This is a genomic window from Rheinheimera baltica (assembly GCF_030731985.1).
Taxonomy (GTDB): domain Bacteria; phylum Pseudomonadota; class Gammaproteobacteria; order Enterobacterales; family Alteromonadaceae; genus Alishewanella; species Alishewanella baltica.
Window position 1 is genome coordinate 230,687 of record NZ_JAPJDY010000005.1, and the last position, 57,671, is coordinate 288,357.

Genomic DNA, 57,671 nt, shown 5'->3' on the forward strand with positions numbered 1-57,671 from the left:
CGGCTACTGCGGGCGCTTTGCTCGTCAACAATGTACAGTGAAGGAGTAATAGACATACCGCTGCTTTTATTATGCTTTTTACTGCATTGTACTTCGCATCAAGCAGCTTGCAAGGTAATACGCTATTTTTTTGACACTGTGTCAAAAAAATAGCGTTAACTGACGTGACTAAGACAATAAATTAAGCGCTTGCTGTTGTGAAATTCTAGCTTGTAACGCCACACTGACTGACGCCTTTGCTAAAATATCGGTTGCTGTTTTATCGCTGCTGGTTTTAGCGTAGTCGGCATCCTGAATACCACTGCGCGCTTGCGATACGTTAACTTGTTGATTGTTTAAATTACGCGCCTGGCTGGCAAAACCGTTAATAGCCGCACCTGCTTCTGAACGCAACTGGTCAAGGTACGCCAGTGCATTTTTACTACTGTCGGCCGCAGCAGCGGCTCCTGCTTGCGTGGAAAGATCGGCGCTAAACACATTTTGTGTCGTTAATTCAGCAGCAACATCACCGGTTTTTAATGCGGTAAAAGACCCTCCCGTATTAAACTGCACCGAATTCCCATCAAAAAGAGGCTGACCAGCAAAGCTGGCGTTATCTATCGTCGCCTGAATCTCTTGTGCTTTACTCTCATACTGCTGCTGCAACGCTTGTTTATCAGCGTCTGAGTAAGCGCCATTCCCGGCAGCAACGCTTAACTGCTGCATTTCCATTACCGACGTCGATATATTGCTGAGATTTTGCTCGTATACCTGCGCCAAGCCAATACCATCATACAAATTGCGCTGGCCTTGCGTTGTTGCGTTGATATCACTGCTCAAGCGATTAGCAATCAACAATCCTGCAGCATCATCCGCCGCACGATTAATACGTTTACCGCTGGCAAGCTGCTCTGATTGCTTTTGCTGGGCTTGTTGCAGAGTATTTAACGACGCATTTGCCACTTGATTGTTAATTTTCATAACGCTACCCGTGATATAAAAATACTTGTTTATAGTTTAGACAAATCCACCCTAGAATGCCATTAATCGTCATTTAAGCGCAACGAAGTACACTTTTATAGATTATCGTTTACACTTAATACCTTAGCGGTGTCGGCACAGATTATGCTAAGGTAATTTATAATCGTTTTTACGAGTTACGTGATTCCAGAGGTCAGCTTATGTTTAACGGCAAAACAATCATTATTACCGGCGGCACCGGCTCGTTTGGTCACAAATATACCGAAACATTGCTGACACGATACAAGCCCAAAAAGATAATCATTTATTCTCGGGATGAGTTAAAACAGTACGAAATGCAGCAAAAATTTGACGCTAGCTGTATGCGTTATTTTATTGGTGATGTACGGGATGAAAAACGATTAATCCGCGCTATGCATGGCGTGGATTTTGTTATTCATGCCGCCGCATTAAAGCAAGTACCGGCGGCAGAGTACAATCCAACAGAGTGTATTCGCACCAATATTAATGGTGCCGAGAATGTTATTAACGCCGCCATTGAAACGAATGTCGAAAAAGTCATCGCGTTATCTACAGATAAAGCTGCAAATCCGGTGAATTTATACGGCGCCACCAAGCTTGCTTCAGATAAGTTATTCATTGCTGCAAACAATATGACAGGTGGCAGCCGACCACGCTTTTCGGTGGTACGCTACGGTAACGTAGTAGGTTCACGAGGCTCAGTGGTACCTTTTTTCCAACAGCTTATTAACAACGGTTGTGATCACATCCCTATAACGCATCAAGATATGACAAGATTTTGGATAAGCCTGCAACAAGGTGTTGATTTTGTTTTGAAGAATTTTGAACGGATGCTTGGAGGAGAAATATTTGTTCCCAAGATTCCTTCGATACGTATCACAGATTTAGCCACAGCAATGGCACCTGACTTACCGCAAAAAATTGTTGGTATTCGTCCGGGTGAAAAACTGCATGAGATGATGTGTCCGGGCGATATGTCCTATCACACACATGAATTCGATGATCACTTTGTTATTGCTCCGGCAATTAAGTTTTTTAACCGCAGCAATGATTTTTCCACAAATGCCTTGCTGGAAAACGGACGCCTGGTTCCCCACGGATATGAGTATGTATCAAATACTAATCCAGATTTTTTATCCATAGAGCAGATGCGCCAGTTTAATCAGGATGCGATGTTATGATCCCCTACGGCCGCCAACATATTACCCAAGCAGATATTGATGCGGTCACTGAGGTTTTACAAAGTGATTTTTTAACCCAGGGCCCCGCAGTTCCTGCTTTCGAAAAACGATTAGCCGAGTTTACTGGTGCTCAACACGCCATAGCGGTAAATAGTGCAACTTCAGCACTGCATATTGCTTGTCTGGCGTTGGGCGTTGGTATTGGCAGCAAAGTCTGGACCTCGCCAATCAGTTTTGTTGCGTCGGCAAATTGTGCCCGATATTGTGGCGCAGACATTCATTTTGTCGACATTGATGAAAACACCGGTAACATGGCAATTGATAAGCTGCGTAAAAAACTTGAACACGCGCGTCACCACGATACGCTACCAAATGTCGTAATACCGGTTCATTTGTCAGGCGCCAGCTGCGATATGGCACAAATACGCTTTTTAGCAAGTGAGTTCGGTTTTAGCATCATTGAGGATGCATCTCATGCTATCGGTGCTCGGTATCAGGATGAAACGGTTGGCAACTGCCGTTACAGCGACATTACCGTATTTAGTTTTCATCCCGTCAAAATTATAACCACCGCAGAAGGCGGTATGGCGATGACCAATAATACCGCACTGGCAGATAAAATGCGTTTATTGCGCAGTCATGGTATTAGCCGCGACAACAAACTAATGACTGAACCCAGCCATGGCGATTGGTATTATCAGCAATTACAGCTGGGTTTTAACTATCGAATGACCGATATTCAGGCTGCTTTAGGTTTAAGCCAGAGTATGCGCTTGGTACAAATGGTACAAAAGCGCCAGCTACTTGCCGCGAACTATCATCAGTTGCTAGCCCACTTACCGCTTAGGTTACCGGCACTGGATGATGAGAACCTCAGCTCTTGGCATCTATTTATTATTCGCCTTAACGACAAAAGCAAGCGCAAGTTGGTATTTGATGCACTTCGTGCAGCGGGCATCGGCGTAAACGTGCATTATATTCCCATCCATACTCAGCCGTATTATCAGCAACTTGGTTTTGACTGGGGAGACTTTCCTGCTGCTGAAGACTTTTACGAACGGATTATCAGTTTACCGATGTTTCCGGAGCTTAGTTCAGAGCAACAACAATATGTTGCTGACATCTTACAACAGGCCTTGCTAACTTAGTGTTCAATTAGCTGCCAGCTTGTCGGTGTATTGGCACTGACATCTGTAATTAACTTACGGCCTATCAGGGAATCATAATATTTTGGCGCCAAACCAAACCCCGGTCTTACGCTTCTGATGTCATTGGCATTTATTACCTCGCCTGCTTTCTTGTTATTTACAAAATACAGCGATCGGCGATATTTTACGGTTGCTTTTTCGCTGGCCTGTTGCGAATAATCGATACGGCCCAGTGCTTCCCAGGCTATTTTTGCTTGCTCACACAAACTGTGTAAATCGGCTTCTTCTAACGAGAAACTGTCATCTGGTCCACCTGCATTGCGATCCAGCGTAACGTGTTTTTCAATAATTGCCGCGCCCAATGCCACAGAAGTTAACGCGGTTGTATTATTGACGGTGTGATCAGACAAACCGCATACCACACCAAATTTCTCTGCCATATCGACAATAGTTCTAAGATTGTATTCAGATGATGGCGCAGGGTAACTACTGACACAGTGCAGCAGAGCTAGTTGTTCGCAGCCACCACTTCGGGCCGCATCGACTGCCTCAGCAATCTCCTCAGCGTTGGCCATACCTGTTGATATAATCATCGGTTTTTTAGTCGCAGCAATGTATTTAATTAAAGGTATGTCAATGGCTTCAAACGACGCAACCTTGTATGCAGGCGCATTTAAATCCTCTAACAAATCGACTGCGGTGGTATCAAAGGGAGAGCTAAAAATGGTTAGTTCAAGTTGCCTGGCATAATCAAACAAAGGCTTGTGCCACTCCCATGGCATTTGTGCCCATTGGTATAACTCGTATAAACTTTTACCGTCCCATAAGCCTCCCCGAATCATAAAATCTTCGTTTCTTGAGTTCAGCGTAATGGTATGTGCAGCGTACGTTTGCAGCTTAACCGCCGAGGCACCACAACGTTTCGCCATCGCGATAATATCTTTTGCCCGCGCCAAACTGCCGTTATGGTTGGCTGACAGCTCTGCAACGATATAGGGAGCATAATCGATACCTATAGGACGGCCAGAGATAGTGATAACAGGGTTTGTCATAATTAACCTTTTACGATCCTTTATAAATCTGTTTATGCTGTGGCAACTGATAAGGTGCTGGTTGCGCTGGCTGCGCAGAAATACGGCGCAATCGGGTAAACTCATCTTTAGGTGGTATTAAGTGAAAGCCTAACAATCGTTTTTGCGCGTCAGTTAACTGCTGATAAATTTCATCCGGTGTGTTTTGTAGAAAATCAAATGACGGCTTAATAAACCATCTGGCATAACCAAGTAATAATGCCCAGCGACTATTATCAGTTACATTAGCGCCGCCGCCGTGCCATAAATTTGCATTAAAGATTAACGCACTTCCTTGCGAGCCGGTAATTAACACTTCATCCGGATGCCGTTGGCCATCGGGAGGAAAAGACGTCCAGTTATGGCTACCAGGTACAATTCGTGTTGCACCATTTAACGCAGTAAAATCATCTAATAACCATACCACGTTAGCTTTAAGGCAATAATTAACCCCCGGCAAACCGCTGTCTATGTGCAGCTGTTGGCCGGGGTAGCCTAATAATGGGCAGCGGGCAGAAATATTGTTTAGGTAATAAGGTTCGTTTTGTTGATAAGAACCTTGCTGCAAAACGGCTGATACAATAGCTAAGATGCGCGGATGCTCAAACAGCTCAAACCAATCGACTGATTTGTTATGAAGATTAAATACAACCTTCTCATTCGATTTGTCTGACAACGTGCCCTTATCTGACGACGCCGTTGCGTAATGTTCGGCGTAATCCGTATAGTTGCTTTCCAGTAGTCGCCGAAAATACGCACATTTCTCGGCGCTCAGTAAATTTGGCACAACGACGTAGCCGTGTTTAAAAAAGTGTTCTACTGAGTCCATAGTTAAATCGCCTTGGCATAGCAGGTAATTTGCCGGCCCAAATTGGCATCAGCCAATGCTTTATAAAACTGCTGTATCGCATCGTCCTCGCCAAGCTGACGTAAATTCAGTTCAAACTGGACTCTTTTTGCATGACATATTTTGCCAATATCTCTGTCATTAACGTAGTTCTCTCCCATTAACAAAAATAGCTCTAACGGAAATGACGCTACCGCCAACTCACTGTGAAAACCACAGCCGCTTAGAAGGGCTTGCAAGGACGTTCGGCTAAAATAGTTCAGATGCGCAGGTGGCGTTACCCACCAGGGTTCCAAATTATGCAAGCGCTGAGCAGCAACCTGAAACTTATTAAATTCATTTGGTACGGTAACAATTAACAAGCCGCCATCTTTTAGCACATGCTGGCGGATCTGTTGTATCACCCTTACCGGTTCAGCTAAATGCTCTAACACATTGTTTAGCATCACAACATCGAATTTTTTTCCGGCAAAAACATCCATCGATTCGACGCCGCAGTGTTTAATATTTAATCCTTGGCTAACGCCATATTCAACCGCCTCGGCCGCAGGGTCAAAACCATAACAACTCGCCCCTAGCCCTTTAAAATGCAATAGAGCCTGCCCCCAACCACAACCAACATCTAATATTTCAAGTTCGCAAAAAGGTTTTGCCAATTGAGACTGAATAACTTTTGCCTGATCATTCCAGGTTCCCTCCCAAAATTGCTGATCGGCAAGCTGAACCTGCAACGAGGAATTATTAAAATTTTTGTAGTCGCCAGAGTAAAACTCGTTGGCATAAAAGTGGTTAATCTCCTCGGCGGTCGGCGTGGGCTTTACTTGTAAAAAACCATACTTTTCATGTGGTTTAAGTGAATAATTACCTTTATCGTTCATGTTAATACCACCCAGAGGAATCATTTAATATACGTTTTAGCACCGTGCCACCCCATATTCATTACAACATCCAGAATAGACAGCTTTGGTATAAAATCCGTGCTCTTTTTCTGTGGATAATACTGCGGTTCAAACGTTTGATAAGCCAGCGAAACCTCACTTTGCTGACTAAAACCGTCAGCCGTTAAATAAGATTCAGCACCTTGCGGCGATAAATAATGTGTGGCTGAAATAGCGTTTAACATTGCCAGCAAGCGTTCAGTGCGCACGCCTTTTATTTTTAGTTCACTTGAGCGTAGCATCTGACAGTTTATATCAATTCTATTACTAACCATCTGAATTAATGCAATATTCAACTCTGCCAGCGATATGTAGCTCGTATCATTAATCACATCCGTAAAGGCCATCAGTTCAGAGCTAAATGGGTGTCGGGCATACACTTGCTGTAGCTGTCGCACCATCTTTTCCCGCCATAATGACTGCATATTAATTTCGGTTTGCAAAATACTTTGTGACAATGTGTTGTGCTTCACAGGCACCGTTAACCAATGCGGTTTGCCATTTAACGGAATGCGGTTTCTATTGTGCCAAGATCCTTTCTGAAACTGCGCATCATCAAGAAATACAAACACATCGACACTTGCCATCAAATTAAAGTAACCGCTCCAGGGTAAGAATGTAGGCTGCATAATGGCGCATTTCATAATTTTTTTCTCATTTGCAGCACATCTTTACCTTTGAATGCATCGGGTAGCGCAGTATTGCTAAGCCTATAGTGGTGCTTGTAGTAAAACGATTGCGCGTGAGTGTTATCTTTCGCAACATGTAATACTATACTTTGCATCAACAAAGTTTGTTTAACAAACTCCTCTAACAATAACAGCGCTTTAGAGCCTACTCCACGGTTGCGTTCATCCGAATGACCAAGGTAAATCCAAATTTCGGCCTCTTTTGCCTGTTCATCAATATTTTTCACGCCAAGGCTACCAACATGGCAGCGGTTAGACAAAATACTGAACACATATTGCTCAGGTGCTGCCAGTAAATGTCGCCAATACTTAATGTGATTACTGCGCTCAGGCTTGGCTGACAAAACAAATTGCTGCCTTAATGATTGTTGTTGCAGCCAATGGTAATTTCTTCGCACATCCCAAGGCTTTACGTCGGCTAGTGTCACTGTTTCTGCCAACAGCAAAGCGCTAACAAAAGGCGCACCAAACAACACTGAAGCAGATACTTTAGGTAATGGCAGCGTGTGATATTTCATCAACTTCTGCCAAAGCTCATCAAATGTATAAAAAAGTTCAAACAAGCCATCTTGGCTCATTCGCTGCAGTGGTGTTATTTGGTTATCGGCGATAGGCATTAAAAGTGAAGGCAATTTTAAAAAAAGTCGCTCGTATGTACTGCCGCCACCGGAGCCTATAGCCAAATCTGCCGCAGTTATCAGCTCAGCCATATTACTGATATCGGTGTGCAAATGTGTTTCCACCGCCATGGTGCTTGCATAAGCTCTAACCGATGCTAACCAGGGCGCTTTTGAACTTATAACAACATCTATACGTGTCAATGCGGGCAGATTTACAGCATTGAGAACCTTAAGAACCTGTTCTGAATTATTATCTGAATCAGTTGCGCCAAAAGTCACCAGAATACGCGACAATGTATTGTCTTTACGCCGGGCAATACTTTGCGAGCGCCAATTAGCAAACTCTTGCCTTAGCAGCACATATTTACCGCCGAACAACCGCAAGCAGTGCTTTCCAACCCGGCTTGAATAATCTTGCTGGCTTACGCTTAAATTATAATCGAGCAAAAAATCGCATTCATGTCGCCTGTCAGCCAGGTCGTCAATCACCGCAAGCCGCTGGCAAAAAAACTTCGCTCGTGTTTCCCAATCTGCCCCAAGCGCGTAATGATCAACAACAATCAATACCGGCTTTAGCTTTCGAAAATAAGGTGTGCATTGGTTAATATCGTTTAACCATGTCGTACCAAGCCACGCATGATGTCTGATATCACTCTGACCAAGCTCAGTTGTGGCATCGTGATGAATCGGTAAACGCAGCAGTTCAAACCCAGCGCGAATAACAAGGCTGCTGTTATTCCCGGGCAGGTCCCGGCAAATAAAAAAACAATTTGCTCCGCGCTGTTTAAATTCAGCAGCCAGCGTCAGACTGCGCATTAAGTGGCCAAAACCAATAACAGAACTTGAATCTAACCTAAATACGATGTTTAAATCCGACGAAGAATTGCTCACCCTATTCAGCACGATGCCCTCTTGTACCTAACGTGAGTTTTGAGATCGACTGGCGCGAAACATCAACTCAGCACGCTGCCAGTCATTTTCGTTATCGATATCCTGTACGCGACAGCGCTCGATAGAAACTGCCGCTGTCATGCCGTTATAAATTGGTTTCGCGTGCAACCAGGCTTCTGCTGTTCCCCAGCAAAACTGGCCGGCGTCATGAAAAGTAGGCACTAAATCCTGCGAACGTGTTCCTGAAAACTCCGGGTTGAGCATCACCAGATGGTTATTCTCGTCCAGTCGCACTGCTCGCTGTATGGGAAACTCAAACTCCGTGACCGCCAATGCATAATCGCATGAGCCATTGTTAAGCTGTTTTAATCCCATACCGATATCTTCTGGACAAATTAGCGGGGCCGTAGCGTAAATACAGCATGCCGCAGTCACCCCTGATGACGCAGACATAATAGAATTGGCTGCAGCATTTACACTTTGTATTGCATGGCGCATAACGTCAGCGGTACCTGAAAAGTCATCTGCCAGTTCAGAAGGGCGAATAAATGGCGTATCAGCACCGTATTGCCGACTTATTGCGGCAATTTCTTCGTCATCGGTTGATACCAAAACTTTGTCGAAACAACCACTAGTTATTGCAGCCTGTATCGACCAGGCTATTATCGGCTGCCCTTCGAAAAAACGAATATTTTTACGCGGGATTCGTTTACTACCGCCTCTGGCTGGAATAACAGCGATACGCATGGTCAGGACTGAGCCTTTAATTCACTAATAGCTTGTTCCAAACTATAGCCGCAGGTTGTCAAATAATTAACTCTAAAATCTTTTTTCACGGCTAAAACATATTCATTCCACAGTGCCATAAATTTGGCAAAATAGCCTAAGGTCAACGCATCGTCCTGATAAGAGTACAGCATTGTTAACATAGGGCAATGTACATATAGCAAAGAGCCACGCAGCAGATAGTACAAATGGGCATACTTGGTTTTTTTATAAGAGAACAAATAGCGCGCTTGCTTTTTAAGTAAGCCTGCGGCACTTTCTCTACTATCAAAAGACCTACTACCAATTTCAATTAAATCGTCACAAATCACATCAAATTGTTCAAACTCTAAAGTCGCCACATCAAACTGCACAAGATCTTTAACAAAAAAATCCGCTTTTATTTGTTCTATAATCTGAGATTTATTTTCTATAGGTTTACCAATCAGCACCGCCTGCTCAGTAATTGGATACGCACCTTCTAATTTTGCACCGTGCCCAACGTTGTAAAAAAACTTTTTCGGATTAGCAGCAATAATCGCTTCAAGATGATTTTTAGAGATCATCAGTAAATCAGTGGCCAACACATCTTCACCCAGATTGCCGGGCAATACATGCTTAGCACCAGTAACCAACGGGCTTTGATACTGAACCCCTTCTTTATAATAAAAACTGTGCTTTGAGTGTGTAACATTCTGCCTGCTGCCGTTATCTACTCCGACAAGATAAATCTCTTCAAATCCCATCATTGCTGCGTACGACAATGCGGTGTTTGACACAACCGGACCACAAGATGGTAGTGACGGTAATGCCTGATGATATTTTTTCAATGTTTGTAGCTGTATAAAAACCGTTGCCGATTCAGGGCCTTTCAACCCCATTCCCGCCCATTTGTACAATTTTGGAATTTCAGGGTACATGACATCAACGGTTAGCAGGTTGACATTTCTATATGCTTCTAATGGCAAGGTATCTAAAAGCACGTCATAGGTACTTTTGGTACGCTCTACAATTACGTGAAAGTCTGGCGTAACACCAACCTTTAATAAAGATGCCAAGGCACTGCCGACGGCGAGAATAATCGCACTATCTTGCACCTCTTTTAGCAACTCAACGGAAGAGTCCAGTGAAGGGCCGTTTCCAACAATAAATAAAGGAAGCTTTTGATACGGTTTTCTCAATTCGCTGTCAGCAACAAAGAATGACACGCCGTTTTCTATATTATGTATCGCATGAGCCAAGCCATCTATGTTGTCATTGTAAAAACCAAAACCGGATTGCAATTCAAAATAACGTTCAAAAAAAGATTTAATCAGTTGGTTTACATCTTTAGATGGATAATGTTGATAACAAAAACTCCGAACTAAACTAAATGCACCAATATCACCCGCTATACCGTGCAATGAATCAAAAAAATCTTTATAGGATAATCCGACCTGTATAAATAACGCACCATCATTGTTTTCAACGGTATGAATGATATCCGCCCAATCAGTGCAAAATAAGCTAGCGTAAAATAGCTCAATATCAGGCTCACAAATGAACAGATAATCAAAATGGTGCTGCTTTAGTAAAATGGGTATGTGGTAACCCAGGCCAACACCAAAAATTATTGAGCTGGGAAAATGTGCAGGCAGTTGCTCTATAAACTGAGGTTTTTCAGCATTTAAACTAGCAATAAGGTTGTCAAGCTTTGTCATAAACTGCATATGAATGCGTTTATCTGTAGTGTGCCCGCCAAAACCATAGCTGGTGTAGCTGTAATAGCCTTTCTTTGTGTTTTTGCTTACCTGTTCGCTAACCTGAGCAATGGGATCATCAGCATAAAGCGGCACACTATGCCCCTGCGGAATGAAATTCCCCATGCCTGTGCGGGTAACCAGCAACTCAAAACCAGCTTTAGGCTTATAAGCTTTCATTGATGAGGCTAACTCTGGATAGTACTGCTCAAATGCCCGAATATTAGCGTTGAAGGTCTGTTTAGAGCTTAGATTGAAATCAAGCTCGCGCTGTTTTTGCTCAACTAATTGACTATACGCAGACTCAGCTTCAGCCAGACTTTTTTCTACATCCATCATTTGTCTTTTTCTATCTTGTACGTTCTTGTGATCTTGTTGTCAGACTTTACGCCACGCAGTTGCGAGATACTATCTTTAATTTGGTAACGTTGTGCCGACAACGTATCTATTAGCTTCGCAAAATCAGTTGATAGAGCCTGCAGCCGAGGATAGTTAATAGGGGCAAGGTCAGTTGGTGCTATAAATAGCTGAGTTATTTGTTCATTTAGGCAGTTTAGTTGCTGTGCCGATGCGGTGAAGTCTTCAGCAGCAATACTCTGCTTCAGAGCAGCGAGGAGCTGCTCTGCCTGATCTAATTTATCCAACGTTAGCATGTGCCATACTACGCTCTGCTTCTGCCTGTTGCTGTGCACTTAGCGGGATTTCATCCCAGGCTGATTTTATTTCACGAAACAAACTTGCCACTTCATCAATCGCAGTCGTAGTTTCTTTTTCAACACTCGCATCAATTAAGCGTTCAATCATATAACTGTACAAAGCATAAAGATTCTGGCCCAACTCAGGTGACACAGACTCATCTAAACAAGAACGCAATGACTCAAAAATTGCCGAAGCTTTAGAAAGGCTTGCTGCTTTTAGTTCATAATCTTTGCGCTGAATAGCACCTTTAGCTAACGCTAGATTGTCCATTACGCCAGCCATAAGCATTTGAATAATTTGGTAAGGAGACGCATCAGCCATCCGCGTTTTTGTCGCTTCTTTCTGATAAAACTTTAATTTTGCGCTACTCATTGGTTTACTCCTTCAGATTATTTTTTGCTGGTAAAGCCCGGCAGTGATGCCAATTGCTGTGTAATATAGCTACCTGTACTTTGCATTTGAGCAATTAATACATCTAAACTCGCATATTTCGCACGCAGCCCGGACTCTAGCTGAGTCATTCTGTAATCATGTGATTCACGATCATTTTCTAATTGTTTCAGGGATCTATTTAAATTGTCTTCCCGAAATGTAAAACTGCCTTTTGATTCAAGGTGTGTCTCTAAGAATGACTCAAATGTTTTTGCCACACCATTTTCGCTGGCAAACAACTTACCTACGCCAGTGTAATTGGATGTCAGCGCATCACTAACACTGCGCACTAAAGAACTTTTCTCTAGCGTACCGTCTTTAGTTAAACCAATTCCAACATCAAAAAGCGTTTCAAACCCACCCGCATTTGATACAACGGTAGACAATGAGCTTGTCATTTGACTTCTGAGACTGCGAATAGACGAGTCGCCATATAGAGCTGCACCGACTTGCGTATGATAATCGATAGTACCAATAGCATTGTTATATGCGTCAATAAACTCGCCGAGTAATTTCTCTACACCGCTTTTATCGTAATCAACGGTTAACTTTGCGCTTTCTGTACCTTCACTGACTTTCGTTGCCGTGATGGTCAAATCTTGGATAGCATCTTTAAAAACATTAGAGCTACTGTTTATGGCAATGCCATCAACTTCGATAATTGCGTCTTTCGCAATATCTGCTGCTGCAATTGTCAGGCCGGGTGTACCACCGGCAAATGCGGTCGTAGACAAATTATCTAATTCTGCAGTATCACTGGTGATGGTTAAGTCATTTCCTGCACCGGTAACACTTGATGTAATCACCAACTTAGACTCTGGCGATGCGCCACCGGTGTTAATGATATTGACTGATACGCCAAAATTGTCTGCTGAATTATTAATTGCAGACCGGACTTCCTCAAGGGTAGCGCCAGCAGCAATATCAATATCAAAAGTTTTCGCACCTGCAGCAATAGTTAACTTTCCGCCGTTCGCACTAACAACATCTGAAGGAGAAGTAAAAGCGGCATTAGTCGTAGCACGGCTGCCTTGAGCTAATTGGTTAACCTTAATGTTAAAGTTACCCGGAGTGGCGGTATCATTAGATGCGACAGAAATCACACTACCTGATGCAGGTTGCGTTATGGTATTGCTACGCTTGGTAAAGTTTTCAAGTTCAGCCAGCTTTTTTACAATATCCTGAAAAGCAGACAAAGAGGACTTAACAGCACCAAGACCAGACAACTCAACAGACAGGCGGGTTTTCGTTGTTTCAAAACGCTGAACCCGAGGCAGATCCTCGGCATTAACGGTAGCCTGGATAATGCTTTCCAGGTCTAGCCCTGAACCTACACCCGCTGAAGTTATTGCCGCCATAACAGCATGCTCCTGTATTCGTTATCAGGCTTGAAAGTTAATTAACGCGCCTGCCTTAGTTAAGTTATCGGCCATTTCACTGAAAGCTTGAGCCACTTTAACTAAATCTTGTGACGGGATCTCACGAATAAGCTCGTTACTGGTTTTGTCAATAACTTTGATAATTGGTGGATCGCCCAGCTCGTCAAACTCAAAGATTAATTTTGTGTTTGCTATCGGGATCACTTTATTAATCTGCTCCAACGTGTCACGAATTTGATTGTTATCAAATTTTACCACGGGAGCCTCGACCTCTTCCTGCGCTACTGCTTTTTCGTTGTCAGCTTGTTCATTCTTTACGGTTTTCACCGCCAATATCTGTTGCAAAGTTTCACGCCCTACAGACTCATCAACCGCCACTTTGTTCAGCGCATTTCTTTCTTGCAAAAAGTCTGCCAGACGAGGGTCTTTGCTAACTAAAGTTTCAACAGTCATAAAAACCTCCAGAATAAAACTGTTGGCCAGTATAACACTGGCCAACTTACTATATAACTATAGCTTATCCTAACAGTGACAACGCTACCTGCGGACGCTGGTTAGCCTGTGACAGGATAGTCGTACTGGCCTGTTGTAATATCTGGTTACGCGTTAATGCAGCCGTTTCAGCGGCAAAGTCAGCATCTTGGATACGACTACGAGCGCCAGATAAGTTTTCCGCGATATTCGATTGGTTACGAATAGTCGATTGAAAACGGTTTTGCACCGCACCCAACTCTGCCCGCTTTTTATCAACAACGCCAATTAACGCATCCATACCGGCTAATACGTTTTGCGCATTGGCTTGGCTAGATACACTAATACCGGTTGCTCTGAACGATGCAGTAAAGGTTGTGGTAGAAGGAGTCCCGATAGCAGAGACGCCTGACGCCAGTTTTGCTAACGTATTGCCACCTACCGTAGATGCCACGTTTGCAATACCTGACAGTGTAAAACCACCGTTTGAACTTACGCTACGACCAGCGGCAGTACCACCAACGTTTTTCATACTGAAACCGATAGTCTGGACAGCATCTGCACCCACCTGGAAGGTGGCTTTATATGAACCATCAAGAATATTCTGACCGCCAAATGTGGTGTCTTTTGCGATACGGTTCACTTCAGACATCAGGTTACGAATTTCGTCCTGAATAGCTAAACGGTCGGTATCAGTATTAGAACCGTTAGCCGCTTGCTGCGCCAGAGTACGTACACGCTGGAACGATGATGTAATTTCTTCCATCGCGCCTTCTGCCGTTTGCGCCAATGAAATACCGTCGTTAGCATTTCGGATACCTTGGTTCAAACCATTGATTTGACCAGTTAACCGGTTGCTGATTTGTAAACCTGCAGAATCGTCTGCGGCACTGTTAATGCGCAGACCTGATGATAAACGTTTAAACGACGTATCTAATGCAGTACCACTGTTCATCAGTTGGCGCTGGCCGTTTAACGAGCTCACGTTAGTATTGACATATAAAGCCATATGTAGCCTCCAATATTAAACATTACTGCTTTGTACTTCAGCGGTTACCCCACCACTGAGTTAAACAGCATAAGTCTTATGAATTAATCCGGCTGGTTACCCCGCCATCCGGTTAATACAAGGTCACTAATACAGTTTCCCTATAACTTGTATCGGCGAGCCAAGATAAACCTTTAGGATTTTTTTTAATTTTTTTTAATTTTATTTTAAAGGCGGAAAGTAGGAAGGAATATGGCTACAAAACAAATACTTAACTAACATAAAACTTTCTAAAAACTTGAAGGCACCACTTTAAAAAAAATATTTCTACCGGGCGTTGGCACCAAATCACCAAATGAAGGTTTTCACTCTATGTGGTTAGATCAGATGTTTCAAAACAAAACACACTTAGCCTTGCTACTATTTCAACGGTGCAATCTGCATTGATACCTTCAACATTACCCCATGCTGAAGGCATCTTCGTTAGCTGACCACTCCGCGCTTAGCGTATTAATTTATTAGCCCTGTAACAGACTCAATGCTGCCTGCGGACGCTGATTTGCCTGTGACAATATCGTTGTTGTGGCCTGTTGTAAAATCTGGTTACGCGTTAGCATTGCAGTTTCTGCTGCAAAATCCGCATCTTTAATACGTGACTTAGCGCCAGATAAGTTCTCAGAAATATTTGACTGGTTACGGATAGTTGATTGAAAACGGTTTTGTACCGCACCCAACTCGGCCCGCTTTTTGTCCACCACCGCAACTAAAGCATCCATACCTGCCAGCACGTTTTGTGCGTTCGCCTGACTTGATACACTGATACTTGTTGCACGGAACGACGTTGCAAACGTTGTTGCCGTTGGTGTACCAATCGCTGAAATGCCCGAGGCCAGTTTTGCCAGTGTTTGTCCACCCACCGCCGATGCAATGCTGGCAATACCTGACAATGTAAATCCACCGTTTGAACTTAAACTTCTGTTCGCAGCAGTACCACCCACGCTTCTCATACTAAAACCAATAGTTTGAACCGCGTCTGCACCTACCTGGAATGATGCCTTGTAAGTACCATCAAGCAAGTTCTGACCACCAAACGTGGTATCTTTTGCTACCCGGTTTACTTCTGACATCAAATTACGCAGCTCATCCTGAATAGCCAAACGGTCTGTGTCAGTATTCGAACCGTTTGCAGCTTGCTGCGCCAACGTACGCACCCGCTGAAACATCGCAGTAACTTCTTCCAATGCACCTTCTGCCGTCTGTGCTAGTGAAATTCCGTCGTTGGCATTACGGTTACCCTGGTTAAGGCCTTGGATTTGAGATTCCAAACGGTCTGAAATCTGTAAACCCGCCGCATCATCCGCTGCACTGTTAATGCGTAAACCAGATGATAAACGTTTGAACGACGTATCCAGAGCGTTACCACTGTTCATTAACTGACGCTGTGCGTTTAACGCGCTGATGTTGCTGTTTACATATAAAGCCATGTTGTCTCTCCCGATAACCTTTATCTGCTTAGCTAGCACACTTGGTGTTTCGCCTGATATTTATTTATCGGTGCTTTAATGAAATACTTTAGCGAAATGTCGAAAAAGATTAGTTTTGATTTAAAAAGAGGATGATAAAGTGAATGCCGTCAAAAATACGGCAAAATATTGGCATGGATAATGTATATATTTAATAAGGTAAGTTGAAAGACTTGCCGCAAGATAAATGTATGTAGCCTCCGCGCATAGCGTTTATCAAACCCGCCCCCTCAGCCTTACCCCCATCGCTGAGGGGGCACTGCAACAAAATGCCGGCAGCATTACCCCATGCTGCCGGCTCCTACTCAACTTGCTCCGCGCTTAGCGTATTAATTTATTAGCCCTGTAACAGACTCAATGCTGCCTGCGGACGCTGATTTGCCTGTGACAATATCGTTGTTGTGGCCTGTTGTAAAATCTGGTTACGCGTTAGCATTGCAGTTTCTGCTGCAAAATCCGCATCTTTAATACGTGACTTAGCGCCAGATAAGTTCTCAGAAATATTTGACTGGTTACGGATAGTTGATTGAAAACGGTTTTGTACCGCACCCAACTCGGCCCGCTTTTTGTCCACCACCGCAACTAAAGCATCCATACCTGCCAGCACGTTTTGTGCGTTCGCCTGACTTGATACACTGATACTTGTTGCACGGAACGACGTTGCAAACGTTGTTGCCGTTGGTGTACCAATCGCTGAAATGCCCGAGGCCAGTTTTGCCAGTGTTTGTCCACCCACCGCCGATGCAATGCTGGCAATACCTGACAATGTAAATCCACCGTTTGAACTTAAACTTCTGTTCGCAGCAGTACCACCCACGCTTCTCATACTAAAACCAATAGTTTGAACCGCGTCTGCACCTACCTGGAATGATGCCTTGTAAGTACCATCAAGCAAGTTCTGACCACCAAACGTGGTATCTTTTGCTACCCGGTTTACTTCTGACATCAAATTACGCAGCTCATCCTGAATAGCCAAACGGTCTGTGTCAGTATTCGAACCGTTTGCAGCTTGCTGCGCCAACGTACGCACCCGCTGAAACATCGCAGTAACTTCTTCCAATGCACCTTCTGCCGTCTGTGCTAGTGAAATTCCGTCGTTGGCATTACGGTTACCCTGGTTAAGGCCTTGGATTTGAGATTCCAAACGGTCTGAAATCTGTAAACCCGCCGCATCATCCGCTGCACTGTTAATGCGTAAACCAGATGATAAACGTTTGAACGACGTATCCAGAGCGTTACCACTGTTCATTAACTGACGCTGTGCGTTTAACGCGCTGATGTTGCTGTTTACATATAAAGCCATGTTGTCTCTCCCGATAACCTTTATCTGCTTAGCTAGCACACTTGGTGTTTCGCCTGATATTTATTTATCGGACCGTATTCGCATTGCTTTAGGCATTTTTTTAAAAAAACTAAAAAACTTAGGATAAGGAATTTAAATCCAACTTAAACAATGACTTAAAATTAATTTTGATAGGAAAGGCATAACCGGCAAAAAATTGCCGGTTAAAGGGGCGTTATCGAATATAATCGAATAATGAAGTATTAGTTATTGAGGAAAAGGTGGTTTGTACTGCCTGCAACGCCGTTTCTTCTTTGGTGAGCTCTGCAATCACTTTTGCGAAATCTACTTCAGCAATGTCGGCCTGATATTGCGTAGCTAAAATCTCCAAATCGGCGTTAGAACCATTAATACTGTCCATTACATTAATACGCCCACCAATAGCAGAACGGGCAGAGGCAACGCTGGTTGAAGCAGCATCAATTTCGCCTACTGCTTTAGATACACTCGCCTGAAACGCGACATCAACGGGCCCTGGTGTGCGAAGAGCGACCATTAATTCACTTAAGGTGTTTAATATATTGGTTTTTTCTGGCGCAGGTAGGTCAAAATCTACTTGTCCTGCACCTGCAGGACCACTAATAACAATGTCTAAACCATTAAAGTTAATCGGCTGGCCAGAGGTATAAGCTCCCGTAACGGGCGGCACTAATGGTGAACCGCCCCGGGTAATCTGATAATTGCTGGGTGCGGTGAGTTCAACACTAAACGTATTGTTCGCAGGTGTAATTTTGTCATAGTTATTGACATAGAAACTATTGAAAATATCTGGATTAGCCACGTCTACACTGGCGCTTACCGGCCCTGGCAAAGCAATAACGGGGGGCGACGGAACAGGTGCTACCTGAACATTGTCAAACACAACTTTACCACTGTCGTTTACTGGCAATGTAACGCCAGGCGATACTTGCAATGACTTTTGGCCATCATCACCGTTAAATACATATTTGCCAGTTGAAGGGTCTAAGCTAAAGGCTTTAACGCCATCTTGAAAACCTGAAAACAAATACCCCCCTTCCACGTTTCGGCTATTCATTAAATCTAATAATTGCTGTTGAATACCCTCAATTTCCTGTGCTACAGCCTCACGCTCAGCTGCAGAATATGAACCATTACCTGAGGCTAATGATAACACTCGTGCTCGGTCCATTGCTTCGCGCACAGAGGTTAAAACAGTCTCTTCTACTCCAAGGTTGTTTTTTACTGCAATGCTATTTTGCTCATACTGATCCAATTGCGACAAATTTTGCCCAACGCCAAGCACCTTTGCACTGCCAGATGGATCATCGGCGGGTGTCAAAATTTTGGTTTGCTTAATCATCTGATCCTGAGCACGTAGCAAACGTTGCTGCGTGTTAAGTATGCCGTCTAAGCCTTGATTAAATTTGGTATTGAAGGTTACACGCATAAGTTACCTCACGGACTGTAGCAAAGTGTCAAAAATAATTTGTGATGTGGCAATAATCTTAGCGGATGCCGCATAAGATTGTTGAAAGCGTACTAAATTGGCAGCTTCTTCATCTAAACTGACGCCAGACAGCGACTCTTTAAGTTGTAACGTCTGAGAGTATAGCGCCTCAGCAGCGGCTTGACTGTTTCTAGCTTGCGACGTCTTGTCGCCAACAAAACTCACCATAGTACCGTAGGCTTCATTAAAGCTAACGCTATTATCTGCATTAGGTGTGCTAACGGCATAACGGCGCATGGTTTCCGCAGTTTGCAATTTGCCCATTTCTAAGCCATTGCGGTTATCATTGAAACCGCCGGTATTATATTCCACCGTAAAACTATCCCCCGTTTGCGGAATACCGGTGACATTAAAATCAAAACCATAATTGCCCAAGCCAGCCTGGGCCATGATATTGTTCAGCTGCCCAGCAGGTAACGCTGGTGTAGTTCCCAATAGCGTATTGCTACTATCCCTGACTTCAAACTGATTACCACCAATATGAATTACCTGCAGCGGTGCGCCAGTAATAGATGATGGCGGTGCAAACGCTGATGTCGTTGGATCGGTATCAGTAACAATTAAGCTATCAATTTTAGCGTTGCCAAGATTATCTGACGCCACAATTGAACGAACCGGCGATGCCAGCGCAATATCTTCCGGTCTGGTAGTCGCCAAGTTAACATTTCTTGCGGCACTCGATAACGGTTTAAGCGCAAAACGATCGCCATTGTTCATAGGCCCTGATACCTGTAAAGATAAGCCGTAGTAGTCAGGCAGGCCTAAATCGGTTGCATTTAAGGTGGCAGGGAAAACGACGCCAGACACACTAATAGCAGAGCCCGCCAAAATATTGCCTGAGGTATCGGTGGCTTCAAGCGTAAAAGTATCAGGTGCGGTAAAGGTGACTAAAAAGTCATTGGGTGGTAACTGGTCTACTCTTCCTGGTTCAACGTCTACCACTATACTACCGCTACCCGTATTAGATTGAAAAGCTAACCCGTTGGTTTGTGGCAACACAAACAAATTACCGCCAAGGTCACCATTGCCATTCATACCCAATTTATTCTGGCTATTTAAGGTGTCAGCCATAGCAAGCGCCAACTGGCCCATCTGCATTTGGGTGGGAATAAGCAAATCATCCCTAAATTTGAGTAGGCCACCAATTTGCCCGCCTAATTCTTCAATACCTAGATTACGCACCACAGAAGGCTTTGAATTCAAGCTTAACTCAACATTTCTGACATTAGGGTCAGGATTGCCGTTCAAGCTTAAAATACTAAACTCACCGTTTTCAACCACCAACGACTGACCGGTAGACATAAACACCAGTTTTTCACCATCACCAGAGTCCAGTACTTTTATGTCTAGTTTTTCAGATAACATTCGTAGTGCTTCATCTCGCCGGTCTAATAAGTCCAACGGGGGTTGTGCATTGTCGCCTGAGCCAAAACTTAATATTGCGCGGTTAAGTTCGGAAACATTTTTGATCAATGAATTGGTTTCAGTTAAATCTAAATCAAGCTGTTGGTTAACATAAGTAGCTTGATCCAGCACCAGATTAGATAAAGTCGCGAAACGATCTATGAGCGATTCACTGCTACTAATAATTAACTGACGGGTAGAAATCGCATTAGGATCGTTATTCGCCGTTTGCAATTTTTGAAACAAATCATTCATTGCGGTGGATATACTATTGGCAGGATTAGAAAACAAGCCGTCAATCCTATTGGCTTCCGCAGTATACTGTTTAGCGAAGGCTAACTTTGACGTATCACGACGTAGCTGTATTGACGTAAATTCACTGATTAATCGATCAGTTGTGCCCTGCCCGACACCCAGCCCTAAGATCTGTGACTCAAATTCAGTACGTTGCCGGGAATAGCCAGACGTATTAACATTGGCAATGTTATTACTGGTAGTATTGAGTAAGGTACTGTTAGCCATTATGGCCGATGTGCCTATCCGCAATAAGTTATCTGACATTGCTCTCTCCGCTAACGCTGTTTGAAGCGTTATCTAGGTTGTTATTCGGCTGCATCGTGCAATTCTTTATCATTGGCATCAGCCGTGCTGGCTTGCTGCAATACAGGGCTTTGATAAACCGCTATAATTTTTTTCGCATAGGCAGGGTCCGTTGCATAACCCGCGGCCTGCAGTTGTTCAAAATACGCTTTTACATCGGCACTGGCGCTTACCGCATCCTGATAACGTGGGTTTTGCTTAATAAACTCAACATAATCTTGCAGGCTATGCTCGGGTGACTCGTATGCACGAAACTTTGCTTGTTCTTTTTTAGCGATACCCTGGCGGTATTCCAGAGTATCAACCACGGCAGTTTCACCCTGCCAACCATTGTTAGCTTTGATACCAAATAAATTAAAGCTGTTGCCGCCTTGCACGGTCTTGATCATGCGCTGCCCCCACCCTGTCTCCAGAGCCGCCTGAGCAACCAGGGCTAATGGGTCTAAACCCAGCAATTTTGCTGACTGACGCGCAGCTGGTAGCAAGCTTTTTACGAATTCGGCCGGGCTGGATACCTGCCAGGCGGATTTACCTGCCGCTTCAACATCGGTAATGTCAGAGCTGGCTTTAAGGGGTTCAGATACTGACTGTTGCATTTGTTTAATTGCTGGAAGAATAATCTTCGGCATTGAAAGTACTTTATCTGCTAAAGGATGCAGTTGATGTCCACTAGCCTGGGTGTCTTTGTCTTGCTTATTTATGCCCATGGCAGGGCTTAATTGCTGTACCAACAAATCAGCCAGTCCCAAGGCACCACTTTGAGATAACTCTGTGGCCATTTGGCTATCTTGCATATCCCGATAAAATTTCGTGGTCTGGCTATTCATCATGCCATCCACTTCAAAGGCCTCACCAGCCTTGCGCATACTGCCAAGCAACATACTGAAAAATATCGACTCGAACTGCTCCGCAGCCTGGCGCAAAGCACCAACCTGATCTTTACCTGAATTACTGCGTATTTGCTGCAGGCTACCCAGGTCATGATAAGACATCTTGTTCGGCGTCAGGCTCATATTAAATTACCACCAGCTCGCCCTGGATAGCACCAGCTTCTTTTAGCGCTTCAAGAATAGCCATTAAATCGCCCGGCGCTGCTCCAACCGCATTCACGGTGCGCACCAAGTCGTCCAGCGTTACACCCGGGTCAAACTTAAACATACGAGACTGCTCTGGCCGCACATCAATAATGGTGTTTTCTTCAATCGCCGTCTGTCCACCTGCAAGCGCATTTGGCTGCACTACACGGGGGTTCTCGGCGATAGTCACAGTTAATCCGCCGTGGGTAACAGCAGCCGGAAATAATCTAACCTCTTTGCCAATTACAATAGTACCGGTACGAGAGTTAATGATAATTTTGGCTGAGCTGTCTCCTGGCTCAAACGTCAGATTTTCTAACGTGGACAGATACGACACACGCTGACTGATATCCCTTGGTGCGCGAACCCTCACCGACGTCGCATCCAATGAAAATGCAGTCTCTGGCCCCATAAAACCATTTATAGCTTCTGCTAAACGTTTTGACGTCGTAAAGTCTGAACGTTTCAAATTAAAGGTAATAAAGTCGTTCTCAGCAAACGGTGTCACCACCTCACGCTCTACCATGGCGCCATTTGGAATACGGCCTACCGTAGGTGTGTTAACCAAAATACGTGAACCGTCCAACCCTTCAGCACCTAAACCACTGACAATTAAGCTGCCTTGCGCAACAGCATAAACATTACCATCTAAACCGGTTAAAAATGTTTGCATCAACGTACCGCCCCGCAGGCTTTTAGCACTGCCGACAGAGGATACGGTAATATCCAACGTTTGCCCCGGCTTAGCAAACGCCGGTAATTCTGCATGTACCGCCACAGCGGCGACATTTTTAATTTGCGCTTTCATATTACCAGGCAAGGTAATGCCAAAATTACTTAACATCGTGCGAAAGCTCTGCTCGGTAAACGGGCTTTGTTCACCGGTACCGGGCAAACCAACAACCAAGCCGTAACCAACCAGCTGGTTCGACCGCACACCTTCTATATCCGCCACATCTTTAATGCGTGCAGCAGAGACTGGTAAGGCCAACAAACACATGGGTAATAACAGCGCAATAATACGTTTCATTTGGACACTCCTAGAACGGCCATAACGAACTGTTAAAAAACTGGCTTAACCAACCTGGTGACTGTCCGGAATGATGTGCACCCGTGCCGCTATATTCAATGCGTGCATTCGCAATTTTAGTCGATTCAACGGTGTTGTTTACATCAACGTCCTGTGAACGAATTACACCTGTCAGGCGGATATATTCTTTACCGGTATTTAGGGTTAACCATTTCTCGCCCCGAATAACCAGATTGCCGTTATTCAGCACCTGCAACACATTGACTGATATGTTGCCGACTAAACTGTTACTCTGGTCTGCCTTAGAATCGCCTTTATAGTCCGATGTGCTATCAACACCCAATTGCAACACATTACCGGCAACTGATACCGGGCGGCCGCTAAGCCCTACCATTGGTTCAAGGGAGGTGGAACTGTCTTTTTTCAGCTCCGTTTTCGCATTTTTACTCGCTTGAGTGCTCTCACGTAGCACAACCGTAATAATGTCACCTTCATGTCGCGCTTTATTGTCAGAGTACAAACTGTTGGAATAATTTTGCGCAAACAATGACCCGGTTTGCACCAAAGGCCGCGAAGCTGGCTCCGGCACTAGCGGTGCAAAGTATGGGTCATCCTGTGCCGGTTCGTGTAATGATGCACAAGCACTAAGCAATCCCACCAGACTAATGACAAATATAAAGCGTAACATAACCCCTCCTGCTACAGCTGCTGAATTGCCGTGCCCAACATCTGGTCGACGGCAGAAATGACTTTTGAATTCATCTCATAAACGCGCTGACTTTCTATCAGGTTAACCAGCTCTTCCGTTACATTTACGTTGGACGTTTCTAAAGCGCCCTGAACAATAATACCAAGCCCTTCTAAGCCCGGAATACCTTGTACAGGGTCGCCGCTGGCGCCCGTTTCACGAAACAGGTTTTGACCCGTTGGTTCTAAACCAGCCGGGTTAATAAAATTGGTTACGGTTAACTGTCCTAATACGGCTGGTTCAGCTTGCGCTGGGAGTTGCACTGATACCTGACCATCTTGCGATACGCTAATACTCAGTGCATCAGGCGGTACAACAATGTTTGGCTGCACCTGATATCCCGCACCTGAGGTAACTAAGCTACCTTCGTCATTAACGGTAAATTGGCCATTTCGGGTGTAAGAGGTGGTACCATCGGGCATTAAAACTTCAAAAAAGCCATGACCTTGTATCATCATATCCAGGCTGTTATCAGTGGTAAGCATATTGCCTTGGCTGAAATTTTTCTGCGTGGCAACCACCTTAGTACCTGCACCAATCATTAAGCCATTGGGCAATTCAGAATTTTGTGACGATGCACCACCAGGCTGATTGACGTTTTGGTACAACAGATCTTCAAAAATAGCCCGGCTTTTCTTAAAGCCTACCGTACTGGCGTTGGCCAGGTTGTTGGAAATAACCGAAATATCACGCTGCTTTGCGTCTAATCCGGTTTTGCTGATCCATAAAGCTGGATGCATGCTTGCCTCCCGGGCTTGCGCCCTGTAATAATTCTATTAGCCAATTATTCTGAGTAACTGATTCTGTTGCGTATCCATCTCTTCAGCGCTTTTCATCATTTTCACCTGCAATTCAAATTGCCGTTGTAAACTGATTAAATACGTCATCTCACCTACTGCATTTACATTGCTACTTTCAATTGCACCATTTAACAAACTCACATCGGCGCTGGCTTCGGCAATTTGGCCGTCTTTGCGACGAAACAAACCATCGGTGCCTTTTTCCATATCACTGTTTACGGGCCGAACTAACTTTATCCGCCCTGCAATCTCAATAGCACCGGCAGGAGCACCTTGTGGCAATACGCTAACCGTTCCGTCATTACCAATTTCAACCTTGGCAAGTGGCACAGGCAACTGAATAGGGCCATCATCACCCATTATTGGTAAGCCACTACTGGTTTCGAGCATACCCTGAGCAGTAATCTGTAAGTTGCCGCCCCGGGTGTAAGCTTCTTTTCCGTCGGGCGCCTGAACGGCAATCCAACCATCTCCTTGAATCGCAACGTCGAGCTCTCGCTCAGTCATAATCACGGCACCAGCGTCAAAGTTTTGACCGGGCTGTTCTGTTAACGAAAACACACGTGTTGGTAAGCCCTCACCAAAAGCCTGCATGGCTCTTGCTTGTTCAAAATCGGCTTTAAAACCAACAGTGCCAGTATTTGCCAGGTTGTTTGACCGAACCGCAATGCTATTCATATTTTCTTTAGCACCGCTCATTGCGATATATAGAAGGTGGTCCATAACGTGCTCCGCTTACAGTATCTACTGTAATAAAGCAATAATGATGCCATCTGATGATATTTATGGTGGAATTTAGCGGAACTACGAAAATGTTATTATTTATTAATGCATTAATAAATAAGCACCACCGCAAGCGGTGGTGCTTTTTCCGTCAAAAATTAGCGTATCTGCAGTACTGTCTGCTGTAAGGTACTGTTCACTTCAAGCGCTCTGGAGTTGGCCTGGAAGTTACGTTGCGCACTGATCAAGTCAACCAGCTCTGTGGTTAAATTGACGTTTGATTGCTCCAACGCTGACGCGTTTACGGCACCAAAAGTGCCGGTATTACCCTGGCCACCAATCGGCTCGCCAGAGGTAATACTTTGCTTCCAGGACGTGTTACCCACTTGCTTTAAACCTTGCACGTTAGCAAAGCGTACTAATGTAACCTGTGCCAGGTAGGTAGAGTCACCATTACTGTAGCTTGCCAATACCCGACCAAACGCATCGATATCAACCCCGGTTAAGTTACCAACTGTTGTACCATCCTGACTGAGATTGGTTACATCAAAATTTGCCGCATACTGTGTAGGTAAACGCACGCCTGATGCATCACGGAAGTTAACCACAACATCATTACCAAACTGAGCACCATTATTCAGGTACCCGTTGGCGGCTAAGTTAAGATCGGCCAAAGGCAGTACTATTTGTGGAACACCTAATGTGGTATCGAAGTTACCGCTTGAATCAAAATACAAATCATCACCGCTGAACCACGAATTAGGACCTGGTGGTGTTGCAACGTTGTCGTCCCACACCAAACGCGTTTCCCACTGTGATGGAGCTGGCGCTGTGGTATCAACCTTGCGAAAGTAAGTAGTTACAGTGTGTGACTCACCTAAACTGTCGTAAACCGTTACAGAAGTTGAATGGTTATACGTTGAACGATCAGTTGGATCAAAAGCAATACTCCCTGTTTCAACCGCGCGGGAATCTAAATTCATGCTAAGGAAAACATTACTGGTTTCACGGGGAGCACCCGCAGAAGTTGGAATAGAGATGGGTTGTGTTGTGCTTAAACTGACGGATTGGTTTTCACCTGTCACCGGATCGACTGAAAAGCCCTGCAAAAAGTTGCCTTTATTGTCGACAATAAAGTTGTCTTTATCAAGCTTAAACGCACCAGCCCTTGTGTAGGTTAAATCTTGCGACTGCCGATCAGGGGTCAGGGCAAAAAAGCCTTCGCCGGTAATGGCTAAATCAAGCGAATTGTTGGTAAATTGCAACGAACCTTGATTAAACTGCTGTGCTATCAATGATGTAGCAACACCATCACCCACTTTAGTTCGGCCAGAAGAGAAAATTGACGTAGCGTAGACGTCAGCAAATTCTGCCCGCGACTCTTTAAAACCTGTCGTATTGACATTGGCGATATTGTTCGCCGTGGTGTCCAAATCTTTTTGTGCTGCGGCCAAGCCGCTTAACGCGATATTAAAACTCATATTTACCTCAGCTCACTGTTAAGTGTATGAAACCTCTAACACATCACCCAATTTCACTGCACCCAGTCCAATCAGGTTCAACATAATTCCTCCAGCAGTGCCATTTAGGCTGACACTACCAACCGGCGTATAAACATTTACGGGCAAACTGCCGTTTGTACCGTCAGCATAACTAACGTCTACTTTAATTTTGTAGACACCCGCATTAACTCTATCGATAACGTCTTCGCCATCAGCGCCGGTCTCTCCAGTAGAATCATCAGGGGTTGTACTGTTACTACCTGTACCATTTGTAGTGCCATCCCAAACGAACTCGTTCTTTCCTACTTTGGGGTTTTCAACGCTAAAACTTTGTATCAACTCCCCTTTATCGTTCTCGATTCGGATCTTCATCATCGTGGCTGGCTTATCAAGTTCGATATTTCCCCTTGATAAGGTTTCGCCGGTAAACACAATCTCATCCGATTGTGTCAACACGCTACGCCCAACCAGAGAGGATGCCTGTAGCGCTTGATTCGACGTCATACTTTCGGCAAAACCTTTAAAGCTCTGATTCAATGAGCCAATACCATCAGCCATCGTAAAATTGGTCATCTGCGCAATCATCTGGTCATTTTCAACGGGTTTCGTTGGATCCTGATACGCCAACTGTTGCGTTAACAAGGCAAAGAAATCTGCCTGCGTCAAAGCCCCGTTATTCTTTTCTTCAACCTTACTGGTATTGTCCCAGTACATGCCGCCTAGGGCGGAGTTGCTATCTACTGAACTCGTCATCATTTATGCCTTTAGTTTGCCTGGCCTAAGCGCAGGGTCCGCATCACCATTTGCTTAGCTGCATCAGCTGTTTGTACATTGGTATCGTAAGAACGTGATGCAGAAATCATGTTCGCCATCTCTTCCATGATGTTTATGTTAGGTTTGTAGATGTAGCCATTTTCATCGGCTAACGGATGGTTTGGCGCGTACTCAACGTTAAGCGGCGCATCAGACTCAACAATGCCCAGCACTTTCACACCAACACTATCATCACCCTGCATCCGTTTTGCATCAGACAATTCAGCTGCAAATACAGCATGACGCCCTCTGTAAGTCTGGTCTACGCTGCTACTCACGCTATTGGCATTAGCAATATTACTGGCGGTTGTGTTCATGCGCACAGATTGCGCTGTCATGCCGCTGCCGGTAATGTCAAAAATTTTAAATGCACTCATCGTTACTGTCCTCCGCCGGTAAGCGCTTTTTTAAGGCCACTAATACGAGAGTTTAAAAACGACAGACTGGCTTGATACTCCAGACTATTTTGCATAAACGCGTTGCGCTCGCGATGGATATCAACACTATTACCATCACCCGTATCAGGTTGATCCGGGTTACGAAATTTAGTGTCGTATTGCGAAGAAGTCGAAATATTAAAATGCTGGTCATGCGTACGCGACATAGCGCCAGACTGTCGGGACTTAGCGTTATTTAGCGCCTGCTGAAAATCAATATCTTTGGCTTTATAGCCAGGTGTGTCTGCGTTCGCGATATTTTCGGCCAACACCTGAGCCCGCCGATCACGAACCAGCATAGCCTCAGGGTGCATGCCAAACGCTTTTTCAAAACTGATTGCCATTTTTTTGCCACCTGTTTATTAACGATGGCAAACACGATGCAAAACTCAGGCCAAAAACTGAAATTAGGTGGGTTAGGTTTTCTTACGGTAGATAATACCGGGGTTGCAGCGCAGCATTTCAAAATCCTGGTTCAAACTTGAAAGCGATTCGGAAGCACCAAGGAATAAATAACCGCGCGGATTTAATGATTGAGCAAATTGGCGGATAATTTTTGCCTTAACATCGGCAGAAAAATAAATAAGTACATTGCGGCAAAAAATAATGTCAAATTTACCCAGTAACGTATAACTATCAAGTAAGTTAAGATGACGAAAGTTAACGTTTTTACGCACGGGTTCTTTAATTCTCATCATACCCTTACCGCTATCCTCAAAGAACTTAGTCCGCCGCTCAGGCGATAATCCGCGAGACAATGCCAAACCGTCGTATTCAGCGCGCTGGCAATGCTCCAGCATGGTGTTAGAGATGTCAGTACCTAATATATGAACACCTAAACTAAAAGCGCTCGGCCGGGTTTGCTGATACTCCATAGCTGTCATAGCAATCGAGTATGGCTCTTGGCCACTTGAACTCGCGGCCGACCAAATTTTGACGGTACGGCACGTTTTTTCCAACTCGGGAAAAATTTGTTTTTTTAATAGTTCGTACGGATAGCTATCCCTAAACCACAAGGTTTCATTGGTTGTCATTGCATCAATAACGGCAGAGCGCAATTGCCTTTCAAATGGGCTGAGTGTTTTGCTCACCAGTTCAGACAAAGAGGCAACGTTAAAACGCTGCATCAAAGGCCCTAAACGACTTTTCACCAGATATTGTTTATTCTCACCTAATACTATGCCGCATTGCTGTTCAAGAAAATCCCGGAACAATACATATTCTTTGTCTAATAATTCTTTATTGGGCACGTGGTGTCCTTAACTATTAATCGGCATGCAGCCACTTTTGTACCGATTCGGCTAACTCATCCGGATTAAATTTAGCAATAAAATCATCAGCGCCAACTTTTGACACCATTTGCTGATTAAACACCCCACTTAACGAGGTATGTAATATAACATGTAAATGTTTGAGTCTGGGATCCAGCTTTATTTCTGCAGTAAGGGTGTAACCATCCATATCTGGCATTTCTATATCAGAAATTAATAATCCTACTTTTTCTGTGACTGATTCCTGACACTCTTTGGCAACCTGCTGCAAATAGGTTAAGGCTTCCCGTCCGTTGTTGACCACATGCATTTGCAGCCCCAATCCCTCTAACGCTCGCTTCACCTGATTTCGCGCTACTGCAGAATCATCTGCAATCAAAATTAATCTATCTCCTAAATCAGCAGTAATACTTTTCGTGTCTAATGTTTTGGTGATCTTTGTTGGTGACGGAGAAATTTCCTCTAGAATTTTTTCTACATCCAGGATCTCAACCAACTCCTTGTCAATTTCCGTAACTGCAGTCAAATAACTTTGTTTGCCGCTGGTGCCTTTAGGCGGAGGCATAATAGAGCCCCAGGTGATATTAATAATACGTTCAACCGAATTGACTAAAAACCCCTGCACTGAACGGTTGTATTCAGCAATAATAATAAAACTGTCCTTGAGGTTTTCTATAGGCTTGCCGCCAGTTGCCAGACTTAAATCAATTACAGAAATCGTCTGCCCACGGATATGGGCAATACCGCGCACATATTTGTTGCGCTTAGGAATTGCAGTTAAAGGCGGACATTGCAAAACTTCACGGACTTTGAAAACATTAATACCATAGCGTTGGCGCCCAACCAGTTTAAACAGCAATAATTCCAGTCGGTTTTGCCCAACGAGCTGAGTCCGCTGATTAACTGCATCTAACACACCGGCCATCGACAACTCCTTTGTATCATGTTCAGGATAAAATTCTGCTTCTTTGGGATCAATTCTTGCTTTAAGAGCTTACTAACCAAGGATAGCAACGTTAGCGTCAACATTATGTCGTATGTTATAACCCCTTGCCACTAAAGCATAGCCGAAACCATATGAAAAAGTACGAAAATTTATTTAAACAGGCACTTACCGCATTTTGCATATTTTTTTGTGTCGCAGTAACTGCGCAGCAAACCCATTTTTCGCCCGCTGAGTTAACTACTGCAGCTGACATTTGGCTAAAACAACAATTGCCAACGGATACTGACTTGCAAATCGATATTAGCGCTTTGGACAACCGGATTGGCGATAAAACCTGTACCCAACCATTAGAATTCAGCCTGTCGCAAGCCATAACTCAGCGCCAAAATACCATACAGATCCGTTGTAACACTGAAGCCAGCTGGCAGCTTTATGTGCCAGTGCGTATTGATGAGATTGTTCAGGCCGTGGTGTTACAGCAAAATGTGGCTAATGGTAGTTTAATTACCGCCGATATGTTAACAATAGCGCAGCGCGAACGTCGGTTTATTCGTGGTAGCATCGTAACCGATACATCACAGGTAATAGGCGCAAGAAGCAAAAGAACACTGTCGATGGGACAAATTTTAACCTTGCAGGATCTTTGCCTTGTCTGTAAAGGAGATGTTGTTACAATATCAGTTAGCGACAGCGGTCTTAATGTAACGGCAACAGGTTTAGCACAGTCTGACGGTAGTTTAGGCGATACTATTAGCATACTAAACCAGCAATCAAAACGTACTATCAGTGCAGAAGTGATTGCAGTAAACTTAGTCAGGGTAAAATTTTAAATTATTTCTGTATTTTTACTAAAGTTTTACTTAATGAAGCCGTTAACCTGAACATAAGGAACTGTACAAAGGTGATGAGGTCTGAACATGGCTATTAATATCAATAACTTGCAAAATACAACGCAAGTAAAAAATGACAAAGTTGAACAACAACTTCAACGTCAGCAGGCAACTGTGCAACAAAATGCCAGCCAAGGTGCTAACCAGAAGCAGGATTCTGTTTCTATTACGCCGCAGGCACAGCAGTTTTCCAAGCTAACGGAAAAGGCCAGTAACAGTAATGGTATTGACCAGGACAAGGTTGACAAAATTAAGCAGGCTATTTCCGAAGGCAAATACAAAATTAATGTTGAGCAACTGGCCAGGCGTATAGTGCATTTCGAGAGTGAGATATTCGGTAAAAAATGACCCTAGCCTCTGACGACATCACCTTATTATTTGACCAGCAGCAACAGCATCTGGATGAGTTGTTGTTGCTATTGCGGCAAGAACTTGCCGCATTAGCCAGCCGCGATATCACCACCTTAGAACAGCTTACAGTAACCAAAGCTAATGTGCTTGAGCAACTTCAGCTCAGTGATAATGCGTTAGCAAAACACCCTGAATTGAACACAGTTAAACAGCAAGAGTGGTTTAAGCAGCGCGTAGTTGCGTTAGATGAACAATTGGAACAATGTAAGCGTCACAATGATATTAATCAGCAAACTTTAGAACAAAGCCAGTTGACTATAGCGCGATTAAAAACTGAGCTGCTTTCAAGCAGAGGAAAATCCGGTCTCACCTATACCAGCAAAGGTAAACCAACCGTAGACAGTAAAGGCAAAGGGATAAAAGCCTGACCAGGCGCTTATCAGGCTACTGTGCTCACAAATATACTGCTCACTAAATACTAATAATACCTTACACTTTTAATCGTTTGGCGTGGCGTAGTATTTTGATACAGCGAATAAACCTGAGCAAAATCCAGTTCTAACTCCGTAATATACACATCGTCAACCGCATAAGTTTTAACTACACGAGCCCCGCTTATCACCCCTCTAATCGAGGTTGATAATTTTTCGTCAGTTAGCACCATATGCTGCACCTGGGTTGTCGCGTCAATTTTTTGGCCATACACCATTTCGGTCATTTCTTTATAAGCATCGAGCTTAGACGCTTTCATCGCTTGCAACATCTTGTGCTTAGGATCATTACTAAGCTGGGCACTAATAGGCGCATAGCCCACAGCGCGCAACAAAGGAAACGTTTCAGGCTTAACGTCCGTATATTCTACATGGCGGTCATAAAATGACGTGCAACCACTTAACAACACACTCACCAGAGTTAGACACGGTAGCATCTTCATCGAACACCTCATCATTGCATCCTGACTAATTCACATTTATAAATATTACAGCAAAATTCGCGCCAGCATTAAGGCATGTATTTTGCTTTATCATGTAATACATCATCATTTGGTATGGGTGCTATGAACAAATTTCTCATTTTAAACGCGGTTAGTTGCCTGTTATTCAGCGTCGCAGCTAATGCTGATTGGTATGAAGCAACCGGCCAAGCTTTAATAAAGCAAGGTGATATGGCTCAAGCGCGTCAAATGGCTGTCGACGATGCAGTAAAACGTGCTGCACTTGTGGCAGGCGCCAATATTAATAGTCGTCAGCAAGTTATTAACGGCGTACTGCAGCCGGAACATTTAGGTATAAGCAGCAACAGTGAAATTAAGCAGCTACATTTGATGTCTGAAAGCCAAAGCGCAGACATGCTTACCGTTACCATCCGGGTAGATATTGAACCAGAAGTTACCCAGTGTCAGGGCAGCGCGTATCGTAAACCTGTGCTGCTCAGTCAAATTCAGCTACAAGCCCGTCAAGATGCTATTTATGGTCAACTTTTTGAATTAGGCACAGATGCAACAACACAGCTTGAGCGTCACCTACGCGACTACAGCCCTACTGCGCTAGTCAGCACTATGCAGCAAAGCGTAACACCAGAACAGTTAGTTTATCCCGACACAGACCGCTTATTTAGCCGTGGCAACCAGTATATGCTTATGGCGACCATTAACGACTTATCACTGGGTGAAACCACAAGCAGTTTCTGGCAGGCCGAAGAAAAACAACGCTTTTTCGCCCTTAACGTTAGTCTGTATGATTTGTTTGAACAAGCTATGGTGTATCAGCAAGAATATCGAACCAGTGCAAATTGGATATATAACAATAAAAGCGCGCCATTAACCCACAGTATGGCGTTCTGGCAGCTACCCTATGGCCAAAAAATTGATCAATTGCTAAAGGCCGTTGCAGAAGAAGTACAACTGCAACTGCAGTGCAAACCCTTGCTGAGCAGTATTAAACAAGTTGAAAACAACCAAATAAGATTAGAACTTGGCAAAATGCATGGCATACAGGCTGGCGACGAGTTAGTGTTATTTCAATTACAACGCCATCCAATTAGCGCCGGAGTAAAACGCGTTTTGCAAGATCCAGTTATATTAACCGTAACAGACCTTACTGATAAACATACCTGGGCAACAACAAATAACGCCAAGTTAATACAGCATATTCAACAAGGCGATGTCGTAAGTGTACGAAAAAAAACCAGTTATTAATCACACTGGTTCCAAAGCCACTACGACTCTGCTAGACTTTCGCGCCATTGCCCCATAGTTAAATGGATATAACGGCCCCCTCCTAAGGGGCAGTTGCAGGTTCGATTCCTGCTGGGGCAGCCAAAGGTCAGTACAACCCCGTCTGACACGGTCTAAACCAACTCCAAAAACCTTTAATATCAACCATTAAGTGCATTTCAAAGCAATCGCAGCTTGCGAATGGCCTGATGACAAGTTAACTGTTTATTTCAGTATCGGTAGCAAGCAGTCGTTTCTCTTTGTATTTGACACTGCAGGTAAGGCAATAAAAATTGAAACTGATTTTATGACCAAAGCAGAATTAGAAGAAGTGGTAAGCCGCGCGTTGTAGGCTACATTTAATCTGTCCAAAGAGATTATCGCAGCACTTACTGGTAAGTAAATCTGATTATTACCGGGTTCGATACCGTGGGGTTTACTCACTCACGGTATCAGCTTTTACATAACCACTCCCTCTCTACAGGCGTAAAGCTAAAGATCCTCAGTGCTTAAAATCTTTTAAATAAACCACATTACTTTGACTAGATTGCAGTTGCTGTTTGGACTTCTCAGCTTTCATGGTTGCCTGGCTTGCCTCAATTAAAGCATTGCAATACGCCAGTAGTTTTTCCGCAGGAATAATCTTGTTTTTGCCTTTATTCACGCGCTTAGGTTGAGTATTAAGGTAAATGGCTAACTCCAGCGCCAGTTCAGGCGATAGCTCAGCCAGCCGTTTGTCAGCCAGGGTTTGGCTTACCCAAAGCCCGGCGTCACTGACATGACCGTTTACACGCAGGTCGGTGTTTTTAACCCACTGTGGTTCAAATTTAATTTCGCATAGGTTACTTAGTAGCATCGCAATATCACTGCGCGACATTATGTGTGATAAGCGCAAAGTTTCGGCTAATACCCACTGCCATTCCATTTGCAGGCGTTTGCATAATTGATCTGGCGTCATCAGTAAATCAACCGGTATAAACAACGTAAAGCGGCTATTGGCTTCAGTGGCAATAAGGGTTTTATGCCTGCTGCCGTAGCGGTTTTCAATAATATGATCTGTACCAGCAACAGTGGACACTTCACTAAGCGCTGTTCTTCAATTCAAAATTCTCTGGGCTAAGATAGCCAAGAGCACTATGCCTTCTGGTCTTATTGTAATCAACCTCAATGTATTCAAAAACGTGCTGTCGCATTGTTTCCCGATCCATTATTGGCTCATCCTGCAGCGCTTCAACTTTCAATGAATGGAAGAAGCTTTCCGCTACCGCATTGTCCCAGCAGTTGCCTTTACGGCTCATGCTTTGTACCAACTGGTGCTTTTTAATCAAGTCACGGTAATCATGCGAGCAATACTGGCTGCCGCGATCACTATGAACGATCACCGATTTAGGGAAGCCGCGACGGAACAACGCCATGTTCAATGCGCTGCACACCAGATCTGCTGTCATACGGTTGCTCATCGACCAGCCAATGACTGCTCGCGAGTACAGATCAATGATTACCGCCAGATACAGCCAGCCTTCGCTGGTCATCAGGTACGTGATATCACCGACCCATTTCTGGTTCGGGCCTGTTGCGCTAAAGTCCTGTTCAAGCAAGTTTGGGGCTACTGGCAGCGAATGCTTGCTGTCGGTCGTCACTTTAAACTTGCGGGCCGCTTTAGCCACTAAACCCTGGCGCTCCATGCTGTTCAGTATGGTTTTGATATCCGGTTTCTTGCCATGCTCAGCAAGGTCTACCTGAATACGTCTGGAGCCATTACGCGCTTTGGAATCGTCGAACGCTTCCTTTATCAGCACATCACGCTCGGCACGCTTCACAGCCCTGGGGCTTGGTGTTAGGCCGCTTTTACGCCAGGCATAATACCCACTACGCGACACCTGAAGCACCGCTACCATTCTGATTAACGAGAACAGGTGCTGATGCTCCAGAATAAACTCAAACCGGGCTACTTTTGGTTCTTCGCGAAGTAGGTGGCCGCCTTTTTTAAGATAGCCAAGTCCTCTGCCTGCTCAGCCAATTGGCGCTTCAGACGGGCAAATTCAGCAGCAAGCTCCGACTCTCGTTCACTGGTGGTAGACTTTTTCTCCGCCGCAGTACGCCAGTTATATAACTGAGATTCGTGCAGTTTTAATTCTCTGGCAGTGGCTGCAACACCAATCTTATCAGCCAGTTTCAGGGCTTCAGCTTTAAATTCAGCGGTATGGGTTTTGCGGATTTTCTTTGTTGACATTATTCACCTCGTTAAGCGATTGTACTCGCTTAGCAAAGTGTCCAAAAGTGTTGGTACGGATCACCCTGCACCTGATCCTTGTCATCTGCACTTGGCTTTATGTAACCAACAGTGACATGTCATCCGTGTGCTGTCATATTAGGGCGTTTCGAAATTCACGCCATACTGTGCAGGTGTTCAGTGTACGGTTTTCAGGCAGATAGTTTGGTTTTTATCCGCTTTGGCATTTTTATCAGTGATAAATTGGCATAAATTGCCAGTTAGGAATGTATCGACTAATACACAGATAAATTACGGGTAATAACATTATGGAAATAACCAATACTGGCTGGCCAATTCGTTGGGAGCTGTTAATGCGCTACCGGCTGATTGAAATTGTTGCGCTATGGGAAGGCCGGTTAACCACCAATCATTTGTGTAATAGCTTTGGTATTGCCCGCCAGCAGGCATCTAAAGACATTAACGCCTATTTAGGTGATGTCGCACCGGGTAACCTGGAATACGATACCAAGCTTAAAGGCTATAAACCCTCTGCCACTTTTACGCCTAAAATGACCAGTGGCCTGGCCGATGAATATTTGCATGCGCTGGCCAGCACCAAAGACTTTGCCCACACCTTTAGCCAACTGGATTTAGGCTTTGCTCACACTGAAATGCTTAACACGCCAATGCGCCAGGTAAACCCGGATATTTTGCGCGCCTTGGTGCAGGCCGCGCGGGAGGGTAAAAAAATTGATATGGGTTATGTGTCGCTTACTTCCCCCGATGAAGAAAGCCGCATTATTGCGCCGCACACCCTAGTATGTACCCCACTGCGCTGGCATGTACGGGCCTATTGCGAAAAAAACCGTGATTATCGTGACTTTGTATTAAGCCGTTTTCGCAGCATTAACGACATTGAAGGCGATGCTCAGATGCGCCGTGAAGCAGATGATCGCTGGAATACCATGGTGAATATTACGCTGATACCAGATTCACGCTTATCTGATTATCAAAAAGCCATAATTGCTGAAGATTACAATATGGTGGATTACAAACGGGTGATATCGGTACGCTCTGCTTTGGTACCCTATGCCGTGCAGGCGCTAAACCTGGATTTAACTAAAATTGAAGCCAAGCCCGAAGCCCAGCAAATAGTGGTAGCCAATTTAGATGAAGTTAAACAGCATGCGTTTTAAGTTTAACCTGTAACGAAAACGTACAGGTTAAATTTCGAGCAACTGATTAATGCTTTTCATTGCCCAGCCGACAACCTAAGCTCAGGGTAAGCAATCAGGAGCCTAGATCATGAGTCAACATAATCAGCATTTTGTTACCGAGCAAATGACCGCAGAACTGCGTTATTTACACAAAGTGATGCAGGCAATCGACATTTTAGGCGAGCAGCCTGCATTACATGTGGTGGCTTATGGCAAAATTTGGCGCTACGCCGACTTACTGCATACTGCAGTGCGCTACGCCCAATTGGCCGAGCTGCATGGTTTTGACACCAGTCCATTTAAGCAGTGGTTCAACCGCGATTTAGCACTGTTTCAACTGCACGGCGTTGAATTGAGAGTAAGTTGATTACTACACTAACATGACAAGGCGAGGTCAACATTAAATAACCTATTAAGTAAGATTATGTTGACCTGACCTGATTTGAATATCGGAATATCTATAATGTGAACAAGTAAACCAAGGCTTGCCTGCCGTCAGTAATTTGACTTTAGTCTGACTGATTTGGTGGCCGATAAGCGCACATTATTTGTTAATTAATCTAAGCAATTATTTTTGCACCACAGATAGCACCACAGCAAAAAAAGATAGGCTCTAGGGCCTGATATTACTGAAGGTTCGATTCCTGCTGGGGCAGCCAACGTTGCACTTACTGACTGATATTATCGGAGTAAAGTGCACCAATAACAAAATGTGGGATTAATTGTTGGGCACTGCCTGCAATAACTTTAGTGCGAAAATCAATCACTCTGGCGTTTACCATTATCCCTTTTGGGGTGTGTATCATTGTGCCCGACAAGACGTAATCAATCATTTGTATTGAATCAAGCTTATTGTGGGCCCGGCTAAAGACAAAATCACCATTTGCGGTAACCTGAATGTCACGCGTGGTTTTAAAGTCGACAACGGCAATGCCAAACTGCTGCAGCTGATGCATAAAGCTTTCTGCAAGCTGATTTCCAACTATGTTCGTGCGATTAAGCTCAGATCCTAGTTCAACAAAGGAGGCTATAGCAACGCGAGACGTAATGGGGAAATTATGCAATGTATCGACTAACTGCATCGACATTTGCGCAGCATAATCGTCCAACTGTTTATTAGAATTAAGATTGGTTAGGGTTGGCGAAGGTAGTGTCCAGCCAATCATTGTACTACCTTGCTGCTGAGGCATTGGCGAAACAGCATCACGGCTATGATGATCATGATGTTGCCGGCGAATTTCGCTACTACATTCTCCCACACTGTTGCAATACGTATAGCCATTTTCAATACGATGATGGCTATAACAACCGGTGATAAGCAGAGCTATAACACCGGTAAGCAGCATTCTTGATTTCATGTAATTCTCCAATAAACAACGTGACCTATCAGTTGGTTATCGGCAAATTACGTATAACTTTAACCTTTATCGTATTTATCCCTGCTTAAATTGCAGCTGCTGATCTGCTTCATGCTGCAAAATGGCTTGAACTACTGCTGCGGGAATGAACGTACGTGCCACAGATATAACCCGCTTATTGCTAATTTGTACTAAACGTACATTTACCAGCAGGCCCATTTTATGCTTTGTCATAGTACCCGTAACCACATATTTAATTGGCAATTCAGCACTGAGTTCGGTGAAGTCACGACTTAAAGCAAAATCGCCGCCTTCTGTGACACGCACGTAGTTGGTGACTTTAAAGTCTACTACTGGCGCACCAAACTTATGTAAATCGTAAATTAGCGCTTCGCTTAAATGATTACTTAGCACACTGCCATGCAGGAGATCACTGTCAACGAAAGATAAATCGGTTACGCCGATAAAGGCGCCGTCATCCAGGGCATGATTTAATGCCATTAATTCATGTATAAGGTTTCTTGAATACTCATTAATAGTAATCAACGGCTGTTGCCGTTGTATCATCGCTGGCGTAGCGCTTTGAAATGCCTGTTGATGGCTAATTCGCTCTTGCCGGGCCGAGGAGATACCATTCACGTTAACGCCATCAGGCCCCGTTGCCGGCCCTACACAGCCTGTTAGCATAAGCGTAAATAAACTCAACCTTATACTGTTGTTCATTTTTTCTCTCCGGTTACGCTATGGCGATATAGATGATTTCCGCGTTTCATCACTTGCTGGTCACTCCAAAATACATTAATTGGAATATAATCGGTAACAGCCGCAAGCACCTTATTACTTTGCACATCAATGAGTCTGGCATTAACCATTAAGCCATCCTCTTTAATTAAGTAGGTTCCGGTTAATACGGCATCAGCACTACTGTGTAGCTTTATTCCATCCAGGTTGCGGGTCAGCGCTTGTTCGTGATTGGGTAGCAACAGCACCTGTTTACGCAAGCGGAAATCGACGGCATTAACACCATGGTTAACCGCGTAAGTCAGCATACTCTCGGCTAATTGATTCGCAAGCTGAACTTCATCTGCATCTGTCTCATTAAGGCTTAGTTTTTCTATTGGCAAAAAGCTGGTTACCGCTACGATTGGCCCAAGCTTATTTGCAAAATCAACTTTAGGCATATTTTGCAATAAACCTGCTGCAAGCCGATCAGTATAGAATTCTAACGGGTAATCACTTAGTTCTGCTGTTACAGAACGCGGGTTTGATGCCAAAGGCGCCTGATTAGCACTACAAGCGCACAGCAATAAAGCGATGACAAAGGGCGTTAACAGTTGCATATGCACCTCAAATTTTGACCTGTTTTACTTAAGCAAAATACAGGCCAAAATTAAAGGCAAGCTTTTGACGTTAAATGGCCACCGGCGCTTTAATGTGAGGATGTGCTTGATAACCATGCAAGGTAAAATCGTCGATGGTAAACGCAAAAATATCTTTTACGTCAGGATTTAACTGCATTGTTGGCATAGGATAAGGCTCTCTTGCAAGCTGGGTATTTACCTGTTCAAGATGATTGAGATAAAGATGAGCATCACCAAAGGTATGCACAAAATCACCCGGTTGTAAGTCACATACCTGCGCCACCATCAACGTTAGCAAGGCATAGCTGGCAATGTTAAACGGTACACCAAGAAAAATGTCTGCACTGCGCTGATACAACTGACATGACAACTTGCCGTCAATAACATAAAACTGAAATAACGTATGGCAAGGCGGTAGTGCTTGCTTACCCAGTTGTGCGTTTTGTCTTGGAGATATTGACGTATCAGGTAGTACCGCCGGATTCCAGGCACTAACAATCAAGCGACGAGAATCGGGAGTACGCTTAATGTCATTGATAAGTTGGCTGATTTGATCGATTACTGTGCCATCTGCGGCTTGCCAACTGCGCCATTGCGCGCCATATACCGGGCCAAGCTCGCCCGACTCTGTTGCCCATTCATCCCAAATAGACACCCCATTATCTTTCAGATAACCAATATTGGTTTCACCTTTTAAAAACCACAGTAACTCGTGAATTATAGAACGCAAATGACATTTTTTTGTCGTTACAAGCGGAAAGCCCTGCTGCAAATTAAAACGCATTTGATAGCCAAACACGCTAATAGTGCCGGTACCAGTTCTATCGGTTTTCTTATGGCCATGCTCTAATACATGCCGCATCAGATCGAGATACTGCTTCATTCTTTTACTACCTGTTTAGGGGTTTTAGCGTTGTTAACATAGGCAAATGTAATTAAACCGATACCAATAATGATCATAGGTAATGACAACCATTGCCCCATCGACATACCTGCTGATAACACACCAAGATGTGCATCTGGCTCACGATAAAACTCAACAAAAAAGCGGGCGCTGCCGTATCCGGCAAGAAACAAACCGCCCAACGCCCCTACCGGCGGACTAAAACGGCGGTAAAGCATAATCAGTAAAAACAACACCACACCTTCAAGCGCAAACTCATACAACTGCGAGGGATGCCGGGGAGAAGGCCCAGCGCCTGGGAATAATACGGCCCAGGGCACATCTGTAGTGCGTCCCCAAAGCTCTGCATTAATAAAATTGCCTAAGCGCCCTGCTGCCAAGCCAAGTGGAATAAGGGGAGCAACAAAATCGCCTAACTGCAGATACGCTTTATTATTTTTTCTGGCAAACCACGCCATTGCGGTTAATACCCCAAGTAAGCCGCCATGAAACGACATACCACCAGTCCATATTTTAAATAAATACAACGGGTCCGTTAAAAAGTGGTCAAACTGATAAAACAAAACATAGCCAATACGCCCACCAAGGACAACACCCAAAAATCCGATAAACAGCAAGTCGCTGACCTGTTGTTCTGTCCAACCTGAGTTAGGCTTACTTGCCGCTCTGTTAGCCAACCACCATGCCAGGCCAAAAGCAACCAGATACATTAAGCCATACCAGCGTAAACTGATTGGCCCTACAGAGAAAATAATCGGATCAATTTGCGGAAACGTAATATAACTTGTGGACATAACAACCCTTAACTCAAAATCATCTTCGCCGAGACCAACAGCATGAAAATGCCAAAAATGCGTTTAATTGTCAGCACAGGAAGGTGCTGTACTAGTTTAGCCCCCAAAGGCGCAGTAAATACCGATGTTGTAACAATGCCTAAAGCCGCGGGCATATAAATGTACCCAATAAATCCATCTGTTAATTGATAGTGCTGCCAACCAGCAACAACATAGCCAAGAGAGCCAAATATGGCAATGGCTATTCCACTGGCCGCTGCAACGCCAATGGCGCGGCGCATATCCAAAGAAAAATAGTTTAGCATTGGCACAAATAACGCACCGCCGCCAATGCCCAACAAACTGGCAACACCACCTAGCACGGCAGATATTGTCATGGTGGGTAATTTACCTGGCAATGGCCGCTTGCCCACTGCAGCGCGAGAACCAAGCATCCGAAGCGCTAGCAGCAACACCGCGCAACCAAAAATCATTTGCAATACGCCAGCATCGATATTGTGAGCCAAATAGCCAACAGCCCAGGCACCAACAGCGGCGCCTACCATAACTGTACTGGCAATATTCCAGGGAACATTTTCCAAACGATGATGCGCAGCTACAGAGGAGGTTGCCGTAATAATAACTGACGCCAAAGAAGTGGCAATTGCAACAACAATCGCCTGATCTGCCGGTACAATACCAAAAGCTGGCAGTAGCATAACCAGTGCGGGTACAATAATCAAACCGCCACCAATACCCAACATACCAGCAAGAAACCCTACCAGAACCCCCAGCAATAACGTAATAGCAAAAATGCTTAACACAAAGATCCCGTCATACCAATAAGAAGTGCATTATACCAGAGACGACGACATCGCTGCATTGAGTTAAGCTCGCAGTTGGCTTAAAAGATGTTTTTGATCCAAAAAACGTTGCGTGTGTTGTCTTACTTGCCGGGCCGATTGGCATGCCAGCACCTCAGGTAACAACAAGGCTAATTCAGACATTTCAACTCTACGCAGTAACCATTTTATTTTCGCCAGATTACTACTATTCATACTAAAGCTACTGTATCCCATCGCCGCCAGCAACAGCACACCCGAGGCTTCACCAGCTAGCTCGCCACACACACTTACTGGGAACTGCAAACCTTTGGCTTGCTGTGCTAATTGATATAACGCTCGTAGCACGGCAGGATGCATTGCATCATACAGGCCAGCTACGCGGGGATTATTGCGATCAACCGCTAATAAATATTGGGTAAGGTCGTTGGTACCGACAGAACAAAAGTCAACTTTCTGAGCTAATTCAGGTAGCTGATAAATAATAGAGGGTACTTCAATCATTACGCCAATTTTAGGCTTTGGCAATTCAATGCAAAGCTCATCACTGACTTCAAAACTAGCTTGCTTGATTAACCGGATTGACTCATCAACCTCGGCTAGATCCGAAATCATGGGCAATAAAATATGCAGATTATTCAACGCCAGATTCGCTTTTAACATAGCGCGAATTTGAACTAAAAATATTTCCGGATGATCCAGTGTCAGGCGAATGCCGCGCCAACCTAAAAAAGGGTTTTCTTCAATGATACTAAAATAGGGTAATGCTTTATCGCCGCCAACATCTAAGGTACGCATGATGACAGGCTTATCGGGATAGCACTCCAGCACCTTTCGGTACAGTTCTATTTGCTCTTGCTCGGTAGGAAACCGGCTACGCATAATGAAAGGAAACTCTGTACGATACAGTCCCACACCGCCGGTATATTCGGGGTTGGTTGTTTCCAGCTCTATCGCCAGGCCAGAGTTCACCATCAAATTAAACGCACTTCCACACGCTGATTGTGACGGCTTAGCTATTTCAGCTAAATAGCGCGCGTTTAGCTCGGCATCTTCGCTAATTAATCGCTGGTACTCTTGGCATATCGCTTCAACCGGCGATAGTAATATATGCCCCTGATAACCATCAACAATTAACCGTTGTCCTTGCCAATGTAATAACGGTAGCTCATTAACCCCCATCACTGCGGGAATTCCTAAAGCACGCGCCATTATCGCGGCATGCGAATTTACCGAGCCCTTTAACGAAACAATAGCAACTAACTGCTCTCTGGGAACTTCCGCCAACATGGTCGCGGTGACATTTTCTGCCACCAATACAACTTGCTGTGGCAATTTAATTTTACGTTGCTCGGTATCAAGAAGGTTGTTAAGTACCCGCTGGCCAAGATCACGAATATCCGTGCCCCGTTCACGCAAATACGCATCGTCCATATCATCAAACTGACGGGCAAACTTCTCGACTACCCGTTTAAGAGCACTTTTAGCACACCATCCTTCCGCTATTTGTTGCTCTATTTCGCGGCCTAAACTCGCCGCATCAAGTAGCTGGTGATACACATCGAAAATGGCTAATGCATCGGGTGGCAAATGCCCACTCATTCGCTCAGCCAAACGATTAAACTCTGCTTTTGTAATTTTTACGGCGCGATAAAAATGCGCTAACTCTTTTTCAGGATCATCGGCTCGCTTGAGCGAAATGGCATTAAAATCATTGGCAGGTTGTAATACATAGGCTTGGCCAATTGCAATGCCTGGTGAGCCAGGTAAACCTTTAAGTTGGCCTGTTTGAATTTGACTTGGGCTACTTTCACTGGCGGCTTGACGCATTTCTGCATTAGCCAAAACGGATGCAAGTTGTGCAGCCAGCGTAACCAGAAAGGACTCTTCATCTTCGTTAAACACCCGCTCTGCCGCTTGCTGAATAGTCAGCACACCTAAGACTTTACGATGGTGAATAATAGGGCAGCCTAAGAAGGCGGAAAAACGATCCTCGCTAACTTCAGGTGTAACTTTAAAGCGCGGGTGTAAATGGGCTTTAGCTAAATTAATGGGTTCTTCGCGTTGTCCAACCCAGCCAATCAAACCTTCGGAAAAACCAATAGCAATATTACCAATAGCATCTCGGTTAAGACCATCGGTTGCCATCAACATAAAATGCTGCTGTTCATAATTAGCAAGGTATACCGAACAACATTCGGTAACCAATGCTTGTTTTATGCTAGTCACTAAGCCAGCTAGCGCACTTTGAAGCACTGGCTCTTGTGCTACATCCTGAACAATTCGCCTTAACTGGCCTAACATAAGAGCCTCTTTTTCAGTCTAGCTAATTGTCAACCTGCTTTAATAATTCTTTTTCTTGCCTTCGCGGCGGATAAACGGCAAAGCGATAGGAGCAAATTCTTTCATGACTTTTCGATAAACTTCCCGCTTAAAGGCAACAACCTGCCGTACAGGATACCAATAACTAACCCAACGCCAGCTATCAAACTCTGGGTGAGTGGTTTTAAGTAAGTTTACATCTTCGTCAGCGCAGGTCAGACGCAGCAAAAACCATTTTTGCTTCTGGCCAATACACACCGGGTTACTGTCTTTGCGAATAAGTCGTTTTGGCAGTTTATACCTTAACCAATGCTTCGTTGTGGCGATTATTTCCACATCCGCAGCGGTAAGGCCAACCTCTTCATGTAACTCGCGAAACATAGCTTGTTCTGGCGTTTCCCCATCATCAATGCCACCCTGTGGATATTGCCAGGAATGCTGACCATATCGTTTTGCCCAAAACACCTGTCCCTGGTGGTTACAAATCACTATGCCGACATTGGCCCGAAAACCTTCGGCATCGATCACACAAACCTCTGGCGGATCTTAAAACAATATGTAAAAGATTCTTTCATAAAGTCGGGACTTGGGCAAACGGTATTTTCAGCACACCTTTTACAGACTTATCCACAACATTGCATATTAAGCACAGCACAATGTGCACTTTTTCACAGGATGTGTTGATAAAACTGTGCACAAGCACAATTAAAACACTGAATAAGTTAATCGATTAGTGTTTAAGCACATCAAAAACATAAACAAAAACGATATAAATCATAAATTTATATTAAATTCAGCTTTGAAAAACTTATCATTGTGCTGTGCGTAAGTCAGTTTGCTGCGTTTTTAAGCAGCCAAAAGGTCCGAAAAATGCTAGCGTGTCGTTACAGCCATTTAATATGACTAATATGTTCACTTCTCCAGCATCATTGTCCGAATTAACAACGCGAAGTCAGGCTCTGGCAGGTTTGTCACTGGGACAAATTGCTACACAGCTTTCAATACCAGTGCCTGAAAATCTTAAAAAAGACAAAGGATGGGTTGGCCAATTACTTGAACAGGTACTTGGTGCGACGGCAGGTTCAAAAGCAGAACCTGATTTTCCACATCTGGCCGTAGAATTAAAAACCTTACCAATTGATCAATGCGGCAAACCTTTAGAAAGCACCTATGTTTGCGTCGCGCCCTTAACGGGTGTTGCAGGGCTGCAATGGCATGAGTCATGGGTATGTCGCAAATTGCAACATGTGTTATGGGTGCCGATTTTGGCTGAACGCCATATTCCATTAGCAGAGCGCATGATTGGCACACCGTTTTTATGGCAACCATCCACTATACAGCAACAGGCATTGCAGCAAGACTGGGAAGAACTGATGGAAAAGATAACCCTAGGCGGCATTGCCGATATCAAAGGCGCTCAAGGTAAGCTACTACAACTTAGGCCCAAGGCGGCTAACAGTAAAGCAATGACTAATGCAATAGGTGCAAATGGCGAACCAATTCGCACCTTACCCAGAGGGTTTTATCTTAAAGCCAGCTTTACAGCGAGCTTATTAAAGCAACAGTTCAACCTGCTTTAGTGGCTATATTTTTCCACAATACGGTTATATCGACCATCAGCGCGCAATTGTGCTAACTCGACATTAAACTGCTGTACCTGATCTTCTTGTACCGACGCCTTACTAAACATAACGAACACATCAGATTGACCTAAGCTAATGCTGTGCGGCTGAATGTATTTGTCTAAACCTTTACGACGTAAAATTGACGCACCAACAAAACTGTCCTCCAGCAAACCATCAATCTCTTCATCCAGTAAGCGCGCCATATTAAGCTCGCTAATAATGGCGCCGACAAACTGCGTACGTCGTGTTTCATCAGCATACAGCGCAGCAACTTCATCACCGTAATAATATTCGTTAACTACACCAACTTTGTGCCCTGCATCAACAAAAGCTTTTAAATCAGCGTATGCCGGATGCTCCGCATTTTTTCGCACATATAATTGAAAGCGTTCTTGACGGTAAGGTTCTGAGAAATACGCAAAGGACTCTCGCTCTTGCGTTTTTGACGCCCCCAGCACAAAGTCAACGTCACCGTTTTTTAATAATGAAAGTAATTCTACCCAGCTGCCCTGCACCACATTAAGATCACAGCCCATTGAAGACGTGATGGCCTCCACCAACTCAACATCAAGGCCTGCAGCTTTATTGCCTACCGACATATATTGATAGGGCTCCCATGCATCCATGCCAAAGGTTAACTCACAGTTTGTCTTTGCCACCGCATCATCACCAGCAACAGATTGCGGTACGACTGTTTGAGCTTGTTCAGCAGGTTTACAACTTAGTAGAAACACGGATACTGCAATGATTAACATCATATAAAATCGCATCTTACACCTCGAGGCATTGCTTATATGATTCAAAGCTTAGTGTATAACTTAAAATTCTGCTGCTTAATTAAGCGGATAAAGCAACCAACCGCTGGCTAAATTACTGATAAAAATACGACATTTCCTGTAAAAGGCCCAAGTTAGGGCTAGCTTAACCTACCGGTGAAAACTGTCGGATGCTTAGTGTTAGGGCCTTAATACTACTGCTCAGCTGAGCTTGTCGACAGGCAAGGTACATAGGCCGCCGAAGCCCTTCTGGTCCTAACGCGATAGAGCAGATTAACCCTTGCTGCTGGTAAGGCTGTGCCATCCAGGATGGCATCACAGCAATCCCCTGCCCTGCGGCAACCAGCTGTAAAATTTGACTGCCTTGTGCCACAGGTTTTACCTTACCTTTAAAATCAGTCTCAGCTAAAAAATGCCGAAACACATCCTGTCGAGCCACAGGTACGGGATAACTCAACAACGTTTCACTGATTAACTGAGCTGGCTTGATGTAAGTACAATTTGCTAGCGCATGATCAGGGCTCAACAGCAAACGCAACTCCATATCAAATAAATGATGAAAGCTCACTTGCTCCGTCATGCGAATATCTGTGGTTAGCACAACATCAAGCTGCTGATGCAATAACGCCTCTATAGCGTTATGTTCTATAAACGGGACGAACTCTACCGCAGGGAGATTAGGTTGGGCATTAAAATGCCGCACAGCAGGCAACAACCAGTGAAAGCAAGCATGGCATTCAACACATAATTGCAGTGCTTGGGTGTCGTCATTTCCAGCCTTAAGTTGCTCAGTTACTTCATCGACAGCAGGCAATACTTTGCGTGCTAATTTAAGCAATAATTCACCCGCATGAGAAAATTGTACCGGCTGTGTTTTGCGTTCAAACAACACTGAACCAACCCGGTGTTCCAGCTCTTTGAGCTGATGAGATAGTGCCGACTGTGTAACACACAACATGTTTGCCGCGGCTTGAACAGAGCCAGTGTCAAATAACGCTCGAACCGTGCGTAAATGTTTTATTTCTATCATGTTGAAGATTCTTCATTTGGTTGCGGAATTATTTTCATTTGCGTTACACAGCATAACGCCCGATCATAGACATGTAAACTTCTAGATGTCCACAAGAGGAGCGTAAAATGCAAACACATAACTTAGGATTTCCACGAATTGGTGCCAAACGTGAATTAAAACGGGCGCTGGAAGCCTATTGGCAAGGTGATATAAACCAACAACAACTGCTACAAACGGGTGCCGAGCTACGCCAAACGCATTGGCAATTGCAAAAAGATGCCGGGGTCGACCTGATCCCCGTGGGTGATTTCGCCTGGTATGATCATATTTTAACAACGTCTTTGCTACTGGGTGTTGTGCCTGAACGCCACCAAAATGGTGTTAACAACATTGACCTTGATACCCAGTTTAGAATTGCTCGCGGACGCGCACCGAAAGGAAAACCGGCCGCAGCCAGTGACATGACAAAATGGTTTAACACGAACTATCACTATATCGTACCGGAGTTCACTAAAGACCAAGAGTTTACGCTTTGCGATAAATTTTGGTTCGAGCAAATAACAGAAGCCAAGCAAGCCGGTGTTAATGCAAAGCCGGTATTAATAGGACCACTTACCTTTTTGTATTTGGGTAAAACCACAGATGACAGCAATAAACTTACATTGTTGCCAAAACTTTTAAATGTATATCAGCGCATTCTGCAGCAACTTGAACGGCTCGATATCACGTGGTTGCAACTTGACGAACCTATACTGGCACTGGAACTGGATGATGAATGGTTACAGGCATTACTAAGCAGCTATCAGCAGCTGGACAAAGGTAGCGTAAAGCTACTGATGGCAACATACTTCGGTGATATAGGTCACTATTTACCTGCATTGTCTGCCTTACCGATTGACGGTATTCATGTAGATTTAATTGCCGAGCAAAGCGATCTGGCGGCACTGCATCAGGCGATACCTGCGCATTGGGTATTATCTGCCGGTGTTATTAATGGCCGTAATATCTGGCGTACCGACTTGCTTAGCGCTTTTCATACCCTCAAACCAGTGTATCAGGCGCGAGGCAATAACCTGTGGCTAGCGCCCAGTTGCTCGTTGTTGCACAGCCCGGTAGATCTGGATCTGGAAACCCGGCTGGATGACGAAATCCGCAGCTGGTTTGCATTTGCTAAACAAAAATGCCAGGAACTGGCGCTGTTGAAACAGGCGCTGTTAACAGATCAGCTAGATAAGATTGTCTGCTACAGCCAAAGCATTCAGGCTCGTCAAGCATCAAGCCGGGTACAAAATCCGGCGGTACAACAGGCTGTTGCAGCATTAAAACTACAAAGCACCGATCGTGCCCAGCCCTACCCTGTGCGTCAGCAGGCACAACAGCAACACTTTTCACTGCCATTGCTTCCCACCACCACCATTGGTTCATTTCCGCAAACAGCAGAGATCCGTCAAAGCCGCTTGGCAGTAAAGACCGGCAAAATTGACCAAGCCACCTATCAGGGGCAAATTGAACAACACATTCAACTTGCCATACTAGAGCAAGAGCAAATCGGCTTAGATGTATTAGTGCACGGTGAAGCTGAGCGCAACGACATGGTGGAATACTTTGGTGAGCTGCTGGAAGGTTATACATTTACTCAGTTTGGCTGGGTACAAAGCTATGGCTCACGCTGTGTAAAACCCCCGGTTATAATCGGCGATATCAGCAGGCCACAAGCTATGACCGTAAGCTGGACGCGCTATGCCCAATCTCTCACAGATAAGCCGGTAAAAGGTATGCTTACTGGTCCAGTAACACTGCTGGGATGGTCATTCCCACGCGAGGATATTAGCCGCGCAGATATCGCCTTACAACTGAGTTTAGCACTGGCCGAAGAGGTAAAAGATCTGCAAGAGGCCGGCATCAATATTATTCAAATTGATGAACCCGCGTTTCGCGAGGGGTTACCGTTAAAACATAGTCAGTGGCAGCACTATCTCGACTGGGCTGTTGCAGCATTTAAACTAAGCTGCCGCGATATAAACAGCACCACACAAATACACACGCATATGTGCTATAGCGAATTTAACGACATCATTGCGTCAATTGCAGCAATGGATGCTGATGTTATAACCATTGAAACGTCGCGTTCCAATATGGAGTTGCTCAATGCGTTTGAGCACTTCGATTATCCTAATGAGATTGGTCCGGGCGTGTATGACATTCATTCGCCCAATGTCCCCAGCGTAAGTTGGATGAAGCAACTTATCTACAAAGCGGCTGAAAAAATCCCATTACAACGGTTATGGGTTAATCCGGATTGTGGCTTGAAAACGCGAGGCTGGAACGAAACACGCACGGCGCTGGCCAACATGGTGAAAGCCTGTAAGGAACTACGTACCGAGCTATTGTAAGCAATTAACATCGACAAAAAAGGCGCCACACGGCGCCTTTTTTAAATGCAAACATTCGAAATTAATATCGCGCTAAGAATTCTGCACGGGTACGTCCGTCATCTTTAAACGTGCCACCAAGTGCTGTTGTTTGTGTTTTAGAATTTACATCCATCACGCCACGTGATTTCACACAGTAATGCACGGCTTCCATCGTTACCGCCACATTGGGTGTTTGCAGTAAAGTTTGTAATGCCACCAGAATTTGTTGCGTCAAACGTTCCTGTACCTGTGGGCGCTTAGCGAAAAAACGAACAATACGGTTGATTTTGGATAAACCAATTATACGTTTTTCAGGAATGTAAGCTACCGTCGCACTGCCATCAATAGTGACAAAGTGATGCTCGCAGGTGCTGGTAAAGCTGATGTCTTTCACTTTTACCATTTCCTTTACCTGCATCTTATTATCGATAAGCGCAATTTTAGGGAAGTTGGCGTAATCTAAGCCACCAAAAATCTCGTCAACATACATTTTTGCAATGCGATGCGGTGTTTCGCGTAGGCTGTCATCACTAAGGTCTAGCCCAAGTGTTGTAACAACTTCAGTCATCAGCGCGTTAATTTTGTCGTATTTTTGGTCACGAGACATACCGTTATCGAGCATCGGGGTTTCTAACCCTTGAGCTTCTAACGCACTGCGAACCAATATTGCTTCATCTGGTAACATAACTTTATCCAACCCGGCTTCAATCACCATAGTACGTGTCGCCATTGCCGATAGTTTACGGGGATTGTCTTTTTTTTGCTATTTTTATGCAAAATAACTGCTCCGAAAGGTCAAAACTCAGAGCAGAGCTTGCGGCAGGATTATTGTACTAATGACAAAGCTTCAAGCAGTTCGCGCGGTTCAACTTCAGGCCCATTAAGGCTCTCGTCCCAGTTTGTACCAATTAAAACGCCATCATCGTACATTTCTTTAAGCCAACCGTCACAAAACACATTTAGCGGAATAGCTTCTGGCTTATAAACCGCCCACTCTTCTGAGCAGTGCGCTATCGCTGATGCTTCATCAGACCAAAACGGCATGACGTCAGTGTCCTCAAATTCAACGGACTCTACAACCAACAAATCTTCGCCGTCGGCCAACACATAAACCACACCGTGGGTTTTGGCTTCTTCTACGAAACGCTGAAAACTTGGATCTTGTGCAAACTGACTCATAATGATTTTCACCCCAGGTAAAGTATTAGTGCTATTAGACCAGAAAGCAGCGCTCAAAAGCGAGTTTTATCTTAATCTGCGCGTTGCCGCCTTTCCCTGTTCTGCGAAAATAACGTACAATTAACCGCACTAATTCAGGCAAAAATAAGCGTATTATTATGGCTCAATATATCTACTCGATGTATCGCGTTTCGAAGGTGGTTCCCCCTAAACGCACAATATTAAAAGACATTTCGCTGTCGTTTTTCCCGGGTGCCAAAATTGGCGTGTTGGGTTTAAACGGTTCTGGTAAATCTACCTTACTACGTATTATGGCCGGTGTTGATACCGAATTTGAAGGTGAAGCCCGCCCGTTGGCAGGCACTAAAATTGGTTATTTGCCACAAGAACCGGTGTTAGATACCAGTAAAACCGTGCGTGAAATCGTTGAAGAAGCCGTCAGTGATGTAAAAGATGCTTTAGCGCGATTAGATCAAGTTTATGCCGCCTATGCCGAGGAAAACGCCGATTTTGATGCCCTGGCCCGAGAACAAGGTGAGCTGGAGGCGTTAATTCAGGCCAAAGAAGGTCATAACCTGGATAATACCTTAGAGCGCGCCGCAGATGCGCTGCGTCTGCCGCCCTGGGATGCCAAAATCGAGCATCTGTCAGGGGGTGAACGCCGCCGCGTAGCCATTTGTCGTTTACTGTTAGAACGTCCTGACATGCTACTGCTGGACGAACCGACTAACCACCTTGATGCTGAGTCTGTTGCTTGGTTAGAACGTTTCCTGCACGACTATCCGGGTACTGTTGTGGCCATTACCCACGACCGTTACTTCCTGGATAATGTTGCTGGTTGGATCCTCGAGTTAGACCGCGGTTATGGTATTCCCTGGGAAGGTAACTATTCCTCTTGGTTAGAGCAAAAAGATGCGCGTTTGCAGCAAGAAGAGAAAACAGAAAATGCCCGTCAACGCTCCATTAAACAAGAATTGGAATGGGTGCGCACGAATCCAAAAGGCCGCCATGCTAAAAGTAAAGCCCGGATGGCACGGTTTGAAGAACTGCAAAGCCAGGAGTTTCAAAAACGTAATGAAACTAACGAACTGTTTATTCCACCAGGCCCTCGCTTGGGAGACAAAGTGCTGGAAGTGACTAATCTGCGTAAGTCTTTTGGCGAACGCTTATTAATAGACAATTTAAGCTTTAGCATGCCCAAAGGTGCCATAGTTGGCATCATCGGCCCGAACGGCGCCGGTAAATCAACGTTATTTAAAATGATCAGCGGCACCGAACAAGCAGACTCAGGTGATATCAGTGTCGGTGACACCGTGCAACTGGCCAGTGTTGACCAATTCCGCGACAGTATGAACCCTAAAAATACCGTCTGGCAGGAGATTTCTAACGGTCAGGACATGCTACAAATTGGCAGTTTCCAAATTCCTAGTCGTGCTTATGTGGGTCGCTTTAATTTTAAAGGTAACGATCAACAAAAGTTTATCGGTGAATTATCCGGTGGTGAGCGAAATCGTGTGCATTTAGCGGCGTTATTAAAAGCTGGCGGTAATATGTTGCTGCTGGATGAACCTACCAATGACTTGGATGTTGAAACGCTGCGAGCGCTGGAAAATGCCCTGCTGGATTTCCCGGGCTGTGCCATGGTGATATCGCACGACCGTTGGTTCCTCGACCGCATTGCAACGCATATTCTTGATTACCGTGATGAAGGCAACGTTAACTTCTTTGAAGGCAACTATTCTGACTATGAAGCCTGGCTAAAAGCGACATATGGTGCCGATGCGTTAGAGCCGCATCGTATTAAATATAAAAAAATCTAACCCACTACCGCCCGCAATTGCGGGCGGTTTTATTTTACTCACGATAAGAAGACGACATAATCTGATGATATCGCGGTGAGAGTGCAATTTTCTTGTGGGCAAACTTTATTGCGTTAATAAGTTCAGGCGAGGTTGCTAAACTTGCTGCCAGCCAGGTTTGCTGCTTAAGCTGTGGGATAGCATAAACGAATCGGATAGACGATTGTGGCAGATCCAGCTTTGCTACCATATCATTAAGCGCAACGGCATCATCAATAATAAGATCAACCTTACCGTTGCGTAATAATTGCCAAGATTCGCTAATGTCGGCAACCAACACCAGTTGCACGCCAAGTTCGAAACCCTGTTGAAGCAAAAAATTTGCCGAGAGATCGTCTCGTTGTACGGCTATAGTAAATGCCAGTGCATCATCCAATGACGTGATAGTAATGTCTTGTCGATGACTGAGGCCAACAAAACCAAGTTGATACGCTGCAACTGTGCCTAACCAGTGAAATTGTTCTTCGCGCTCTGGCGTACGGGCCATATTGTAAATCAATACATTAGGTTGGCTACGTGCAATATTAAATGCCCTGGCCCAGGGGAACATCTCAATTGTCGCGCTAACCCCCGCTTCTGCTAAGATAGCAAGTACCAACTCCGTACTTAGCCCGCTAACTTCGCCTTGAACCAGGGTTTGGTGCGGTGGTGAATATTCAGTCACTACCCGAATTGGGGCAAGTGTTTGGGCCTGCACATAAAGACAGCAGCAACTAAAAACCATCAACAACGCTTTTAACATTCTAGCCTACATCATGCCTGCATAATCATTGAATCATAGCGCAAATCCCCTGCAGTGCCACACTTGAAATTTGCAAAAAAATTTTCACTAACTTTTAGTCATTTTCACCAAAAATATAATATCAAGGTGAACCGCCCTACCAAAAAATCCTACACAAAAAAATAATAATCATTTAATTTCAGATACTTAAATTAATAAAAACAATTGGCACGCAGCTTGAAATAGGTTCAGTGTTATTTAATCAAATGGTAATTAAGGATCACAAAATGAAAACATTAACTGCATTAACCTTGGCCACCGTGTTTGCTGTCAATTTAGCTTCACCAGCACAAGCGAGCAGCATTACAGAAGAACTGACTGAGGTAGTAACGAGTCAACTGGCTGAACTGGGGAAAAACATAAAACTACAAGCCAAGTTGGCGCTAGAGAACACGACGACAGAATTGCTATTTTCTGCCGGCGCGGTGTTAGCAGAACAAAGCGTGACACAAACAGAAGCACCACTACAGGCAGACAAAAAAGATACAGATGACGAATAAGAGATATTCAATGCAGTACTCAGCATATCGCTTACGCAGTTACTGTTGCGTAAGCGATCTCTTATTACATCTTCTTATTACTGCTCAGACCATACGGCTAATTCATTACCACTTGGGTCAGAGAAATGGAACCGTTTTCCTCCCGGAAAAGAAAATACCGGTTTAATAATTTTGCCGCCTGATGCAACTATACGTTGTTCAGTCTTGATTAAATCTTTGCTGTATAACACTACCAGAGCCGCCCCGTTAGCTACAGACGATGTCTTATCTGAGCGGTAAAAGCCACCATCCACACCTGAATTAGCAAAAGCGATGTAGTCCGGGCCGTAATCTGCAAACACCCAGCCAAATACTTTGTTGTAAAACTGTTTAGTGGCGCTCAAATCAGCCGCAGGAAATTCTATATAGTTTATGTTTTCATGCCCTGTCATTATTTCATCTCCCCGCTGTAATCATTGTTACTCTAATGCAAGCGAATCGTTGGAACAAGCAGCAGAAGTAGAAAAGCCACGCGGGTTGGGGACGCGTGGCTTTTCTGGATGAAACCTGGTAAGCGTTATTTGCTAACGGACATTGCCGCAGTGTTTAATGCACGGCCCATCAGGCTCAGCAATTTATTTAGCTTTCGTACAAATAATGCACGAGCAATTACATTACTGCGCCTCGCGGTCAAGTTCTGTTTAGTGGCGGCTGTATTTAACGTGCTCATATTTACCTCTGTGTTTGCGCTGTGGCTATATGCTGCGCATTATGCCTATTTTTCACACTGAGCACGAACGAGATAAATTACAACCAAAGCATTAATTTTTCTAATGCAATTTAAATATTAAATTCATTTTCAGTTCAAACTGCATTGGCGAAAGAATATACGACCCGCCAACTAAAAATCATTATTATGCATTAATTATAAAGATTTATGCAGGATTGTTAAGGTTAGTTAACGTAAAAGTGCTATGCCGTGCGATTTAACCCCGTTTAACATCGGCACAATTATGGTTAGTTATTCTAATCTATAAACCACTAAACAAGCCATTATAAGCCGAGTCTATTGCGTCATAAATACAGGCAATAGCAATATCTCAATTGCCGAAGCTGTGATACCGTTTATCACCGATATTTGGTATCCGATTAAAGAAGGCTTACATGAAGTTTCAGTATCCGTTATCAGGCGACGCTGCGGGTATTGCTGCAATAAGCAATTTTGTCCTTGATATCAATCGCCAACCTGTATTGTGTTTACATGGCTGGCTAGATAATGCCGCCAGTTTTATACCGCTTGCTCATCAGATGGATGATGTGCCACTGGTGGCTATTGATTTTCCGGGCCATGGTCACTCTAAGCATCGTGGAACTGATGCTTACTATTATTTTTTTGACTGGGTACAAGACGTGGTTACAATTTGCCGGCAACAAAACTGGCAACAACTGACCATTATAGGCCACTCAATGGGTGGGATGGTCGCCACAGCATTGGCAGCAGCGTTTCCAGAGCTTGTAGCAAAAATTATTTTGATAGACAGTATAGGCTTTGTTACTGACGCCCCTGAGCATAGTGCTAAGCAACTCAGAGAAGGCATAACATCACGCTTAAAGCCGGCTTCCGGCAAACCCTATTATGCGTCATTCGTTGATGCGGCAGCAGCACGCCAACGCCAGAGCGACTTTAGCTTAAACGAAGCGATGATATTAACTGAGCGCGGCGCTGTCGCGACAACAGCAGGTGTTACCTGGCGGGCAGACATGCGGCTACGCCAACGTTCAGTCTACCGTTTAACACCAGAACAAGCACAAGCGCTAATGCTAGCGGTAAAGTGCCCTGTATTGGCGGTACTGGCAAAAGACGGCCCCTTTGCTTCCCAGGCCTTTCAGGCTGAATATTTTTCAAACCTGCAACTGGTATGGGCAACAGGTGGCCATCACTGCCATATGTCACAACCCGCTGACGTCGCTACCGCCATAAAGCACTTTTTACGGGCATAAAAAAACCGCAGTGCGCTGCGGTTTTTTCAGTTAGCACTTTGTTAGCCTTGCAACACTGTAGCAACTGATTTAGCAAAGTAATCAATGTTGCTATGGTTCAAGCCTGCAATGCTTACACGGCTTGAATCAACCATATAAATGCTAAACTCACTGCGTAAGCGGGCAATTTGCGCTTTATCTATGCCCAAAAAGCTAAACATGCCATGCTGTCGTGTAATAAAACTAAAGTCCTGCTGTACGCCTTCACCGGCTAATTTGTCGATGATCAATTGGCGATAGTTGTTAATACGATCACGCATTTCTGCCAGCTCTTGATGCCATAACGCTGTTAGCTCAGTACTATCAAGAATATTCGCCACAACAATAGCACCATGCGCAGGTGGCATCGAATAAATACTGCGTACCACACTTAGCAAATTAACCCGGGTAATTTCCATCACCTTGCTGTCTGCCGACATAATTGACACAGCACCGATTCGCTCACGGTATAAACCGAAGTTTTTCGAGCAGGAACTGCACAACAACATCTCTTCGACGTTGTCAGCAAGATAACGTAAGCCTTTTGCGTCTTCATCC

At 44.5% G+C, this 57,671-nt stretch carries 60 protein-coding genes and 1 tRNA gene (2 of these 61 running past the window's edge); 14 read left to right on the forward strand and 47 right to left on the reverse strand.

Annotated features, from left to right (window positions below):
* Together ORJ00_RS10470 and ORJ00_RS10475 are read right to left on the reverse strand one after the other, a co-directional pair.
* Positions 1-56, reverse strand: partial view of a sigma-54 dependent transcriptional regulator gene (locus ORJ00_RS10470; RefSeq protein ID WP_305973650.1) — the 5' end (the start) only. 1,396 nt of this gene lie to the left of the window's left edge; only the first 56 of its 1,452 coding nucleotides appear in the window; its start codon is at positions 54-56; its stop codon lies off the left edge, out of view.
* 112 nt (positions 57-168) lie between these two features.
* Positions 169-960 carry a flagellin gene (locus tag ORJ00_RS10475; protein WP_027672689.1) on the reverse strand — a complete coding sequence of 264 codons (792 nt, stop codon included), beginning with the start codon at positions 958-960 and terminating at the stop codon, positions 169-171.
* 200 nt (positions 961-1,160) lie between these two features.
* On the opposite strand from ORJ00_RS10475, the gene pseB reads away from it, so the two are divergent.
* On the forward strand, positions 1,161-2,162 hold the full coding sequence (gene pseB, locus ORJ00_RS10480) for a UDP-N-acetylglucosamine 4,6-dehydratase (inverting) (RefSeq protein ID WP_027672688.1): 1,002 nt from the start codon (positions 1,161-1,163) through the stop codon (positions 2,160-2,162).
* Entirely contained in the window at positions 2,159-3,310 is a 1,152-nt protein-coding gene (pseC, locus tag ORJ00_RS10485) for a UDP-4-amino-4,6-dideoxy-N-acetyl-beta-L-altrosamine transaminase (RefSeq protein WP_305973648.1), read from the forward strand. The genes pseB and pseC overlap by 4 nt, the downstream gene beginning before the upstream one ends.
* Here pseC and pseI read toward each other — a convergent pair.
* From pseI to ORJ00_RS10620, 27 genes are all read right to left on the reverse strand, one after another.
* The gene (pseI, locus tag ORJ00_RS10490; RefSeq protein WP_305973646.1) at positions 3,307-4,362 is read right to left on the reverse strand and encodes a pseudaminic acid synthase; all 1,056 of its coding nucleotides are present in this window, start codon (positions 4,360-4,362) and stop codon (positions 3,307-3,309) included. The two genes, pseC and pseI, sit on opposite strands and share 4 nt — an antisense overlap.
* 10 nt (positions 4,363-4,372) lie before the next feature.
* On the reverse strand, positions 4,373-5,209 hold the full coding sequence (locus ORJ00_RS10495; protein ID WP_027672685.1) for a phytanoyl-CoA dioxygenase family protein: 837 nt from the start codon (positions 5,207-5,209) through the stop codon (positions 4,373-4,375).
* A gap of 2 nt (positions 5,210-5,211) precedes the next feature.
* Positions 5,212-6,105 (reverse strand): class I SAM-dependent methyltransferase, encoded by an 894-nt coding sequence (locus ORJ00_RS10500; RefSeq protein ID WP_027672684.1) that lies wholly within the window; start codon positions 6,103-6,105, stop codon positions 5,212-5,214.
* A gap of 20 nt (positions 6,106-6,125) precedes the next feature.
* On the reverse strand, positions 6,126-6,809 hold the full coding sequence (locus ORJ00_RS10505) for a WbqC family protein (protein WP_027672683.1): 684 nt from the start codon (positions 6,807-6,809) through the stop codon (positions 6,126-6,128).
* Positions 6,806-8,377, reverse strand: coding sequence for a UDP-2,4-diacetamido-2,4,6-trideoxy-beta-L-altropyranose hydrolase (gene pseG, locus ORJ00_RS10510; protein ID WP_306139810.1), 1,572 nt, complete (start codon positions 8,375-8,377; stop codon positions 6,806-6,808). The genes ORJ00_RS10505 and pseG overlap by 4 nt, the downstream gene beginning before the upstream one ends.
* A gap of 15 nt (positions 8,378-8,392) precedes the next feature.
* Positions 8,393-9,112: a pseudaminic acid cytidylyltransferase gene (pseF, locus tag ORJ00_RS10515; protein ID WP_027672682.1), complete on the reverse strand. Its 720-nt coding sequence runs from the start codon at positions 9,110-9,112 to the stop codon at positions 8,393-8,395.
* A 2-nt stretch (positions 9,113-9,114) separates the two neighbouring features.
* Positions 9,115-11,208 carry a motility associated factor glycosyltransferase family protein gene (locus tag ORJ00_RS10520; RefSeq protein ID WP_305973634.1) on the reverse strand — a complete coding sequence of 698 codons (2,094 nt, stop codon included), beginning with the start codon at positions 11,206-11,208 and terminating at the stop codon, positions 9,115-9,117.
* Positions 11,205-11,522 (reverse strand): hypothetical protein, encoded by a 318-nt coding sequence (locus ORJ00_RS10525; protein ID WP_027672681.1) that lies wholly within the window; start codon positions 11,520-11,522, stop codon positions 11,205-11,207. Before ORJ00_RS10525 ends, ORJ00_RS10520 begins: the two co-directional genes overlap by 4 nt.
* The gene (gene fliS / locus ORJ00_RS10530; protein ID WP_027672680.1) at positions 11,506-11,940 is read right to left on the reverse strand and encodes a flagellar export chaperone FliS; all 435 of its coding nucleotides are present in this window, start codon (positions 11,938-11,940) and stop codon (positions 11,506-11,508) included. The genes ORJ00_RS10525 and fliS overlap by 17 nt, the downstream gene beginning before the upstream one ends.
* Positions 11,941-11,957: 17 nt before the next feature.
* Positions 11,958-13,358, reverse strand: a complete 1,401-nt coding sequence (gene fliD / locus ORJ00_RS10535) for a flagellar filament capping protein FliD (protein WP_027672679.1) — start codon at positions 13,356-13,358, stop codon at positions 11,958-11,960.
* Positions 13,359-13,382: 24 nt separating this feature from the next.
* On the reverse strand, positions 13,383-13,832 hold the full coding sequence (locus ORJ00_RS10540; RefSeq protein ID WP_306125978.1) for a flagellar protein FlaG: 450 nt from the start codon (positions 13,830-13,832) through the stop codon (positions 13,383-13,385).
* A 64-nt stretch (positions 13,833-13,896) separates the two neighbouring features.
* Positions 13,897-14,859, reverse strand: coding sequence for a flagellin N-terminal helical domain-containing protein (locus tag ORJ00_RS10545; RefSeq protein ID WP_027672678.1), 963 nt, complete (start codon positions 14,857-14,859; stop codon positions 13,897-13,899).
* 497 nt (positions 14,860-15,356) lie between these two features.
* Positions 15,357-16,322, reverse strand: a complete 966-nt coding sequence (locus tag ORJ00_RS10550) for a flagellin N-terminal helical domain-containing protein (protein ID WP_305973628.1) — start codon at positions 16,320-16,322, stop codon at positions 15,357-15,359.
* Between the two features lie 376 nt (positions 16,323-16,698).
* Positions 16,699-17,664 carry a flagellin N-terminal helical domain-containing protein gene (locus ORJ00_RS10555; protein ID WP_305973628.1) on the reverse strand — a complete coding sequence of 322 codons (966 nt, stop codon included), beginning with the start codon at positions 17,662-17,664 and terminating at the stop codon, positions 16,699-16,701.
* 214 nt (positions 17,665-17,878) lie between these two features.
* A complete protein-coding gene (gene flgL / locus ORJ00_RS10560) occupies positions 17,879-19,111 on the reverse strand; it encodes a flagellar hook-associated protein FlgL (protein ID WP_027671994.1) in 1,233 nt (410 codons plus the stop codon).
* 3 nt (positions 19,112-19,114) lie between these two features.
* Complete coding sequence (flgK, locus tag ORJ00_RS10565; RefSeq protein ID WP_027671993.1) at positions 19,115-21,136, reverse strand: flagellar hook-associated protein FlgK; 2,022 nt, start codon at positions 21,134-21,136, stop codon at positions 19,115-19,117.
* A 41-nt stretch (positions 21,137-21,177) separates the two neighbouring features.
* Positions 21,178-22,188, reverse strand: a complete 1,011-nt coding sequence (gene flgJ, locus ORJ00_RS10570; RefSeq protein WP_306139811.1) for a flagellar assembly peptidoglycan hydrolase FlgJ — start codon at positions 22,186-22,188, stop codon at positions 21,178-21,180.
* A 1-nt stretch (position 22,189) separates the two neighbouring features.
* Complete coding sequence (locus tag ORJ00_RS10575; RefSeq protein ID WP_306139812.1) at positions 22,190-23,281, reverse strand: flagellar basal body P-ring protein FlgI; 1,092 nt, start codon at positions 23,279-23,281, stop codon at positions 22,190-22,192.
* Between the two features lie 10 nt (positions 23,282-23,291).
* Entirely contained in the window at positions 23,292-23,969 is a 678-nt protein-coding gene (flgH, locus tag ORJ00_RS10580) for a flagellar basal body L-ring protein FlgH (protein ID WP_306139813.1), read from the reverse strand.
* Between the two features lie 11 nt (positions 23,970-23,980).
* The gene (gene flgG / locus ORJ00_RS10585) at positions 23,981-24,769 is read right to left on the reverse strand and encodes a flagellar basal-body rod protein FlgG (protein ID WP_027671990.1); all 789 of its coding nucleotides are present in this window, start codon (positions 24,767-24,769) and stop codon (positions 23,981-23,983) included.
* A gap of 36 nt (positions 24,770-24,805) precedes the next feature.
* On the reverse strand, positions 24,806-25,552 hold the full coding sequence (locus ORJ00_RS10590; protein ID WP_027671989.1) for a flagellar basal body rod protein FlgF: 747 nt from the start codon (positions 25,550-25,552) through the stop codon (positions 24,806-24,808).
* A 158-nt stretch (positions 25,553-25,710) separates the two neighbouring features.
* Positions 25,711-27,033: a flagellar hook protein FlgE gene (flgE, locus tag ORJ00_RS10595; RefSeq protein ID WP_305973620.1), complete on the reverse strand. Its 1,323-nt coding sequence runs from the start codon at positions 27,031-27,033 to the stop codon at positions 25,711-25,713.
* 18 nt (positions 27,034-27,051) lie between these two features.
* Positions 27,052-27,807, reverse strand: a complete 756-nt coding sequence (locus tag ORJ00_RS10600) for a flagellar hook assembly protein FlgD (protein ID WP_027671987.1) — start codon at positions 27,805-27,807, stop codon at positions 27,052-27,054.
* Between the two features lie 11 nt (positions 27,808-27,818).
* On the reverse strand, positions 27,819-28,244 hold the full coding sequence (gene flgC / locus ORJ00_RS10605) for a flagellar basal body rod protein FlgC (protein WP_027671986.1): 426 nt from the start codon (positions 28,242-28,244) through the stop codon (positions 27,819-27,821).
* 2 nt (positions 28,245-28,246) lie between these two features.
* Complete coding sequence (gene flgB, locus ORJ00_RS10610; protein ID WP_027671985.1) at positions 28,247-28,648, reverse strand: flagellar basal body rod protein FlgB; 402 nt, start codon at positions 28,646-28,648, stop codon at positions 28,247-28,249.
* Between the two features lie 72 nt (positions 28,649-28,720).
* Positions 28,721-29,554, reverse strand: coding sequence for a CheR family methyltransferase (locus tag ORJ00_RS10615; protein WP_306139814.1), 834 nt, complete (start codon positions 29,552-29,554; stop codon positions 28,721-28,723).
* Between the two features lie 16 nt (positions 29,555-29,570).
* Positions 29,571-30,500 (reverse strand): chemotaxis protein CheV, encoded by a 930-nt coding sequence (locus ORJ00_RS10620; protein ID WP_027671983.1) that lies wholly within the window; start codon positions 30,498-30,500, stop codon positions 29,571-29,573.
* 152 nt (positions 30,501-30,652) lie between these two features.
* On the opposite strand from ORJ00_RS10620, the gene flgA reads away from it, so the two are divergent.
* The 3 genes from flgA to flgN all read left to right on the forward strand — a co-directional run bounded on the left by flgA (position 30,653) and on the right by flgN (position 32,190).
* Positions 30,653-31,351, forward strand: coding sequence for a flagellar basal body P-ring formation chaperone FlgA (gene flgA, locus ORJ00_RS10625; RefSeq protein WP_027671982.1), 699 nt, complete (start codon positions 30,653-30,655; stop codon positions 31,349-31,351).
* Between the two features lie 87 nt (positions 31,352-31,438).
* On the forward strand, positions 31,439-31,759 hold the full coding sequence (gene flgM / locus ORJ00_RS10630) for a flagellar biosynthesis anti-sigma factor FlgM (RefSeq protein ID WP_305973618.1): 321 nt from the start codon (positions 31,439-31,441) through the stop codon (positions 31,757-31,759).
* On the forward strand, positions 31,756-32,190 hold the full coding sequence (gene flgN / locus ORJ00_RS10635; RefSeq protein WP_306125982.1) for a flagellar export chaperone FlgN: 435 nt from the start codon (positions 31,756-31,758) through the stop codon (positions 32,188-32,190). Before flgM ends, flgN begins: the two co-directional genes overlap by 4 nt.
* 50 nt (positions 32,191-32,240) lie before the next feature.
* Here flgN and ORJ00_RS10640 read toward each other — a convergent pair whose 3' ends face one another.
* The gene (locus ORJ00_RS10640; RefSeq protein WP_306139815.1) at positions 32,241-32,696 is read right to left on the reverse strand and encodes an LPP20 family lipoprotein; all 456 of its coding nucleotides are present in this window, start codon (positions 32,694-32,696) and stop codon (positions 32,241-32,243) included.
* A gap of 123 nt (positions 32,697-32,819) precedes the next feature.
* On the opposite strand from ORJ00_RS10640, the gene ORJ00_RS10645 reads away from it, so the two are divergent.
* Positions 32,820-33,959: a flagellar assembly protein T N-terminal domain-containing protein gene (locus ORJ00_RS10645; RefSeq protein WP_306139816.1), complete on the forward strand. Its 1,140-nt coding sequence runs from the start codon at positions 32,820-32,822 to the stop codon at positions 33,957-33,959.
* 48 nt (positions 33,960-34,007) lie between these two features.
* Positions 34,008-34,082, forward strand: a tRNA-Arg gene (locus ORJ00_RS10650).
* A 397-nt stretch (positions 34,083-34,479) separates the two neighbouring features.
* Here the strand turns inward: ORJ00_RS10650 and ORJ00_RS10655 are convergent.
* Both ORJ00_RS10655 and ORJ00_RS10660 read right to left on the reverse strand, forming a co-directional pair.
* Entirely contained in the window at positions 34,480-35,055 is a 576-nt protein-coding gene (locus tag ORJ00_RS10655) for a hypothetical protein (RefSeq protein WP_306139817.1), read from the reverse strand.
* A 4-nt stretch (positions 35,056-35,059) separates the two neighbouring features.
* A protein-coding gene (locus tag ORJ00_RS10660; RefSeq protein WP_306139818.1) for an IS3 family transposase occupies positions 35,060-36,210 on the reverse strand; the annotation gives its coding sequence in 2 pieces (ribosomal slippage) (positions 35,060-35,970 and positions 35,970-36,210; 1,152 coding nt in all).
* A 308-nt stretch (positions 36,211-36,518) separates the two neighbouring features.
* On the opposite strand from ORJ00_RS10660, the gene ORJ00_RS10665 reads away from it, so the two are divergent.
* Together ORJ00_RS10665 and ORJ00_RS10670 are read left to right on the forward strand one after the other, a co-directional pair.
* The gene (locus ORJ00_RS10665; protein WP_306139819.1) at positions 36,519-37,388 is read left to right on the forward strand and encodes a BrxR family helix-turn-helix transcriptional regulator; all 870 of its coding nucleotides are present in this window, start codon (positions 36,519-36,521) and stop codon (positions 37,386-37,388) included.
* Positions 37,389-37,497: 109 nt separating this feature from the next.
* Positions 37,498-37,776 (forward strand): hypothetical protein, encoded by a 279-nt coding sequence (locus ORJ00_RS10670; protein WP_306139820.1) that lies wholly within the window; start codon positions 37,498-37,500, stop codon positions 37,774-37,776.
* Between the two features lie 301 nt (positions 37,777-38,077).
* On the opposite strand, the gene ORJ00_RS10675 is transcribed toward ORJ00_RS10670, so the two are convergent.
* The 8 genes from ORJ00_RS10675 to rppH form a co-directional block, all read right to left on the reverse strand.
* Complete coding sequence (locus ORJ00_RS10675) at positions 38,078-38,767, reverse strand: FlgO family outer membrane protein (RefSeq protein ID WP_306125999.1); 690 nt, start codon at positions 38,765-38,767, stop codon at positions 38,078-38,080.
* 75 nt (positions 38,768-38,842) lie between these two features.
* On the reverse strand, positions 38,843-39,490 hold the full coding sequence (locus ORJ00_RS10680) for a FlgO family outer membrane protein (RefSeq protein WP_305976604.1): 648 nt from the start codon (positions 39,488-39,490) through the stop codon (positions 38,843-38,845).
* Positions 39,487-40,107 (reverse strand): FlgO family outer membrane protein, encoded by a 621-nt coding sequence (locus tag ORJ00_RS10685; protein ID WP_027671975.1) that lies wholly within the window; start codon positions 40,105-40,107, stop codon positions 39,487-39,489. Before ORJ00_RS10685 ends, ORJ00_RS10680 begins: the two co-directional genes overlap by 4 nt.
* Before the next feature lie 70 nt (positions 40,108-40,177).
* Entirely contained in the window at positions 40,178-41,011 is an 834-nt protein-coding gene (locus ORJ00_RS10690; protein ID WP_306139821.1) for a thymidylate synthase, read from the reverse strand.
* A complete protein-coding gene (lgt, locus tag ORJ00_RS10695; RefSeq protein ID WP_306139822.1) occupies positions 41,008-41,826 on the reverse strand; it encodes a prolipoprotein diacylglyceryl transferase in 819 nt (272 codons plus the stop codon). Before lgt ends, ORJ00_RS10690 begins: the two co-directional genes overlap by 4 nt.
* 8 nt (positions 41,827-41,834) lie before the next feature.
* Complete coding sequence (locus ORJ00_RS10700; RefSeq protein WP_306139823.1) at positions 41,835-42,629, reverse strand: sulfite exporter TauE/SafE family protein; 795 nt, start codon at positions 42,627-42,629, stop codon at positions 41,835-41,837.
* A gap of 63 nt (positions 42,630-42,692) precedes the next feature.
* On the reverse strand, positions 42,693-44,951 hold the full coding sequence (gene ptsP / locus ORJ00_RS10705) for a phosphoenolpyruvate--protein phosphotransferase (RefSeq protein WP_306139824.1): 2,259 nt from the start codon (positions 44,949-44,951) through the stop codon (positions 42,693-42,695).
* A 39-nt stretch (positions 44,952-44,990) separates the two neighbouring features.
* On the reverse strand, positions 44,991-45,497 hold the full coding sequence (gene rppH, locus ORJ00_RS10710) for an RNA pyrophosphohydrolase (RefSeq protein WP_027671970.1): 507 nt from the start codon (positions 45,495-45,497) through the stop codon (positions 44,991-44,993).
* Between the two features lie 371 nt (positions 45,498-45,868).
* On the opposite strand from rppH, the gene mutH reads away from it, so the two are divergent.
* Positions 45,869-46,549, forward strand: a complete 681-nt coding sequence (gene mutH, locus ORJ00_RS10715) for a DNA mismatch repair endonuclease MutH (protein ID WP_370304642.1) — start codon at positions 45,869-45,871, stop codon at positions 46,547-46,549.
* Here the strand turns inward: mutH and ORJ00_RS10720 are convergent.
* Both ORJ00_RS10720 and ORJ00_RS10725 read right to left on the reverse strand, forming a co-directional pair.
* The gene (locus ORJ00_RS10720) at positions 46,546-47,364 is read right to left on the reverse strand and encodes a substrate-binding periplasmic protein (protein ID WP_306139825.1); all 819 of its coding nucleotides are present in this window, start codon (positions 47,362-47,364) and stop codon (positions 46,546-46,548) included. The genes mutH and ORJ00_RS10720 overlap by 4 nt on opposite strands.
* A 151-nt stretch (positions 47,365-47,515) precedes the next feature.
* Positions 47,516-48,400, reverse strand: coding sequence for a LysR substrate-binding domain-containing protein (locus tag ORJ00_RS10725; protein WP_027671967.1), 885 nt, complete (start codon positions 48,398-48,400; stop codon positions 47,516-47,518).
* Positions 48,401-48,507: 107 nt separating this feature from the next.
* On the opposite strand from ORJ00_RS10725, the gene metE reads away from it, so the two are divergent.
* Positions 48,508-50,775, forward strand: coding sequence for a 5-methyltetrahydropteroyltriglutamate--homocysteine S-methyltransferase (gene metE, locus ORJ00_RS10730; protein ID WP_306139826.1), 2,268 nt, complete (start codon positions 48,508-48,510; stop codon positions 50,773-50,775).
* Positions 50,776-50,836: 61 nt separating this feature from the next.
* Here the strand turns inward: metE and folE are convergent, their stop codons facing one another.
* Positions 50,837-51,526: a GTP cyclohydrolase I FolE gene (folE, locus tag ORJ00_RS10735; RefSeq protein WP_306139827.1), complete on the reverse strand. Its 690-nt coding sequence runs from the start codon at positions 51,524-51,526 to the stop codon at positions 50,837-50,839.
* Positions 51,527-51,621: 95 nt separating this feature from the next.
* A complete protein-coding gene (locus ORJ00_RS10740) occupies positions 51,622-51,975 on the reverse strand; it encodes a DUF2750 domain-containing protein (protein WP_027671573.1) in 354 nt (117 codons plus the stop codon).
* Between the two features lie 158 nt (positions 51,976-52,133).
* Between ORJ00_RS10740 and ettA the strand changes: the two genes are divergently transcribed.
* A complete protein-coding gene (ettA, locus tag ORJ00_RS10745; RefSeq protein ID WP_027671572.1) occupies positions 52,134-53,795 on the forward strand; it encodes an energy-dependent translational throttle protein EttA in 1,662 nt (553 codons plus the stop codon).
* Between the two features lie 34 nt (positions 53,796-53,829).
* Here the strand turns inward: ettA and ORJ00_RS10750 are convergent, their stop codons facing one another.
* Positions 53,830-54,531: a substrate-binding periplasmic protein gene (locus ORJ00_RS10750; protein WP_306139829.1), complete on the reverse strand. Its 702-nt coding sequence runs from the start codon at positions 54,529-54,531 to the stop codon at positions 53,830-53,832.
* A 311-nt stretch (positions 54,532-54,842) separates the two neighbouring features.
* Here ORJ00_RS10750 and ORJ00_RS10755 point away from each other — a divergent pair, with 311 nt between their 5' ends.
* Positions 54,843-55,115, forward strand: coding sequence for a hypothetical protein (locus ORJ00_RS10755; RefSeq protein ID WP_305976614.1), 273 nt, complete (start codon positions 54,843-54,845; stop codon positions 55,113-55,115).
* Between the two features lie 77 nt (positions 55,116-55,192).
* Here the strand turns inward: ORJ00_RS10755 and ORJ00_RS10760 are convergent, their stop codons facing one another.
* The gene (locus tag ORJ00_RS10760; RefSeq protein ID WP_027671569.1) at positions 55,193-55,546 is read right to left on the reverse strand and encodes a VOC family protein; all 354 of its coding nucleotides are present in this window, start codon (positions 55,544-55,546) and stop codon (positions 55,193-55,195) included.
* Between the two features lie 712 nt (positions 55,547-56,258).
* Between ORJ00_RS10760 and ORJ00_RS10765 the strand changes: the two genes are divergently transcribed.
* Positions 56,259-57,095, forward strand: coding sequence for an alpha/beta fold hydrolase (locus ORJ00_RS10765; protein ID WP_306139830.1), 837 nt, complete (start codon positions 56,259-56,261; stop codon positions 57,093-57,095).
* A gap of 41 nt (positions 57,096-57,136) precedes the next feature.
* Here ORJ00_RS10765 and ORJ00_RS10770 read toward each other — a convergent pair whose 3' ends face one another.
* On the reverse strand, positions 57,137-57,671 hold the end of the coding sequence (locus ORJ00_RS10770; protein WP_027671567.1) for an amino acid aminotransferase. 662 nt of this gene lie beyond the right edge of the window; the window shows 535 of its 1,197 coding nt (coding positions 663-1,197); the start codon falls outside the window, past its right edge; it ends in the stop codon at positions 57,137-57,139.

Bases quoted from the DNA above. Each gene is read 5' to 3' on its own strand.
- folE (WP_306139827.1), bottom strand. From the start codon at position 51,526: ATGGCGACACGTACTATGGTGATTGAAGCCGGGTTGGATAAAGTTATG.
- fliS (WP_027672680.1), bottom strand. From the start codon at position 11,940: ATGAGTAGCGCAAAATTAAAGTTTTATCAGAAAGAAGCGACAAAAACG.
- pseC (WP_305973648.1), top strand. From the start codon at position 2,159: ATGATCCCCTACGGCCGCCAACATATTACCCAAGCAGATATTGATGCG.
- ORJ00_RS10555 (WP_305973628.1), bottom strand. From the start codon at position 17,664: ATGGCTTTATATGTAAACAGCAACATCAGCGCGTTAAACGCACAGCGT.
- flgK (WP_027671993.1), bottom strand. From the start codon at position 21,136: ATGTCAGATAACTTATTGCGGATAGGCACATCGGCCATAATGGCTAAC.
- ORJ00_RS10725 (WP_027671967.1), bottom strand. From the start codon at position 48,400: ATGATAGAAATAAAACATTTACGCACGGTTCGAGCGTTATTTGACACT.
- flgM (WP_305973618.1), top strand. From the start codon at position 31,439: ATGGCTATTAATATCAATAACTTGCAAAATACAACGCAAGTAAAAAAT.
- pseB (WP_027672688.1), top strand. From the start codon at position 1,161: ATGTTTAACGGCAAAACAATCATTATTACCGGCGGCACCGGCTCGTTT.
- flgA (WP_027671982.1), top strand. From the start codon at position 30,653: ATGAAAAAGTACGAAAATTTATTTAAACAGGCACTTACCGCATTTTGC.
- ettA (WP_027671572.1), top strand. From the start codon at position 52,134: ATGGCTCAATATATCTACTCGATGTATCGCGTTTCGAAGGTGGTTCCC.
- pseF (WP_027672682.1), bottom strand. From the start codon at position 9,112: ATGCGTATCGCTGTTATTCCAGCCAGAGGCGGTAGTAAACGAATCCCG.
- flgL (WP_027671994.1), bottom strand. From the start codon at position 19,111: ATGCGTGTAACCTTCAATACCAAATTTAATCAAGGCTTAGACGGCATA.
- ORJ00_RS10475 (WP_027672689.1), bottom strand. From the start codon at position 960: ATGAAAATTAACAATCAAGTGGCAAATGCGTCGTTAAATACTCTGCAA.
- ORJ00_RS10620 (WP_027671983.1), bottom strand. From the start codon at position 30,500: ATGGCCGGTGTGTTAGATGCAGTTAATCAGCGGACTCAGCTCGTTGGG.
- flgN (WP_306125982.1), top strand. From the start codon at position 31,756: ATGACCCTAGCCTCTGACGACATCACCTTATTATTTGACCAGCAGCAA.
- flgC (WP_027671986.1), bottom strand. From the start codon at position 28,244: ATGAGTGCATTTAAAATTTTTGACATTACCGGCAGCGGCATGACAGCG.
- pseI (WP_305973646.1), bottom strand. From the start codon at position 4,362: ATGACAAACCCTGTTATCACTATCTCTGGCCGTCCTATAGGTATCGAT.
- metE (WP_306139826.1), top strand. From the start codon at position 48,508: ATGCAAACACATAACTTAGGATTTCCACGAATTGGTGCCAAACGTGAA.
- ORJ00_RS10675 (WP_306125999.1), bottom strand. From the start codon at position 38,767: ATGAAATCAAGAATGCTGCTTACCGGTGTTATAGCTCTGCTTATCACC.
- ORJ00_RS10680 (WP_305976604.1), bottom strand. From the start codon at position 39,490: ATGAACAACAGTATAAGGTTGAGTTTATTTACGCTTATGCTAACAGGC.
- mutH (WP_370304642.1), top strand. From the start codon at position 45,869: ATGACTAATATGTTCACTTCTCCAGCATCATTGTCCGAATTAACAACG.
- ORJ00_RS10540 (WP_306125978.1), bottom strand. From the start codon at position 13,832: ATGACTGTTGAAACTTTAGTTAGCAAAGACCCTCGTCTGGCAGACTTT.
- ORJ00_RS10500 (WP_027672684.1), bottom strand. From the start codon at position 6,105: ATGAACGATAAAGGTAATTATTCACTTAAACCACATGAAAAGTATGGT.
- ORJ00_RS10520 (WP_305973634.1), bottom strand. From the start codon at position 11,208: ATGATGGATGTAGAAAAAAGTCTGGCTGAAGCTGAGTCTGCGTATAGT.
- flgJ (WP_306139811.1), bottom strand. From the start codon at position 22,188: ATGAGCCTGACGCCGAACAAGATGTCTTATCATGACCTGGGTAGCCTG.
- ORJ00_RS10755 (WP_305976614.1), top strand. From the start codon at position 54,843: ATGAAAACATTAACTGCATTAACCTTGGCCACCGTGTTTGCTGTCAAT.
- ORJ00_RS10740 (WP_027671573.1), bottom strand. From the start codon at position 51,975: ATGAGTCAGTTTGCACAAGATCCAAGTTTTCAGCGTTTCGTAGAAGAA.
- ORJ00_RS10645 (WP_306139816.1), top strand. From the start codon at position 32,820: ATGAACAAATTTCTCATTTTAAACGCGGTTAGTTGCCTGTTATTCAGC.
- ORJ00_RS10525 (WP_027672681.1), bottom strand. From the start codon at position 11,522: ATGCTAACGTTGGATAAATTAGATCAGGCAGAGCAGCTCCTCGCTGCT.
- ORJ00_RS10640 (WP_306139815.1), bottom strand. From the start codon at position 32,696: ATGAAGATGCTACCGTGTCTAACTCTGGTGAGTGTGTTGTTAAGTGGT.
- ORJ00_RS10600 (WP_027671987.1), bottom strand. From the start codon at position 27,807: ATGACGAGTTCAGTAGATAGCAACTCCGCCCTAGGCGGCATGTACTGG.
- ORJ00_RS10550 (WP_305973628.1), bottom strand. From the start codon at position 16,322: ATGGCTTTATATGTAAACAGCAACATCAGCGCGTTAAACGCACAGCGT.
- ORJ00_RS10765 (WP_306139830.1), top strand. From the start codon at position 56,259: ATGAAGTTTCAGTATCCGTTATCAGGCGACGCTGCGGGTATTGCTGCA.
- ORJ00_RS10720 (WP_306139825.1), bottom strand. From the start codon at position 47,364: ATGCGATTTTATATGATGTTAATCATTGCAGTATCCGTGTTTCTACTA.
- ORJ00_RS10685 (WP_027671975.1), bottom strand. From the start codon at position 40,107: ATGCAACTGTTAACGCCCTTTGTCATCGCTTTATTGCTGTGCGCTTGT.
- ORJ00_RS10760 (WP_027671569.1), bottom strand. From the start codon at position 55,546: ATGACAGGGCATGAAAACATAAACTATATAGAATTTCCTGCGGCTGAT.
- ORJ00_RS10505 (WP_027672683.1), bottom strand. From the start codon at position 6,809: ATGAAATGCGCCATTATGCAGCCTACATTCTTACCCTGGAGCGGTTAC.
- ORJ00_RS10690 (WP_306139821.1), bottom strand. From the start codon at position 41,011: ATGAAGCAGTATCTCGATCTGATGCGGCATGTATTAGAGCATGGCCAT.
- ptsP (WP_306139824.1), bottom strand. From the start codon at position 44,951: ATGTTAGGCCAGTTAAGGCGAATTGTTCAGGATGTAGCACAAGAGCCA.
- flgB (WP_027671985.1), bottom strand. From the start codon at position 28,648: ATGGCAATCAGTTTTGAAAAAGCGTTTGGCATGCACCCTGAGGCTATG.
- ORJ00_RS10495 (WP_027672685.1), bottom strand. From the start codon at position 5,209: ATGGACTCAGTAGAACACTTTTTTAAACACGGCTACGTCGTTGTGCCA.
- flgG (WP_027671990.1), bottom strand. From the start codon at position 24,769: ATGCATCCAGCTTTATGGATCAGCAAAACCGGATTAGACGCAAAGCAG.
- ORJ00_RS10590 (WP_027671989.1), bottom strand. From the start codon at position 25,552: ATGGACCACCTTCTATATATCGCAATGAGCGGTGCTAAAGAAAATATG.
- ORJ00_RS10670 (WP_306139820.1), top strand. From the start codon at position 37,498: ATGAGTCAACATAATCAGCATTTTGTTACCGAGCAAATGACCGCAGAA.
- lgt (WP_306139822.1), bottom strand. From the start codon at position 41,826: ATGTCCACAAGTTATATTACGTTTCCGCAAATTGATCCGATTATTTTC.
- ORJ00_RS10545 (WP_027672678.1), bottom strand. From the start codon at position 14,859: ATGGCTTTATATGTCAATACTAACGTGAGCTCGTTAAACGGCCAGCGC.
- fliD (WP_027672679.1), bottom strand. From the start codon at position 13,358: ATGGCGGCAATAACTTCAGCGGGTGTAGGTTCAGGGCTAGACCTGGAA.
- ORJ00_RS10575 (WP_306139812.1), bottom strand. From the start codon at position 23,281: ATGAAACGTATTATTGCGCTGTTATTACCCATGTGTTTGTTGGCCTTA.
- flgE (WP_305973620.1), bottom strand. From the start codon at position 27,033: ATGAGTTTTAATATCGCGTTAAGCGGCTTGGCCGCAGCACAAAAAGAT.
- flgH (WP_306139813.1), bottom strand. From the start codon at position 23,969: ATGTTACGCTTTATATTTGTCATTAGTCTGGTGGGATTGCTTAGTGCT.
- ORJ00_RS10665 (WP_306139819.1), top strand. From the start codon at position 36,519: ATGGAAATAACCAATACTGGCTGGCCAATTCGTTGGGAGCTGTTAATG.